Origin of the sequence: Pontibacter flavimaris (genome assembly GCF_001907195.1) — a bacterium.
Taxonomy (GTDB): domain Bacteria; phylum Bacteroidota; class Bacteroidia; order Cytophagales; family Hymenobacteraceae; genus Pontibacter; species Pontibacter flavimaris.
The window spans coordinates 288,358-346,028 of sequence record NZ_LVWA01000003.1 but is presented as its reverse complement, the minus strand read 5'-3'; the positions used below and the strand labels follow the sequence as shown (position 1 = coordinate 346,028).

At 54.7% G+C, this 57,671-nt stretch carries 47 protein-coding genes (2 of these 47 only partly in view); 21 read left to right on the top strand and 26 right to left on the bottom strand.

The window, feature by feature from the left end:
* Window positions 1-2,206, bottom strand: partial view of an ABC transporter permease gene (locus A3841_RS03680; RefSeq protein WP_317042472.1) — the 5' portion only. The gene continues 338 nt to the left of window position 1, outside the view; only the first 2,206 of its 2,544 coding nucleotides appear in the window; its start codon is at window positions 2,204-2,206; its stop codon lies off the left edge, out of view.
* Between the two features lie 97 nt (window positions 2,207-2,303).
* Window positions 2,304-3,002, bottom strand: a complete 699-nt coding sequence (locus A3841_RS03675) for an ABC transporter ATP-binding protein (protein ID WP_073851204.1) — start codon at window positions 3,000-3,002, stop codon at window positions 2,304-2,306.
* A 144-nt stretch (window positions 3,003-3,146) separates the two neighbouring features.
* Between A3841_RS03675 and A3841_RS03670 the strand changes: the two genes are divergently transcribed.
* On the top strand, window positions 3,147-3,875 hold the full coding sequence (locus A3841_RS03670; RefSeq protein ID WP_073850953.1) for an arylesterase: 729 nt from the start codon (window positions 3,147-3,149) through the stop codon (window positions 3,873-3,875).
* A gap of 168 nt (window positions 3,876-4,043) precedes the next feature.
* Here A3841_RS03670 and A3841_RS03665 read toward each other — a convergent pair whose 3' ends face one another.
* From A3841_RS03665 to A3841_RS03655, 3 genes are all read right to left on the bottom strand, one after another.
* Window positions 4,044-5,213, bottom strand: coding sequence for an efflux RND transporter periplasmic adaptor subunit (locus tag A3841_RS03665; protein WP_073850952.1), 1,170 nt, complete (start codon window positions 5,211-5,213; stop codon window positions 4,044-4,046).
* Window positions 5,214-5,215: 2 nt separating this feature from the next.
* Window positions 5,216-9,601, bottom strand: a complete 4,386-nt coding sequence (locus A3841_RS03660; protein ID WP_073850951.1) for a CusA/CzcA family heavy metal efflux RND transporter — start codon at window positions 9,599-9,601, stop codon at window positions 5,216-5,218.
* A 133-nt stretch (window positions 9,602-9,734) separates the two neighbouring features.
* Window positions 9,735-10,058, bottom strand: coding sequence for a DUF6660 family protein (locus tag A3841_RS03655; protein ID WP_073850950.1), 324 nt, complete (start codon window positions 10,056-10,058; stop codon window positions 9,735-9,737).
* Between the two features lie 258 nt (window positions 10,059-10,316).
* Between A3841_RS03655 and A3841_RS03650 the strand changes: the two genes are divergently transcribed.
* Genes A3841_RS03650 through A3841_RS03640 form a run of 3 tightly spaced genes read left to right on the top strand, consistent with a single transcriptional unit; the run spans window position 10,317 to window position 12,916 of the window.
* The gene (locus tag A3841_RS03650) at window positions 10,317-10,850 is read left to right on the top strand and encodes an RNA polymerase sigma factor (protein ID WP_073850949.1); all 534 of its coding nucleotides are present in this window, start codon (window positions 10,317-10,319) and stop codon (window positions 10,848-10,850) included.
* Between the two features lie 16 nt (window positions 10,851-10,866).
* Entirely contained in the window at window positions 10,867-11,772 is a 906-nt protein-coding gene (locus A3841_RS03645; protein WP_073850948.1) for a hypothetical protein, read from the top strand.
* Between the two features lie 10 nt (window positions 11,773-11,782).
* A complete protein-coding gene (locus A3841_RS03640; protein WP_073850947.1) occupies window positions 11,783-12,916 on the top strand; it encodes an outer membrane beta-barrel protein in 1,134 nt (377 codons plus the stop codon).
* Window positions 12,917-12,982: 66 nt separating this feature from the next.
* On the opposite strand, the gene A3841_RS03635 is transcribed toward A3841_RS03640, so the two are convergent.
* Entirely contained in the window at window positions 12,983-13,729 is a 747-nt protein-coding gene (locus A3841_RS03635; RefSeq protein ID WP_073850946.1) for a TrmH family RNA methyltransferase, read from the bottom strand.
* Window positions 13,730-13,741: 12 nt separating this feature from the next.
* On the opposite strand from A3841_RS03635, the gene tamL reads away from it, so the two are divergent.
* Entirely contained in the window at window positions 13,742-16,189 is a 2,448-nt protein-coding gene (tamL, locus tag A3841_RS03630) for a translocation and assembly module lipoprotein TamL (RefSeq protein WP_235861282.1), read from the top strand.
* A gap of 212 nt (window positions 16,190-16,401) precedes the next feature.
* Here the strand turns inward: tamL and A3841_RS03625 are convergent, their stop codons facing one another.
* Window positions 16,402-18,480, bottom strand: a complete 2,079-nt coding sequence (locus A3841_RS03625; RefSeq protein ID WP_073850945.1) for an alpha-ketoacid dehydrogenase subunit alpha/beta — start codon at window positions 18,478-18,480, stop codon at window positions 16,402-16,404.
* A gap of 275 nt (window positions 18,481-18,755) precedes the next feature.
* Here A3841_RS03625 and hemF point away from each other — a divergent pair, with 275 nt between their 5' ends.
* Genes hemF through A3841_RS03605 form a run of 4 tightly spaced genes read left to right on the top strand, consistent with a single transcriptional unit; the run spans window position 18,756 to window position 23,599 of the window.
* Window positions 18,756-19,658 (top strand): oxygen-dependent coproporphyrinogen oxidase, encoded by a 903-nt coding sequence (hemF, locus tag A3841_RS03620; RefSeq protein WP_073850944.1) that lies wholly within the window; start codon window positions 18,756-18,758, stop codon window positions 19,656-19,658.
* On the top strand, window positions 19,658-20,233 hold the full coding sequence (locus tag A3841_RS03615) for a phosphatase PAP2 family protein (RefSeq protein WP_073850943.1): 576 nt from the start codon (window positions 19,658-19,660) through the stop codon (window positions 20,231-20,233). Before hemF ends, A3841_RS03615 begins: the two co-directional genes overlap by 1 nt.
* A 48-nt stretch (window positions 20,234-20,281) precedes the next feature.
* Window positions 20,282-22,660 (top strand): TonB-dependent receptor, encoded by a 2,379-nt coding sequence (locus tag A3841_RS03610; protein ID WP_235861281.1) that lies wholly within the window; start codon window positions 20,282-20,284, stop codon window positions 22,658-22,660.
* A 3-nt stretch (window positions 22,661-22,663) separates the two neighbouring features.
* A complete protein-coding gene (locus tag A3841_RS03605) occupies window positions 22,664-23,599 on the top strand; it encodes a DUF4249 domain-containing protein (protein ID WP_073850942.1) in 936 nt (311 codons plus the stop codon).
* 1 nt (window position 23,600) lies between these two features.
* On the opposite strand, the gene A3841_RS03600 is transcribed toward A3841_RS03605, so the two are convergent.
* The 15 genes from A3841_RS03600 to A3841_RS03525 all read right to left on the bottom strand — a co-directional run bounded on the left by A3841_RS03600 (window position 23,601) and on the right by A3841_RS03525 (window position 40,651).
* Window positions 23,601-24,416, bottom strand: a complete 816-nt coding sequence (locus tag A3841_RS03600; RefSeq protein WP_073850941.1) for an ion transporter — start codon at window positions 24,414-24,416, stop codon at window positions 23,601-23,603.
* Between the two features lie 296 nt (window positions 24,417-24,712).
* Window positions 24,713-26,053, bottom strand: a complete 1,341-nt coding sequence (locus A3841_RS03590; protein ID WP_073850939.1) for a DUF2254 domain-containing protein — start codon at window positions 26,051-26,053, stop codon at window positions 24,713-24,715.
* 132 nt (window positions 26,054-26,185) lie between these two features.
* Entirely contained in the window at window positions 26,186-26,551 is a 366-nt protein-coding gene (locus A3841_RS03585; RefSeq protein ID WP_073850938.1) for a cyclic nucleotide-binding domain-containing protein, read from the bottom strand.
* A gap of 49 nt (window positions 26,552-26,600) precedes the next feature.
* A complete protein-coding gene (locus tag A3841_RS03580) occupies window positions 26,601-27,512 on the bottom strand; it encodes a universal stress protein (protein WP_073850937.1) in 912 nt (303 codons plus the stop codon).
* Window positions 27,513-27,596: 84 nt separating this feature from the next.
* Window positions 27,597-28,328: a sulfite exporter TauE/SafE family protein gene (locus tag A3841_RS03575; RefSeq protein WP_073850936.1), complete on the bottom strand. Its 732-nt coding sequence runs from the start codon at window positions 28,326-28,328 to the stop codon at window positions 27,597-27,599.
* Between the two features lie 2 nt (window positions 28,329-28,330).
* Window positions 28,331-28,801, bottom strand: coding sequence for a FixH family protein (locus A3841_RS03570; protein ID WP_073850935.1), 471 nt, complete (start codon window positions 28,799-28,801; stop codon window positions 28,331-28,333).
* Between the two features lie 54 nt (window positions 28,802-28,855).
* Window positions 28,856-30,259, bottom strand: coding sequence for a cytochrome c oxidase accessory protein CcoG (gene ccoG / locus A3841_RS03565; protein ID WP_073850934.1), 1,404 nt, complete (start codon window positions 30,257-30,259; stop codon window positions 28,856-28,858).
* Window positions 30,260-30,484: 225 nt separating this feature from the next.
* Window positions 30,485-31,693 (bottom strand): c-type cytochrome, encoded by a 1,209-nt coding sequence (locus A3841_RS03560; RefSeq protein ID WP_073850933.1) that lies wholly within the window; start codon window positions 31,691-31,693, stop codon window positions 30,485-30,487.
* Window positions 31,690-31,887 (bottom strand): hypothetical protein, encoded by a 198-nt coding sequence (locus A3841_RS03555; protein ID WP_073850932.1) that lies wholly within the window; start codon window positions 31,885-31,887, stop codon window positions 31,690-31,692. Before A3841_RS03555 ends, A3841_RS03560 begins: the two co-directional genes overlap by 4 nt.
* Window positions 31,888-31,991: 104 nt before the next feature.
* Window positions 31,992-34,181, bottom strand: coding sequence for a cytochrome-c oxidase, cbb3-type subunit I (gene ccoN / locus A3841_RS03550; RefSeq protein WP_073850931.1), 2,190 nt, complete (start codon window positions 34,179-34,181; stop codon window positions 31,992-31,994).
* 195 nt (window positions 34,182-34,376) lie between these two features.
* Entirely contained in the window at window positions 34,377-34,559 is a 183-nt protein-coding gene (gene ccoS, locus A3841_RS03545) for a cbb3-type cytochrome oxidase assembly protein CcoS (protein ID WP_073850930.1), read from the bottom strand.
* 97 nt (window positions 34,560-34,656) lie between these two features.
* Window positions 34,657-37,068 carry a heavy metal translocating P-type ATPase gene (locus A3841_RS03540; RefSeq protein ID WP_073850929.1) on the bottom strand — a complete coding sequence of 804 codons (2,412 nt, stop codon included), beginning with the start codon at window positions 37,066-37,068 and terminating at the stop codon, window positions 34,657-34,659.
* A gap of 427 nt (window positions 37,069-37,495) precedes the next feature.
* Window positions 37,496-38,167, bottom strand: coding sequence for a Crp/Fnr family transcriptional regulator (locus A3841_RS03535; protein WP_170866140.1), 672 nt, complete (start codon window positions 38,165-38,167; stop codon window positions 37,496-37,498).
* A gap of 150 nt (window positions 38,168-38,317) precedes the next feature.
* Entirely contained in the window at window positions 38,318-38,857 is a 540-nt protein-coding gene (locus A3841_RS03530) for a plastocyanin/azurin family copper-binding protein (RefSeq protein ID WP_073850927.1), read from the bottom strand.
* Between the two features lie 51 nt (window positions 38,858-38,908).
* On the bottom strand, window positions 38,909-40,651 hold the full coding sequence (locus tag A3841_RS03525) for a L,D-transpeptidase family protein (RefSeq protein ID WP_073850926.1): 1,743 nt from the start codon (window positions 40,649-40,651) through the stop codon (window positions 38,909-38,911).
* Between the two features lie 334 nt (window positions 40,652-40,985).
* On the opposite strand from A3841_RS03525, the gene A3841_RS03520 reads away from it, so the two are divergent.
* Window positions 40,986-42,884: a M1 family metallopeptidase gene (locus tag A3841_RS03520; protein WP_073851201.1), complete on the top strand. Its 1,899-nt coding sequence runs from the start codon at window positions 40,986-40,988 to the stop codon at window positions 42,882-42,884.
* A gap of 151 nt (window positions 42,885-43,035) precedes the next feature.
* On the opposite strand, the gene A3841_RS03515 is transcribed toward A3841_RS03520, so the two are convergent.
* Window positions 43,036-43,527 carry a YciE/YciF ferroxidase family protein gene (locus tag A3841_RS03515; protein ID WP_073850925.1) on the bottom strand — a complete coding sequence of 164 codons (492 nt, stop codon included), beginning with the start codon at window positions 43,525-43,527 and terminating at the stop codon, window positions 43,036-43,038.
* A gap of 326 nt (window positions 43,528-43,853) precedes the next feature.
* On the opposite strand from A3841_RS03515, the gene A3841_RS03510 reads away from it, so the two are divergent.
* Complete coding sequence (locus tag A3841_RS03510; protein WP_073850924.1) at window positions 43,854-44,747, top strand: cyanophycinase; 894 nt, start codon at window positions 43,854-43,856, stop codon at window positions 44,745-44,747.
* A 93-nt stretch (window positions 44,748-44,840) separates the two neighbouring features.
* Window positions 44,841-45,461 carry an HAD family hydrolase gene (locus A3841_RS03505; protein ID WP_073850923.1) on the top strand — a complete coding sequence of 207 codons (621 nt, stop codon included), beginning with the start codon at window positions 44,841-44,843 and terminating at the stop codon, window positions 45,459-45,461.
* Between the two features lie 35 nt (window positions 45,462-45,496).
* On the opposite strand, the gene A3841_RS03500 is transcribed toward A3841_RS03505, so the two are convergent.
* A complete protein-coding gene (locus A3841_RS03500; RefSeq protein ID WP_073850922.1) occupies window positions 45,497-46,429 on the bottom strand; it encodes an isoaspartyl peptidase/L-asparaginase family protein in 933 nt (310 codons plus the stop codon).
* A 174-nt stretch (window positions 46,430-46,603) separates the two neighbouring features.
* Here A3841_RS03500 and A3841_RS03495 point away from each other — a divergent pair, with 174 nt between their 5' ends.
* Together A3841_RS03495 and A3841_RS03490 are read left to right on the top strand one after the other, a co-directional pair.
* A complete protein-coding gene (locus tag A3841_RS03495) occupies window positions 46,604-46,975 on the top strand; it encodes a DUF3127 domain-containing protein (protein ID WP_073850921.1) in 372 nt (123 codons plus the stop codon).
* 191 nt (window positions 46,976-47,166) lie between these two features.
* Complete coding sequence (locus A3841_RS03490; RefSeq protein ID WP_073850920.1) at window positions 47,167-47,787, top strand: AlbA family DNA-binding domain-containing protein; 621 nt, start codon at window positions 47,167-47,169, stop codon at window positions 47,785-47,787.
* A 72-nt stretch (window positions 47,788-47,859) separates the two neighbouring features.
* Here the strand turns inward: A3841_RS03490 and A3841_RS03485 are convergent, their stop codons facing one another.
* Complete coding sequence (locus A3841_RS03485) at window positions 47,860-48,360, bottom strand: toxin-antitoxin system YwqK family antitoxin (protein ID WP_083610205.1); 501 nt, start codon at window positions 48,358-48,360, stop codon at window positions 47,860-47,862.
* A gap of 279 nt (window positions 48,361-48,639) precedes the next feature.
* On the opposite strand from A3841_RS03485, the gene A3841_RS03480 reads away from it, so the two are divergent.
* Window positions 48,640-50,085, top strand: a complete 1,446-nt coding sequence (locus tag A3841_RS03480) for a PhoH family protein (RefSeq protein WP_083610204.1) — start codon at window positions 48,640-48,642, stop codon at window positions 50,083-50,085.
* Between the two features lie 155 nt (window positions 50,086-50,240).
* On the opposite strand, the gene A3841_RS03475 is transcribed toward A3841_RS03480, so the two are convergent.
* On the bottom strand, window positions 50,241-50,786 hold the full coding sequence (locus A3841_RS03475) for an SRPBCC family protein (protein ID WP_073851198.1): 546 nt from the start codon (window positions 50,784-50,786) through the stop codon (window positions 50,241-50,243).
* Window positions 50,787-50,992: 206 nt separating this feature from the next.
* On the opposite strand from A3841_RS03475, the gene A3841_RS03470 reads away from it, so the two are divergent.
* The 6 genes from A3841_RS03470 to A3841_RS03445 all read left to right on the top strand — a co-directional run.
* On the top strand, window positions 50,993-51,439 hold the full coding sequence (locus A3841_RS03470) for a YkvA family protein (RefSeq protein ID WP_073850919.1): 447 nt from the start codon (window positions 50,993-50,995) through the stop codon (window positions 51,437-51,439).
* Between the two features lie 364 nt (window positions 51,440-51,803).
* Window positions 51,804-54,110: a S46 family peptidase gene (locus A3841_RS03465; RefSeq protein ID WP_073850918.1), complete on the top strand. Its 2,307-nt coding sequence runs from the start codon at window positions 51,804-51,806 to the stop codon at window positions 54,108-54,110.
* 349 nt (window positions 54,111-54,459) lie between these two features.
* Entirely contained in the window at window positions 54,460-55,641 is a 1,182-nt protein-coding gene (locus A3841_RS03460) for a dipeptidase (RefSeq protein WP_083610202.1), read from the top strand.
* A gap of 220 nt (window positions 55,642-55,861) precedes the next feature.
* A complete protein-coding gene (locus A3841_RS03455; protein WP_073850917.1) occupies window positions 55,862-56,323 on the top strand; it encodes a hypothetical protein in 462 nt (153 codons plus the stop codon).
* A gap of 140 nt (window positions 56,324-56,463) precedes the next feature.
* Entirely contained in the window at window positions 56,464-57,057 is a 594-nt protein-coding gene (locus A3841_RS03450; RefSeq protein WP_235861279.1) for a TetR/AcrR family transcriptional regulator, read from the top strand.
* A gap of 199 nt (window positions 57,058-57,256) precedes the next feature.
* A protein-coding gene (locus tag A3841_RS03445) for a TolC family protein (RefSeq protein WP_073850915.1) crosses the window boundary here: on the top strand, window positions 57,257-57,671 show its 5' portion. The gene runs 914 nt beyond the window's last position; 415 of the gene's 1,329 nt are visible here — the first part of the coding sequence; the start codon lies at window positions 57,257-57,259; its stop codon lies beyond the right edge, outside the window.

The following is a 57,671-nucleotide window of genomic DNA, read 5'->3' as shown; positions in this document are numbered from 1 at the left end:
CCAGCAGTCCTGTGCTAATGCTGAAGAGGGCCATGAACCGAATCACGAAAGAGATCTTGCCGAGTATATCATCCAGCGTTTCAAGTATAAGCCCCAGGTCGATGGCCGATACGTTGGGAAACTGGCGCACGAGCGCCTGCTGGAAAAGCGCTGCCTGCTCGTCCGTATCCGTGCGCGTCATCAGCACATGAAACTGCGGGGCTTCCTCCAGCACCCCCTTCGGGAACAGCAGCAGGAAGTTCGTCTGCACGCGGTTCCACTCGATCTCCCGCAGGTGGGTAATAACCGTCGGAATCAGCGCGCCCTGCACGTTAAAGATCAGCGTGTCCCCAAGCCCGGCTTTAAGTCGCTCGGCATAACCTTCTTCTATAGAGATGGGTATGGCCGCATTCGGATCCGTAACCTCTCCCTGCCACGTACCTTCCACCGTTTTCTCCGAACTGATGAGCGAGTCACGGTAGGTGACCCTAAACTCCCGGGTAAAGGCTCTTTCTGAAATCCCCAAGGTGGTATCAGCTCGAACATTGGCACCGGTCAGGCCGTTTATTTCCTCCAGGCGCATGGTTACCACCGGCACCGATTGTAGAATCGGCAGTCCCTCCTGTCTGACAAGGTCGGTAACGGCCTCCTTCTGCGCGGACTGAATGTCGAACAGCACCATGTTAGGCTGGTTCTCGCTGGCGGCAAAGGCTACCTCGCTCAGCAGAATGCGCTGCATCAGGAACAGCGTGGCGATAAGCGCGGTGCCCAGCCCGATGGAGACCGTGAGCAGCAGCGTCTGGTTGTTTGGCCGATACAAGTTGGCAAGACTCTGGCGCCACACATAGCCCCAGTGCACCGGGAAAAAGCGCTTCACGACCCACATCATCAGACGGGCAATCAGGGCCAGCACCACAAAGCCCACAAACACGCCACCGGTAAAGGCCAGCGCCTGCAACCAGGTACCCAGTTGGAAGTAGGAGAACAGGAAAATAAAGGCGACGATGAGGAAGTACACGCCCCAACGGAGCTTATCTGGCTGTTTAGACACATGCTCTATGCCCGCCCGTAGCGTGATGAGTGGCGAAATGTTGCGGATGGAGAGCAGCGGAAGCAGCGCAAAAAGCACGGCCACCACCACGCCAATGGCAATCCCCTGCAGAATAGCTGACCAGGAAACCGCTACCGTCACATCCACCGGCAGGAAGGTCTTGAACAGCTCCGGCAAGTATAACTGGATCAGGCTGCCAAGCAGCGCACCCACCACTGAGCCGATCAGCCCCATTGCAATCACCTGGAACAGGTAGATCAGGAAGGCCTGTTTGCCGCTCACGCCCAGGCAGCGAAGCACGCCAATAGTCGCCAGTTTCTCGCGTATGTACACATGCACGGCGCTGGCCACGCCCACGCACCCCAGCAGCAGGGCCACAAATCCCACCAGCGCCAGGAAGCGGGCCAGGTCCTCATACGATTTCCCGGTGCTTTCCTTGCGGCTCTCGATGGTGTCATAGCCAAAGCCCGCCTCGTCCAGCCGTTTCTCCAGCCGCTTCACCAGCTTGTCCGGGTCTATCGATGCGGGTAGTTTGTAGTAGTGGTAGTAGCTCACGCGGCTGCCTTTCTGCACCAGGCCCGTTTCCTCCAGGTAGTGGCGCGGAATGTATACAGCTGGCGCAATAGTGGCTGTCATGGCCGTTTGGCCCGGTATTTTATGCAAGGCCCCCGCGATCTCAAACGTCTGGTTGCCCACCTGTATCGAATCGCCGGGCTTGGCATTGTACTGCAGCAGCAGCGTCTGGTCTACCAGCGCCTTACGCCCCTCTTCCCTGAAAGTATGGCTGGCACGCTGGGGCTCCGTCTCGATGGAACCGTAATAGGGAAAACCACCCCGCTCCAGCGCCCGCACCTGCACCAGCCGGGTTCCGCCGGTTGACTTGAACTGCACCATCGACACAAAGCGCACTTCATCGGAGCGGTCGCCGCCCACGGCAATAGAATCCAGCAACTGCTGCTGGTCTTCCTCTATCTCCTTGTTGGCGGCAATCACCAGGTCTGCCCCGATCAGCGACTTCGCCTGGCTGTCAATGTCGGCGCGAAGGTTGTCGGCAAAGGAGTTGATGGCCACCAGCGCGGCAATGCCCAGTACGATGGATGAGATGAAGAGCGCCAGTCTGCCCCTGTTGCGGCGGCTGTCGCGCCAGGCCATTTTCAGGAGCCAGCGCAGGCGCAAAGGCCGTTTTCGGGGTAAATGTAGGGTGGTATCGGACACAGAATCTTTTTTTGAGGTGAAGGATTTCGGGTGAAGCAGTTATTTATACTTCTATACTTTACCCGTTGTTAACCACAGAGGTAACTTCATCTGAAACTACTGTGCCGCCTTTGATGCGGATGATGCGGTCGGTCTTGGCAGCCAGCTCCAGGTCATGCGTTACCAGCACCAGTGTGGTGCCTGCCTCCCGGTTCAGATCGAAGAGCAGTTTCTCCACGCGCTCGCCGGTTTCCTCGTCCAGGTTGCCAGTGGGCTCGTCCGCAAAAAGTATGGCCGGCCTGTTAGAGAAGGCCCTTGCCAACGACACCCGCTGCTGCTCGCCACCGGAAAGCTGCGTGGGGTAATGCACGGCCCGCTCCGCCAGGCCAACGCGTGCCAGCAAATCCATCGCCTGCTGCTGCACGTTGCGCTCCCCGCGCAATTCCAGGGGCACCATCACGTTCTCGAGGGCGGTGAGCGTGGGGATCAGCTGGAAATTCTGGAAGATAAAGCCTACGTATTGGTTGCGCACCTGCGCCCGCTCATCCTCTGAAAGGTCGTCCAGTTTGATCCCATTAAGTATAACGGAACCGGAGGAGGCCCTGTCGAGGCCGGCGCATAGGCCCAGCAGCGTGGTTTTGCCGCTGCCGGAGGGGCCTACAATAGCGCAGACATCCCCAGCCTCTAACGAAAAATTTATACCTTGCAGCACGGTCAGGTGTCGGTCGCCGCTGTCGTAGGTCTTCTTCAGGTCTTTTATTTCAAGTATGGTAGGCACTTTGATTTGTTTGGTTTTAGGTTGATATAGCAAGAAGGCCCGCGCAAAGTATAACGCTGCAGGCGCATCCTCCGAACAAAATAACTCTTTGGGTACGTTATAGGTTTAGCCCAGGGCAAGTATAAATTTAGGAAAAATTAAACGATGACGATAAAGAATCAGTTTTTAACCCTTGGATTGGCAGCCCTTACCGCCTTTTACGGCTGTGGCGAAGGCCAGACAAGTGCGAATATAGCGGCAGAGAAGGAAACACGCGCCGCCGGAAGTCCCGACGCGAAAGCCGAGGCGGAGACGCAGATCATCCTTTTCTTCGGCAACAGCCTCACGGCCGGCTACGGGCTCGATCAGCCAGACCTGGCCTTCCCCGGCCTCATACAGCAGCGCATCGACTCCCTGGACCTGCCCTACAAGGTGGTGAACGCCGGATTGAGCGGGGAAACCACGGCAGGAGGCAAGAGCCGCATCGATTGGTTGCTGAAGAAGCAGCCCGTGGATATTTTTGTGCTGGAACTCGGCGCCAATGATGGCTTGCGCGGTATTTCCACGGAGGAAACCTACGCCAATCTCAAGGCCATCATTCAGAAAGTGCGCGCCAGCAACCCCGAGGTAAAAATTATACTTACCGGTATGCAGATGCCACCAAGTATGGGCCAGCAGTATTCGAAGGATTTCCGGGAGGTGTTTACCCGTGTGGCGGAAGAGGAAAGCGTGGCGCTGGTGCCTTTTCTGCTGGAAGGCGTGGGCGGAGAGGCTGACCTGAACCAGGGCGACGGCATCCACCCGACGGAGGAAGGCCAGAAGATACTGGCTGAGAATGTATGGGAGGTGCTGGGGCCGATCCTGCAGGAGGAAGCGGTAGCTGCAGGAGTATAAAATCAGTTTGATTCGAAAAAAGTCGGAAATTTTCAGCCATATCGTAACCTTCTATAACCAGTGCCGTTAGTAAGTATGGCTAAAAGTTGAAAACTTGATTTTCATAAACACGAAACGGCTCCTCATTTATGGGGAGCCGTTTCTGATTTTACAGGTTTTTCAAGGCAACTATTCCTCCGCCACCTCAGACTTCATCTTCTCTGAAAGTATAAACGAGGCGCCTTTCTGCACTAGCTGCGCATCCTGTGGCAATTCCTCCTCCAAACGGATTTCGGTAAAGCCATTCTCTGTGACGCCCGTCTCCACGGGTAGCATTTTGAACGTGTTCTCGCTGAGCTGCTGAAAAACGTAGGCTTTGTTCTTGTACAGCACGACCGCCTCTTCCGGAACGGAGGTCGCCGCATGTTTGCCCGTCAGGATATGGCCGTTGATGTACATGCCCGGCAGCAGGCCTTTGTGCTGGTTGTCCTTTATCTCGGCATGCACCGGCACCACGCGGGTCTCGCCCGCAAAGGATTTCCCGACGGCGAAGATCTCCGCCTCCACCTCCTGCCCCGACACGTTAGGCAGCGAGAAGACTACCTTCTGCCCTTTCTCCAGCCGCGAAAAATCTTTCTCGAACACATTTAGGTCCAGGTGCAGGTGGCTGTCGTCAATGATCTGCAGCACAGGCTGGTTTGGCTCTGCAAACGAGCCCAGGTTGATGGCGATGGATTGCACGTAACCCGAAATGGGGGCCGTGAGGTTGAGGGTACGCGTGATGCGGCCGTTCTCCACGCTCTTAGGCGAGATGCCCAGCGTCAGCAACTGCTCCCGCAGCGAGTTCAGCTTCGCCTCTAGCACTTTTACTTCGCTGGTGGCCTGCTGGTACCTGCGCAGGGCGCCAACCTGCTCCTCCGAAAGCATTTTCTGGCGCTCATACTCCTGCCGTGCCATACCCAGCTGGCTGCTTGCTGAAAGATAGGCTTCCTGCAGCTGCAGCAGGTCCGGATTTTCGATGGTGGCCAGCACCTTCCCTTTCTGCACAAGGTCACCCTCTATCACGTGGATGCTGCGCACCATCCCCCCCATTAAGGGGCTCACACTGGCCATACCCTGCGGCGGCAACGACAGCTGCCCTTTGGCGGACACACGGGTGGAAAGCGTGCGCTCCTCCAGGGGGCCTACCTCTAGCTTGCTCACCTGCTGCATTTCCTTGGAGAACTGCACTACATCTGGTGCTGTGGCCGCAGCGGGAGCTTCAGCCTTCGTTGTCTCTGGGGTAGTCTCTGCCTGCTCTGAACAGGCCGTGGTGAAAAGTATGGCGGCGATTGCTGCCGGTATTATATATCGTTTCATGTTTATTCTTCTCCGGTTAAAAACTGTAGGTTGATGATGCTCTGGTTATAATGCAGGAGGGCGTTGAGGTACTGCAGGCGCAGCGTGTAGGCCTGCTCCATGGCTTGCACAAACTCCACGTAATCCACCTCTCCCAGCCTGAAACTGATGTCAGCGGCCTTCTCGAGCTGCGCCGCCTGCTGCAGCGCCCCCTGCTCGTAGTACTGAAGCTGCTGCGCCTGCTTCTCCAGCTCCTGCAAGGCGTTTTTCAAGTCGGTTTCGAGGCTACGTTCGCGCGCCTCCGCCTGCTTCTGTACTGCCTGCTCATGCAGGCGTGCCGCCGTTATCTTCGATTTCTGCGCTCCGAACCAGAGCGGCACCGAAATGCCTGCCTCCACACCCGTAAAGCGGTCGGAGTTGCCGTAAACCCGTGACGGGTCGTGCCCCGGGCTCTCGCCGATAAAGGTCTGGTTGAAGTAGCCGATGCTAAAGTCCGGCAGCAGCCTGGCCTTCTCAAGCTTGGTTTCCTGCTGCGCCACCTGCACCTCGCTTTGCAGCAGCTGCAGCCATACGTGTGCGGCGGTTGTGTCGGTCAATACCTGGGAGGTATACTTCTGTTGCGGGGCCGCGGCAAAATACACAGCTCCCTCGGGTGCGTGCAGCAGCTGGCGCAGGCGGGTTTCCGCTATGGTTGCGTCAGCGGTGGCTTGTGCCAGCTCGGCTTGCATGCCCAGTCGCTTGGCCTCTGCTGTGGCGCGCTCCAGGGCTCCCGTTTCGCCGGCGCGTTCCCGCACGCGGGCTGCCCGCTCAAAGTTGGCGAAGAGCGAGTCCTGGGCAAGTATAAGCTGCCGCCTGCCCTGCATGTGCTGCCACTGCTCAAAAGCCAGCTTCACATCGCGCAGCACCTGCCGCTCCGTCAGCCGTTGCCGGATCTCCGCCTGTGTGGCATGTGCATCGGCTAGCCTGGCTTGCCGCCCATACACGGTCGGAAAAGCGAATTGCTGTGCGATGGTGATCTCCTCATCCGTCTCTGCGGTACTGACCTGGCCGCGCTTATAGTTCAGGCTGGTCTTGGGCAGATCGTAGGCCGCTCCCTTCAGGGCCCTTTGCCGTTCGGTTTCCAGCTGTGCCGCGCGGAGCGTAGGGTTGTTCTCGCGCGCATATTGCAAAGCTCCCTGCAGATCCAGCTGCTGCGGCGCCTCCTGTGCCTGAGTGGAAAGGCCGCCGCCAAAGTATAAACCTATACTTAAGAGAAGCAGCACAACCGGGTGTACCCTAACAATTTGTGCTTTTTTCTCCTCTTTGGAAGTAAAGATGAAGTAAAGCACCGGCAGCACCACCAGCGTTAGCATCGTGGAGGTTACCAGGCCCCCGATCACCACCGTGGCCAGTGGCCGCTGCACCTCTGCCCCGGCAGACCCGGAGAGCGCCATCGGCAGGAAGCCCAGGGCTGCCACGGAGGCCGTCATGAGCACCGGGCGAAGGCGCACGGTGGTGCCCTCGATCACCCGTTCATACACATCGTCCCATCCCTCCCGTTTGAGCTGGTTCAGGTAGCCGATCAGTACGATGCCGTTCAGCACCGCCACCCCGAACAGGGCAATGAAGCCGACTCCGGCCGATATACTGAACGGCATATCGCGCAGCCAGAGGGCAAAGATGCCTCCGATGGCAGCCAGCGGTATGGCCGTGAAAATGAGCAGCCCCTGCTTCATCGACCTGAAGGTAAAGTATAAAAGCACCAGGATGAGCAGCAACGCCGCCGGCACCGCGATCTGCAGGCGCTGCTTGGCGTTTACCAGGTTCTCAAACTGACCGCCATAGGTGATGTAGTAGCCGGCGGGCAGTTTTAGCTCCTGCTCCAGCTTTAGCTTTACCTCCTCCACGATCGACTCCACGTCGCGGTCGCGCACGTTAAAGCCGACCACAATGCGGCGGCGGCCTTCCTCGCGGGAAATCTGCATGGGCCCATTCTCCACACGGATGTCAGCTACCTGTAGCAGCGGCACTTGGCCACCGTTTGGCAGCGGCACGAAGAGTTCCTCAATATCGTTCAGGTTCTGGCGAGAATCCTGCTGCAGGCGCACCACCACGTCAAAGCGGCGATCCCCCTCGTACACCGAACCTGCGGTTTCGCCGGCAAAGGCCGTGCGCAGCACGCGGTTCACGTCCACTACCTGTAGGCCATACTGTGCCAGTCGCTCGCGTTTATACTCCACCACAATCTGCGGCAAGCCCGTCACCTCCTCCACAAAGAGGTCCTGCGCGCCCTGCACCGGGCGAATCAGGCGTTCTGCCTCGCTTGCCAGCGCACTCAGCTCGTTCAGATCCTCGCCATAGATTTTGACGGCCACATCCTGTCGGGCACCCGTGATCAGTTCGTTAAAGCGTAGCTGGATGGGCTGCTGAAAACCATAGTTCACGCCTGGCAGCACCTGCAGCGCAGAATCCATCTTGGCTGCCAGTTCCTCGCGGGTGCTGGCGCTGGTCCATTCTTCGCGGGGTTTAAGCAGGATCATCACGTCGGCTGCCTCAATCGGCATGGGGTCGGTCGGTATCTCGGCTGTTCCGATCTTGCCGATCACTTCCTTCACCTCCGGAAAGTTTTTCTGCAATATCTCACTGGCCTTTAGGGTGGTTTGGATCGTTTGCTCAAGCGATGCTCCGGGCACCAGGCGCAGGTCCATGGCAAAGTCACCCTCATCCAGCTGCGGGATAAACTCCCCGCCCATGCGGCTGAACACTACCAGGCTGAGGGCCAGCAGGCCGAGCGCCATTCCCAGGATCAGTGCTTTGCTGCGCAGGGCAAACTTGATGACCGGCTGGTAATAGTACATGATCTTGTCCATGAGCCGGTCGGAGATGTTGCGCTTGTGCTTTGTCTTTTTGCTCAGCACCAGCGTGGAGATCATCGGCACATAGGTAAGCGAAAGGATGAGCGCGCCGATAATGGCAAAGCTCACGGTCTGCGCCATCGGCCGGAACATCTTGCCCTCAATGCCTACCAGCGCCAGAATCGGCAGGTAAACGATGAGGATAATGATCATGCCGAAGGCGGCGGAGTTCATAATCTTGGAGGCGGCGCTTTCCACTTCCAGGTCCATTTCCCGCTGCGTGAGCTTTCGGAGCGGCAGGTTGGCGTTCTTGGCCACGATAAAGTGCAGCACAGACTCCACAATAATCACCGAGCCGTCCACGATCAGGCCGAAGTCGATCGCGCCCAGGCTCATCAGGTTGCCCGATACGCCAAACAGGTTCATCATGGTGATGGCAAACAGCATGGAGAGCGGGATAACCGAGGCTACCACCAGGCCGGCCCGCAGGTTGCCCAGCATGAGCACCAGCACAAACACCACGATCAGGCCGCCTTCTATCAAGTTTTTGATGACCGTGTTCACAGCCCTGTCTACCAGTTCGCTGCGGTCGAGATAGGCGCTGATCTCCAGGCCTTCGGGCAGCGATGCCTGAATGGTCTTTACCCGCTCCTGCACCTCCTTGATCACCTGCGAGGAGTTGGCGTCTTTGTACATGAGCACGATGCCGCCCACCACTTCGCCCTCATTGTTGCGGGTAAGCGCACCATAGCGCACGGGGTGGCCATACTTTACCTCCGCCACATCGCTCACCAGCACCGGCACACCATTGCGGTTGTTGATCACGATCTGCTCAATGTCACCGAGCTCGTTCACCATACCCAGGCCACGGATAAAGAAGGCGCTGTTGTTTTTTTCGATATAGGCGGCACCGGTGTTCTCATTATTCATGCTGATGGCCTCCAGCACGTCGGGCACGGTCAGGTTCAGGCTGCGGAGGCGGTCCGGGTTCAGGGCCACTTCATACTCTTTCAAAAAGCCGCCAAAGCTGCTTACGTCGGCCACGCCGGGCGTTCCGAGCAGTTGCCGGCGCACGATCCAATCTTGGATAGTGCGTAGCTCCATGGGTGTGTACTCCTTGGTGCTTCCTTCCTTCGCGTGGATGGTGTACTGGTAAATCTCCCCGAGGCCGGTGCTGACAGGGGCCATTTCGGGTGTGCCTACCCCCGGCGGAATCTCCTCCACGGCCAGGTCGAGGCGCTCCTTGATGAGCTGGCGGGCCAGGTAAATGTCTACGCCGTCCTCAAAAACGACGGTGATTACGGATAAGCCAAAGCGCGACACCGAGCGCATCTCAATGGCGTCGGGCACGTTGGCAAGGGCAATTTCTATGGGGGTGGTGATGAAGCGCTCTACCTCCTGGGCCGCCAGCGTGGGCGAGGAAGTGACCACCTGCACCTGGTTGTTGGTGATGTCGGGTACGGCATCTACGGGCAGTTTGGTGAGGTTGTAAATACCCACCACCACCAATGCCAGCACCATCAGCCCCACCACCAGTTTGTTATGTATGGAGAAACTAATAATCTTCTGAAACATGATCTGCAGTTTAATTCTAAGTATAACCTGCCCGGAATAGCGTGATGATACCGCACAAAGTATAGCCTGTGCGGCACAAACAAAGTATACATCTCGTTATGGAAATCTATACTTACCCCGGGTACATAAGAAATTAAGCTGCCTGCCGTGGCGGGCGCCACAGCGCAAAGGCGATATGTTTTACCTGCTCCGCCGCCAGCTGCACGGGCCTTCCCTGCGGGACTACCAATACCCTGAGAACCAGCTGTGTGAACTCGTGCGTCACCGTGAGGGTGGCACAGCAGGTGCAGGCGCAGAACACCGGGCAGGTGTCCTCGTGGAAAGGGCTCTCGCCGGTGGTGTGGGCGGGATCCACTACCTGCTGTGCGTGCTCATGTGCAGACATGATGATGTCCGTGCATGGCTGCAAGGCCATCCAGAGCATGATAAACGACAGGAGCAGTGTAGCGGTCCTCATGGCGGCAAAAGTACGGCACAGGACCCACAAATCCATATTTACCGCCAAATCAGCTCTAAGCCAAGGGTCTGACTTGAAAATATCATAGCTGATGTTCAGGGATTTATAGTGTACGTTTTGGGCATCACAAAAAAAAGATGAAAATTTATACTTCCTCAGGCAACCTCCCTACGGGTACCCTGCATCTAAGGGGTAAAGAGCAACCAAATGCTCCTCTTGACAAACGGAAGACAACTATAGATTAAACCTTTACAGCGCGTGACAGAAGCAGAACTGATAGCAGGATGCCAGCGGGCAGACGGAAAGGCGCAGAAGCTCCTGTACGAGCGCTTTGCCTCGCAGATGTACGGCGTGTGCCTGCGCTATCTGAAGAACCAGATGGATGCCGAGGAGGCGCTGCTGAACGGGTTTATGAAAATCTACCAGCATGTGGACCGTTTCGAGGGCAAGGGCAGCTTTGAGGGTTGGGTGCGCCGGATCATGGTGAACGAGGCGCTGGCTTTTCTGCGCAAGAAGGAGCCGCTGCACCTGGCCATTGAAGATTCTTACGTGCAGGTGGCCAACCCCACCAGTGCCGACCATGACCTGGCCGAGGGCGAGCTGCTGGAATTGCTGGGGACTTTACCTGCCGGCTACAGGGCGGTTTTTAACCTGTACGCCATAGAAGGATATGCACACAAGGAAATAGCCGATATGCTCGGGATAACCGAGGGTACTTCCAAATCGCAGTTGAGCAAAGCACGCAGCATGCTGCAGCGCAGACTGGAAGGGCAAGCGGCTATAGCCGGATAAAGAAGGAGGACGAAAGATGAAACCAGAAGACATAGACAAACTATTCAAGGAGCGGCTGGGCCACACCTCTCCCACTCCGCCCGCCGACCTGTGGAATCGCCTGCAGACCCGAATGGAGGCCGGTGAGGAAAAGCCAGTTATACTTCTGACGCCGGAGGCGGAGCAGAAGAAAGAGGGCAAGCAGCGTTATTTGTGGATTTACTCTGCGGTGGCGGCCACGCTGTCGCTGCTGCTGGCGGTGGGTGTGGTGTTCTTTAACATCAACTCAGGCACACCCGAAATCAGCGGGACCATCACCAAGTATGATGGCACGCTGCCAGAGCAAAGTACAGTCGTGGAGCCTATACTGATACCTGCGCCGGAAGCAACCGCTAAGGAAAGTATGATGGCGGAGGCAGCCGACGAGAATTTGCCCGAAACAGAAAAAAAACTTACCCCCCAGGCAACCGATGAACCAACGCCAGCATCTACCCTATCAAAGAAGCCTGTAAAGCAGCTAACCCTAGCCAAAGCAACTCCTAAAGCTGCACCGCAGCCAGGCAAGGCTAAGGCAACTGTACAGGAGGTGACTATGGAAGATGCGCAGCCGGCCATCGCAGCCAACACCACTTCCGAAGCGCCTGCCGTAGAAGTGGCACCGGTAACACAGCCTGCAGCCGTTGCCAGTGCCAACCTCAACGCCGAGCCAGTGGAAATCATCATCAAGCGCGCCGTGGCCACCCAGACGGCCATGCCTGAAGAAACGGAGCAGCTAGGCAGTGGCAACAGCAGAAAAGCGCTGGCCAGGAACATCTTCAAGCAGGTGCGCAACCTGGCCTCCGGCGATGGCGTGGAGTTGGAGGAACTGGGCATCCGTGCCGACCGGGTAGCCCTGGAAACGCAGATCGGCAAGCAGAAAATCTCAAAAGTGATCAATCTCTAAATCCAAAAACATGAAACGGATTCTACTACTCGTACTGGCCATTTGCATGGCCGCCGCTACCGGTGTGTCTGCCAAAGGCGGCAATATCTTGAAAGAGCGCCTGCTCACTACCGACCAGGACACCATTGTGGTGAAAATGGCCAACGGCGCCACCATGATCCTGCACCTGGAGAACATGCAGCAACTGCAGGCCTTCCAGAACTACAGCCTCGACTCGCTGATGCGTGAGCTGACCAAGTATGTGGAGCGCGTGGACCAGATGGAAAACTCAAACCAGGAGTCGAAGGAGATGACTGTAACCTTTAACAGGTCGGAGGCCGAGGGCGGCCAGGGAGAGCAGGTAACCATTACCGTGCAGGAAGAAGACCCGCAGACGGGCAAGGTAAAAAAGGAGACGCACGAGGTAGTGCTCAACAAGGTGTTCAAGATAAAAGTGGATGTGGAGGAAGACGGCGATAACACCACTGTAAACGTGGACATGCCCACCAAGCACGAGCGCGACAGCCTCCGCCAGGTAAAGGAGGAGGAATCCTATAAGGCCACCAACGTGGGCTTCGACATGGACCTGGGCTTTAACGCCTTCACCGAGCAGGGCCGCAGCATGGTGGACCTGAGGCCGTGGGGATCGCGCTACGTGAGCCTGAACATGCGCCTGAAGTCCCAGATCGGTGGCCGCAAGAGCCCCTTCCACCTGGTGTCTGGCCTGGAGTTTGCCTTCAACAACTACATGTTCGAGGACGACATCGTGGTGGAGGACATCGATAACATGACCTTCTTCACCCTGGACCCGGAGCGTAATTTCGAGAAATCGAAGCTGACCCACTCCACCGTGAACGTACCTCTGATGGCGACGCTGGAGTTTAAGCGGGACAATGGCAAGGATGGCTTCACGCTGGGTGCCGGCCCCTTTGTAGGCTACCGCCTGGGCAGCCACACCAAGCTAAAGTATGAGGCAGGCGGCAAGACGGAGAAAGACAAGACCCGCGACAGCTTCAACCTCAGCGATTTCCATTACGGTGTGGAGGGCGTGATCGGGTACGGCGGCCTGAACCTGTTCGCCAAGTATAACATGAACGACCTGTTCAAGGATAACCGCGGCCCGCAGACGAACGTGATCAGCTTCGGCGTCCGGTTGTTCTACTAAGTATAAAACGTGTTTGTAATTTAAGGTGAGTATGAAAGAGGGGCTGTAGCAGGCCCTTCTTTTGTTTTAGCTGTTGCGCCTGAAGTTATCGATGATGATGGCGGTAGCCGTGGCCACGTTCAAAGACTCTGCCCCACCGAAGGCGGGTATTTTAATGAGCTGGTTCACCTGCTGCGCCACCTCGGGCCGGATGCCGTTTGCCTCGTTTCCCAACACCACGATGCCCTCTGGCCTGAGCTGCATGCGGTGCAGGTTCTCACCACTGAGGGCGGCGCCATAAATTTTATACTTGCCGGTGTGCTGCTGCAGCCAGGCTGGAAGGTCGAGGTAGTATACCTGCACGCGCGTGAAGGAGCCCATGGTGGAAGAGATCACCTTCGGGTTGTAAAAGTCGGCGCAGGTTTCGGAGCAGACCACATTGTGGATGCCGTACCAGTCGGCGATGCGGATGATGGTACCCAGGTTGCCGGGATCCCGGATGTCGTCGAGGGCGATAACCAGGTCTGACGGGCTGATCTGCAGTGGCTGTAGCTGTTTCATACTTGCTACGGCCAGGGCGGCGTTGTTGCTGGAGAAGGTGCCGGCTTTTACGAGCTCTTCCTCGGTCACCACCTCGTATTTTAAACCTTTGGCAAGTAGAGCGGTATGATCCCGCAGGAAGTCCTCGGTCACGAAAAGGTGCTGCAGTGCAAAGCCGGACTGTAATAATTCCAGCACACTTTTGGCCCCCTCCACCACAAAGGCTTGGTGTTGGTTGCGGTATTTTTTTACTTGCAACGATTTAATATACTTTACGACTGCTTTCGACAACATAGCTGGACACGTTTGAGATCACGATTATACATAGCCGCCCTGAGTTTTGCAATGCTGGGCCTGAACGCCTGCATCCCGACCAAAAATCTGGGGGAGGGCGAGAAGCTGCTTGTAAGTATGGAGTCAAGGGGGCTGGAAACCGTGGATCCGACTGCTATTCAGAACCTTTACCAGCAGCGGCCCAACCGCATGGTGCTGGGCTCCACCCCCTACCTGGCGCTCTACAATTTCGGCAAAAAGTTTTACGATCCGCAAAATATCCGGGCAAGGATAGCAAAACAGGAGAACCGGATGGCCACCAAGATACAGGAGGCCGGCACCGACTCCATGAAGGTGAACAAGCTGCGCGACAAGTATAACGCCCGGGTGGAGCGCCTGGAGGACAAGCTGCAGGAGGGCAACCTTGTGATGCAGCTCGGCGAGCCTCCCGCCATTTACGACTCGCTGCGCATGCAGGAGACCATGGACCAGATCGGGATTTACCTGAACTCGAAGGGCTACTTTAACCACAGCGCCGACTATACCCAGCAGGTAAAGCAGGACAAGCTCCTCTACATCGACATCAACATTAAGGAAAACCAGCCCTACCGCTACGCAGAGCTGAGCTATGGCATAGAGGACCCGCGCATCCTGCAGATCGTGAAGCGCAGTGAGCCCAGGTCGCTGCTGCAACTGGGCGAGCGCTACGACGAAGAGCAGCTGACGCTGGAGCGCGACCGCCTCTACGAGCTGCTCAAGAACCGCGGCTACTACGATTTCGCGCGGGCCTACATCGAGTTTGAGGTGGACACCAGCTATGCCGAGAGCACTGCCCGTGTGAAGACCATCATCGAAAGCCCGGAGCAGGACTCAACGCACAAAGTATACACGATAAAGGATGTATACTTTAAAACCGACGCGGACCGCTTCGGCATCCCGCGCGACACGATCGTATACAATGAGGTGAAGTATGTGGCCTACGACCACAAGTATAACCCGCTCATCCTGGACAAGAAAATAGACATTTATCCGGGGCAGCGCTACAGCCAGTTTCGTACACTAACCACGCAGCGCAAACTGGCTGACCTGGACGTTTTCCAGTTTAATAACGTGTTCTACAATAAGGCAGAAACACCCAACGATTCAACCTATGAGTTAATCGCTTTGGTGAATGCACTGCCCGCCAAAAAATTTCAGGAAACGACGGAGCTGGGTATGAACTTTACCGAGAAACGGCCTGGCCCCTTCTCCAGCCTGACGCTGCGTGTGCGCAATGTTTTTGGTGGGGCTGAGAACCTGGACTTCGGCATCCGGGGCGGCATAGAGTACCAGGCCAGCCTTGGCGACGCGGACCAGGCCGTGATGATTAAAGAGTTTGGGGTGAACACCTCCCTGTCGTTTCCAGTTATACTTTTCCCGTTCACGAATAAAAACCTGCTATCGGAGTTCAGTCCGCGTACGCGCTTTACCACCGGCTACAACAGCGAAGACCGACAGGAGTACGTCCGGTCTACCTACGAGCTGGGGCTTGATTATATCTGGCAGCGCTCCCGTACCCCTATGCAGCCGCCCGTGATGCAGTTTATACTTTCGCCGCTCAACTTCAACATTGTGCAGGGCGACATTAAGGACCAGGAGTTCAGAAGCAGGCTGGAGAATAACAGTACCGGCAGCCGCTCCCTGCTCGGCAGTTTCGACGATGGCATCATCTCCTTCGTGGGTTTTAACTTCATCTACAACACCAACGACTTTACCCAGACCCGCAACGCGCACTTCTTCCGCACCCTGGTGGAGCTGGGCGGCCTGACGAAGGAATTGGGCCTGAACCTGGACATCAACAACCTGCGCACCTACCAGTACGGCCGCATCAGTCCGGATTACCGCCGCTACATACCCTTGGGCGGGCAGCGCTACTTTGTGTACCGCGTGAATGCGGGCGTGGCCTCCCCCATGTTCAGCGGCAACACGCTGCCCTACGATAAGTTCTTCTTCGCTGGCGGTGCCTCTAGTGTGCGGGCCTGGCAGTCGCGGCGACTGGGGCTGGGCTCTTATGCGGCTTTAACGGTAACCGAGGATAAGGAGGGCAACAAAATAATTGTGCGCGATTATAACATCGAGCAGCCCGGCGAGGTGCTGCTGGAGGCGAATGTGGAGTACCGCTTTAACATGTTTAGTTTTATTAACGGGGCCTTTTTTGTGGACGCCGGCAACGTGTGGCTGCTGCAGCCGAACCAAAGCATGCCTGGCGCTGATTTTAAGTTCAACCGCTTTTACAGGGAACTGGCCGTGGGCACCGGCTTTGGCCTGCGCTTCGACCTATCGGTACTCATCCTCCGTTTCGACTTCGCCACCAAAGTATACGACCCGGCACAATGGACGGGAAACCGCTTCGTGCTACCCAAATTCAATGTTACGGACTTCTTTACCCAAAACCGCAACAGCCAAAGCACCCTGCAGATTGGTATCGGTTATCCTTTCTAAATTAGACAAGTATAAATCCCAAGTTGCGATTTACTTTGGTGGGAAAGTGAAAACCCACCCTAACTCCTCCAAGGAGGGGAATTCCTGCAAGTGTAAAATAATTCCCCTCCTCGGAGGAGTTAGGGGTGGGTTAATCGCAACTTGAAGTATAAAGTATAAAGCCCAACCAGATCTGGTTGGGCTTTATACTTTATACTTATGAAACCCTATACTTAGTAGCTCAGCAGTTCCTCCATTTGAGCGGCAACCTTATCGGGATTTGGCAGCATCATTTTCTCCAGCTCCACGTTCAGCGGAACGGCTGGCAGGTTAGCGGCGCCTAAAGTATGAATCGGCGCGTCGAGTTTCTGAAAACAGTCTTTCGACAAGCGTCCGGCCAACGATTCGGCAAAGGAGTTCAGTAGTGGCTCCTCCGTGAGCACCAGCGCTTTGCCGTGGAGTTCTACAGAGGCGCGAACCGCCTCATAATCCAGCGGGTTAAGCGTACGCAGGTCCACGATCTCTATACTTCCGGGGAACTGTTTGGAGGCTGTCTTGGCCCAGTAAACCCCCATCCCGTAGGTGATCACGGTCATGCTATTGCCCCTCCGCATCTCCTGCTCGTCGGCTTGCTGCACTATGTTGGCCTTGCCCAGCGGCAGGATGTAGTTTTCGTCCGGCTCCACGGTCTTGGCGTCCTCGGTGCCCGGCACCTTAGACCAGTACAGGCCTTTATGCTCCAGCATCACCACCGGGTTAGGGTCTAGGAAGGCGGCTTTCATCAGTCCCTTCATATCGGCGGCATTGCTGGGGAACACCACTTTGATGCCCCGGATGTTGAGCAGCGTGGATTCTATACTTCCTGAGTGGTACGGCCCGCCGCCGCCGTAGGCCCCGATCGGCACCCGGATAAGCGATTGGATCGGGAACTTGCCCATGCTCAGGTAGCAGCTCTTCGACAATTCTTCCACCAGTTGGTTGATGCCCGGCCAGATGTAATCGGCGAACTGTATCTCCACGATCGCCTTGGCCCCCACCGCCGACATACCGGCCGTCGATCCCACAATGTACGCCTCCTGGATCGGCGTATTGAACACGCGGGCATCGCCATACTTTTTAGCCAGCAGTGCGGCCTCCCGGAAAACGCCACCCAGTTCTCCGCCCACGTCCTGGCCGTAAAACAGTGCCTCCGGGTAGGTTCTCAGGATATCGTCCACGGCATGAAGGGCGGCATCCACCATAATGGTTTTGTCAGCTCCTTTCGGGCTACGCTCTCCCTGCTCCTCAGTTACCGGAGTTGGCGCGAACTCGTGTGTGTTAAAGGTGGCAGGGTCCGGAGATAGGGCGTTCAGGGCGCGTTCATAGTCGTTGGCGACCGTGCGCATGGCCTCTTGCTCCAGCAGTTTTACCTCGTCCACCTCCAGGCCGGCGCCTAAAAGCAGTTCCCGCATTTTTGGAATAGGGTCCTCCACACTGTGCTGCTGCAGGTTTTCGCCCCGGTACCATTCGCGGCGCACACCGGAAGTATGGTGGCCCAGCAGCGGCACTTTGGCATGCACCAATACCGGGCGCCGCACTTTGCGGGCGTACTCTATCGCCACGCGCATGCCCTCATAGGATTCCTCAAAATCAGAGCCGTTCACGCGCAGGCGCTCCAAGCCTTTAAAGCCGGCGGCGTACTCAAAGGCATCCATGGCGCGCATCTCCCTGCCCGTGGCTGAGATGCCCCAGTCGTTGTCCTGCACCAGGTAGATGATGGGCAGCCCCTTGAGCACTGCCATCTGAAAAGCCTCCGCCACCTCTCCCTCTGTCACGGATCCGTCGCCCAGCGAGCACAGCACAACCGGCTTCTCCTCGCCTTTCAGTAGCCCCTGCCCTTCCAGGTACGCCAGACCGTGCGCCATGCCCGTGGCCGGAATCGCCTGCATGCCGGTGGCCGAGCTTTGGTGCGGGATGGTTGGGAAGCCTTCGCGCCTTAGGGATGGGTGCCCGTAGTAGGTGCGGCCTCCGGAGAAAGGGTCATCCGCTTTGGCCATGAGCTGCAGCATGAGTTCGTAAGGCTGCAAGCCCATGCCCAGCAGCATGGAGTCGTCGCGGTAGTAGAGGGCGGCGTAGTCGTAGGGTTTCAGCTGCAGGGCGGCCGCGAGCTGTATGGCTTCGTGGCCGCGCGAGGTGCTGTGCACATACTTGCTGCAGATCGCCTTGTTCTCCTCGTACGTGTCTGCCATGGTTTTGGCAGTAAGCATCAGTCGGTAAGCCTTTTTTAGTAATTCCAGATCGAGTTTAGTGGCTTCCAGGGTTTGTTGTGACATAGGTTGCGTTAAGGTTTGCTCTAAGTTACAAATTTTCTTCTTTTATGTAAAGTGAGAAATGGGTTCGGTAGAGCGGGCAGAATTAGGTACTTTTGCAGTGAAATAAATAGGGGTATCTAGTGCTGTTTAGGATTTCTAATCCGAATCCACTTACTGTGCGGACCGCAAACACGAATGAGCGTAAGGACTGCTATTGTCTTTTGTCACCTAGTCCTTCGGCATGAAAAGTCGCGCTACCTGCTACTAAATACCTGTTACGAAAAAACCGGAAAAAAATGTTCAGAGATAAAGTAGAGGCGTTCATGCGCCAGTTTCAGGAAGACCTTTGCCATGCCCTGGAGACCAGCGACGGTGGTGCCCTGTTTAGCGCTGATGTATGGGAGCACGAGGGTGGCGGAGGCGGTACTTCGCGCGTGATTGAAGGCGGTGATGTGCTGGAGAAAGGCGGGGTTAACTTTTCGGCGGTTTCCGGCGAGCTGTCGCCCCAGTTTCTGAAGGCGCTGCAGATGCCTGACCCGAATTACTTTGCCACGGGCGTGTCTGTGGTGATGCACCCGCACAGCCCTATGGTGCCCATCACGCACATGAACGTGCGCTATTTTGAGGCCGGCAACGGGCAGGCCTGGTTCGGCGGCGGCATCGACCTGACGCCGATCTTCGTGGACGTGAAGCAGGCAATGGAATTCCATGCGCAGATGAAGGCCGTTTGCGACAAGCACCACCCAAGCTATTACCCGGAGTTTAAGAAGTGGGCCGATGATTATTTCTACAACGAGCACCGCGACGAGACCCGTGGCGTGGGCGGCATCTTCTTCGACAGGCTAATGGAGACCGAGGAGATTAGCATGGAGGAACGCTTTGCCTTTGTGCGCGATGTGGCTTATGCTTTCATCCCGTTTTATACTTCCATCATGAACGAGAACCGCGAGCTGCCTTACGGCGAGCGCGAAAAGCAATGGCAGCTGATACGCCGCGGCCGCTACGTGGAGTTTAACCTGGTGTATGACCGCGGCACCAAGTTCGGCTTGCTGACAAAGGGGCGGATTGAATCCATTCTGATGAGCTTGCCGACGCACGCCTCCTGGGTGTATAACTTTACACCGGAGCCGGGCAGCGCGGAGGAGCAGACACTGGGCTACCTCAAAAAGGAAATCGACTGGATTAACATCGCCGAGTAATGCTGGAGACGCTCAAGCAGCTGGACAGGGACCTGTTCATCCACCTCAACGAGATGCACAGCCCTATCTGGGACACCATCATGATCTTCATGTCGGATAAGTATGTCTGGATCCCGTTTTACCTGGGCCTGATCGGTTACCTGGCATGGCGCTACCGCCGGCAAAGTATCGCCATGGTCTTGCTAGTAATTGCATCTATCGGGGCCGCCGATTTTATAGCCTCAGGCCTGATGAAGCCCTACTTTATGCGCCTGCGCCCCTGCCACGACCCCGCGCTGGCCGAGGTGATCAACGTGGTGCAGAACTGTGGCGGCAAATTCGGTTTCATCTCCTCGCATGCGGCCAACACGTTTGCGCTGGCCGTATTCTTTAGCCTCGTGCTATCCGAGCGGTACCTCATCTTTAAGGTGCTGCTGCTCTCCTGGGCGGTTATTGTGACCTACAGCCGTATTTACCTGGGCGTGCACTACCCTTCCGATGTGCTGCTGGGGGCGCTGCTGGGATCCGGGCTGGCGTACCTGGCCTCGTTGGCTTATGGCCTGCTGCTGAGGCGTTATACCTATTTCAGGCTCTGAACCTTTCCGCAGAACGGCTGTTTATGCATGACCTAAACGGCTAACGCATTGCGGCTACTCCTTCATCATACTTTTATACTTCTACTGAGCCTGCTGTGCCTGGCAACTCCCGCTGCGGCACAGTCGGTTTATACTTTGTCGGGGCGCGTGCTGGATGCCACGACCGGTGAGGCACTGGCAGGAGCCGCCGTGGCGCTGAAGGAACGCCCGGCTGCCGGAGCCATCACGGATGCCGCGGGTAGGTATAGTTTTGCTGCTTATGAGGGCATGTATACCCTAGTGGTAAAATACATTGGCTATGAAGCACAGGAGCAGCCCGTGCAGTTCAATCAATCTATAAGTATAACCATACGCCTGACGCCCACCACCTACAAGGTGCAGGAGGTGGAGGTAGTGGCCGAGCGGAAGCCCCCGATCACCGAAACCCCTGTGATGGGCCAGCTGGAGCTGCCGCTGGAGACGATCAAAACGCTGCCGGTGCTCTTTGGGGAGGTGGATATCCTGAAAATTGTGTCGCTGATGCCGGGCGTGAAATCGGCTGGTGAGGGCAGTACGGGCTTTTACGTGCGCGGCGGCGGGGCCGACCAGAACCTGGTGCTCCTCGATAAGGCTATCGTCTACAACCCCGGCCACCTGTTCAACTTCTTTTCCGTCTTCAACAGCGACGCCATCGACCAGACCACCCTCATCAAAGGTAACATGCCAGCGCTCTACGGCGGCCGCCTCTCCTCGGTGCTCGACATCGGCATGAAAGAAGGCGACCTGAACGATTTCCGGGTGGACGGAGGCATCGGGCTGATCGCCTCGCGGCTGTCGGTGCAGGGTCCGCTGGTGGAGGACAAGGCCGCATTCATACTTTCGGGCAGGCGCACCTACGCCGATGTGCTCATGAACCCCTTCCTCAAAAACACGGATCAGGGCGGTGTCCCCTACTATTTCTACGATCTCAACGGCAAGCTCAGTTTTATACTTTCTGAGAAGGACAAGCTATACTTTAGCGGCTACTACGGCCGGGATGTGGGGGAGCTAACGCTCTCGGAAGGGCGCTTTAAGGGGGATTTCTTCTGGGGCAACAGCAGCGCCACCGCCCGTTGGAACCATACTTTCAACGATAAACTGGAGATGGATGTGCATGGGGTGATGAGCAAGTATGATTTTGAGTTCAGCTGGGATTTTGGCGGCTTCACCACCGTGGCTCAAACGGGCGTGCAGGACTACAGCGCCAGTCTCGATTTCAACTATAAGCCCCATGTGCGCCACCACCTGCAGTACGGCCTGCAGTATACGTACCATAAGTTGCTGCCCCGCGCCGGGGAGGCCGAGAGCGCCAGCGGCGAGATCTTCGGCACCGACCAGCTCCTCACCAAGTATGGACACGAGTATGGGTTATACTTATCGGATGATATATACCTGACTGACAGATTGCTGCTTAGCCTTGGCATCCGCAACAGCTACTTCACCCAAACTGGTCCTTTTACCTTTTATCAATTTGATGAGAACCTGCTAACCACAGACTCTACGGTGTATGGCTCCGGCGAGAAAGTAAGGACCTTCAGTGCCTGGGAGCCACGGGTGTCGGCAAAGTATGATATCAACAAAAAGTCTTCTGTAAAAGCAGCTTTCTCCAAATCAGCGCAGTACCTGCACCTTGTCTCTAATGCTTACACCACCCTGCCGCTGGACGTGTGGGCGCCAAGCTCGGCCATGGTAGAGCCGCAGCGGGCCACGCAGTACGCGCTGGGTTACTTCAGAAGTATAAAGGAAAACCAGTACGAGGGCTCGGTGGAAGTATACTACAAGGACCTGGAGAACCAGCTGGAGTACCGCGAGGGCTTTGCCCCCGGCCCCAGCAACCGCGACCTGGAGTATGAGTTTGTGAGCGGCAGCGGCAGATCGTATGGCGTGGAGCTGTTCCTGCGCAAGAACTATGGCGCGCTGCAGGGCTGGTTCGGCTACACCCTCTCCCGCACCACACGTAAATTCCCGGAGCTCAACAAGGGTCATACTTTCCCGGCCCGCTACGACCGCCGCCATGATCTCTCCGTGGTGGGCAGCTACAAGTATAACGACCGGTGGACCTTTGGCGGCAGCTTTGTGTACGGCACCGGCGAGGCCACCACGCTGCCGGTGCGGCGCTACTTCCTGGAGGGCACGGTCAACTACCAGTACGGCGACCGCAACAGCTTCCGGATGCAGCCCACCCACCGCCTCGACCTGTCGGCCACGCTGGAGGGGCGTAAATGGAAGAACATCGAAAACAGCTGGACCTTCTCCATCTACAACGTGTATGGCCGCCGGAACCCCTACTTATACTACATTGACAACGAGGGCAGCGCCTACGACTCCGGCGTGAAACTGCAGGCCAAAAAAGTCTCCATCGTGCCGTTCCCCTTGCCGTCTGTCACGCTAAACTTTACCTGGAAATAACCTATGCGCAGCCCATACTTTATACTTGCCATACTTTGCAGCCTGTTATTTTTTGGTTGTGAGGAGGATATTACGGTAGAAATTCCGGCGGGCGAGGAGCAACTGGTGGTGGAGGGCCACATTGAGCAGGAGGCGTCGCCGGTAGTCGTGCTTACCCGCACCGTTCCAGTATTCACCGAGGTGTCGGTAGAGGCGCTGGCTAAAAGCTTTGTGCACGACGCGCAGGTGCGTGTTACCGTGGATGGGCAAACTTATACTTTAGATGAGGTCCCATTGGCTGCTTTGCCACAGGAGTTAAAGGAATTGATTGCTGTGCAGTTCGGTTTAAGGCCCGAGTTCTTGAGCACCGAAGCAGGGGCGCTGTTTTATGTGTACACATCACAGGAGCTGAAGGGCGAGGTAGGAAAAAGCTACCGGCTGCACATCCGCCACGCGGGGCGCGAGCTAAGCGCTGTCACCACAATCCCGCACCTGAATCCCCTCGACTCCCTCTACACGATCCCGCATCCCAACCCAGAGGAAGACAGCCTGCGCCAGCTCTACTACCGCTACTCCGACCCTGACACGTTGGGCAACACCATCCGCTACTTCACCAAGCGTAACAGTGAGCCATTCTATCCTGGCCTCTTCGCCTCTGTTTTTTCAGATGAATTCATTAACGGCGCCACCATCGATTACCCCCTGGACCGTGGCGAGCCAAAGGGGCAGCAGGAAGTGGACGTGGACCTGTACAGCTACTTCGGGAAGGGCGATACGGTAACGGTTCGCTGGGCGGCCATTGACCAGGCGCATTACCGTTTCTGGTTCACGCTGGAGAACGAGCAGAACAACAATGGCAGCCCCATCTCCTCGCCCAACATCACGCGCTCAAATATACAGGGAGGTTTAGGCATCTGGGGCGGCTACGGCGTTAGTTACCATACCCTTATTATAGAGTGATTTATACTTTAGGCTCGAAGCTGTAGCCGCAGTTGTAGCAAAAATTGGCCTCTGCCAGGTGCCCTTCGGTGTGGCAGTTGGGGCAGACACGGCTCGCAGCCATCCCCTGGCGCTCCGACCGCGACATTTCCACGGTAACGATGCCGGTGGGCACGGCAATGATTCCGTAGCCCATGATCATCACGATGCTGGCCACGAACTGGCCCAAGGCAGTTTGGGGGGCAATGTCACCGTAGCCCACGGTGGTCAGCGTCACGATGGTCCAGTAAATACTTTTCGGGATGCTGGAATAGCCGCTCTCCCGCCCCTCGATCAGGTACATCAAAGAGCCGATGATAACCACCAGCAGCAGTACGGTGCCCAGGAAAACCGCTATTTTCGTTGCGCTGGCCCGTAGCGCCCTGCTTAGCACCTGCCCCTCGTTAATAAACTGCGTGAGCTTGAAGATCCTGGCAACCCGGAGCAGGCGCAGCACCCTGACCACCAGCAGGTACTGCGAACCAAGTATAAACAGGCTGAGATAGGTCGGGAGGATGGCCATCAGGTCCACCAGTCCGAAGAAGGAGAACACATACTTCAGCGGGCGGGGCGTGCTGTAGATACGAAGGAAATACTCGATGGTGAAGAGAATGGTGAACGTCCACTCCAGCCTGTAAAAAAGGGCGGTAAACTCCCTCCTGAGCGACACCACGCTCTCCAGCGACACGACAGCCACACTCAGAACGATGAGCACAAGCAGCGCCACGTCAAATGCCTTTCCCTGGGGAGTGTCAGCCTCAAAAATGAGGCGGTACAACTTTCTTCTGAGTATGCTCATGATGCTTCTGCCTGATAACTAGGCTTTCTACGTATTTTATACTTAGAAGCTATAGCGGCCAACTATGGGCCTGAAGCTGTACTTCATACTTTATGGATTTTAGCCTAGTAATGAGACTGCAATGTATAGATGACCTGCACCGAGTCGCGCTGGAATTTGTATCTGAGCTAGCTCTTGGTGCGGCCCTCATACTCCTGCACCTCCGGCTGTGGTGGACCCAAATCAATTATAACCAGCGTGATTGCATCTGCTTGGTGGTGCTAATCATGTCCCCGCCTGTACTTTAGCCTGAGTACCTAATCCGCGGCGTGAAGGAGGGGCAGCGGCTCATGCTGCAAACCCATCCCGTTGATCTGTTTTAGCAGCAGGTTTATCCGCTTACGATCGCCTGGGTTTTGGATATTCTCCCCTGCATCGTGCAGCAGCAGGCGGGCCTCCCGGTAGAGCACCGGAAGCAGGTGCGGGTAAGGCCTCGCCTTGTACAACAAGCTCTGCAGCATCAGCAGCAGCTTCAGCACGACGACACTGTCTTGCTTGCCGTAAAGGCGCAGCGGGGCGAGGGTTAGCCCGTAAATATCCCCAAACGTCTGGTGCTCGAACCGAACGCGGCCTGCGCCGTTCTTATCGTATAGCACCTTTTCGTTGGTCAGCTGCATCCGTTGTGCAAAAAGGGCCGTGAGGTAATCAATGGCTTTCAGGGCGGTACCGGGGTCGTTAATGCCGGGGCTCAGCGCCTTCACCGCGCTTTCCGTAATGTGCTTTATCCCGAAGATGTAGTTTACGCCCGCCCGTTCTTCCCTGTAAAAGTTCACGTGGCCGAGCAGGCGGTCTGTAAACGCCTCCATGTTGGGGAGCTTTTTGTTGACGCGGGCAAAGGGCACCCCCTCCACCAGGAAACTGCCGAGGGGCTGGTCAAAATCAAGTACCACATCAAACTCCTCCAGAATATGGAGCACGGCTTTCTCGTCCAGGCCCTGCAGGTACCCGGTTACCGGGCTCTTTAGCTGTTGCCACTCCCGCTGCTCAAACACATGGGGCTCCTGCGCTCCCCTGTCACGCTTTATCTCCTCGTCCAACTGCTGGCTTGTTATTTTGTATATACTTTCCAGAATGCTGTCTATCTGCACCGACTCTGTGATAGAATGTATGAAATACACGAAGAAGCCAAGACAGATGATGGCGAATACCATGGAGAGGAAAATAGCAAAGCCAGGCAGGTCCGTACTGTAGGAGTCGGAGTGGATGTTGACCATCACCACCAGCGTATAGATCAGGGTGCCCAGGTATAGTCCCGTCACACTTTGGTTCGACTTATAGCTGATAAGCCCGGGCACCACGCGCGGGGAAAAGTTAGTGCTGGCCTGGTTTAGCACGAGCATCACCATGGTAAAGCTGAAAACGGTCAGGGAGAAGATGCCTGTGGCGATGGTGCTGAGAATCATGTTCGCCGTCTCTCCGTTGCGGATAATCAGGTAAGGTAGTTTCTCGTCCAGGGTTTTACTCAGGCCGAGCGTTTCGAGGTACAGCACCACCAGCGCCAGAGCAAAAAAAGCAATGGAGATGAGGGTGGGGATAAACCCAATGCTCGTGATGATGTACTGGTAAATGAATTTTAGGCGGCTGAGAATCTTATCCATACATGGTGCAGTGGCTCCTGACAGGGCCTTTGTGCTGTATGGTCATACTTTGAAAAATTGGGATGGGTTGTAAACGCAACAGCCACACCGGAAAATCCGGGGTGGCTGTTACTAAGTATAGATCAACCGTACTTACTCGTAGGCAATGCCCGCCAGGTTGGGCTGCTGGCTCATGAGCCGGATAAGGTATAGCCGGAGCGGTGTTATGGTCTGGATGGCCTTGAGCAGCTCCTGCTTCGGAATCTCGACCAGTGCGGCGTCCTCGGCAAGTATGGCCGTGTGGCTGTGCTGCTCCTTCATCAGGTCCTGCAGCCCGATCAGGTGCCCTTGCTGCACAGGGGTTTTCTCCGGGAGGCCCGGCGTAGACACTTCCACGGAGCCCTGCAGTACCAGGAAAAAAGACTCGGCCGGCTCGCCTGTTCTATACAGGCAGGTGCCGGCTTCCAGCCTGTGCTGCATTACGTGCAGCTTTCCCTCTTCTATTGCTTTCTTAAGCATATTCCTCCTTTAGAAATGTTTTAAGATCGTTTGCCGTGCCACCTGCTTTCTAATGTAAATCCCCGGTTACCAGGTTGAAGAGCTGCGGCAGTTGGTTTTGCCTGCTCCTGCAATTGGCGCAGCAGCCGGAGCAGGGCTTGCGCTTATGCTGCCGGTAGGTAAGCAGCGGAATCTGTGTGTGGTAGGCCATCGTTTTAAGGTACGCGTTGCTGAAGAGGCGCTGCATCAGGTAGCTGTCCTGCGTGGCCATGATCAGCATATCGGCTCCCTCCCGCTCGGCGAAGTCGCTGATTCCTTCCAGCACATCCTCTTCCTCCAGCATCCGCACGCGTACCTTGCTGCTGTTCAACTGTGCCTCCACGTCCCGCATGGCCTGGTTTATGGCACTAAGCCGGGGCTGGTCGGCAAGCGAGTATACTTGTACCAGTGATAGCCTGGCTCCTGCCTGCCGGGCAAAGTTATGGATGCGCTGCAGCACCTTGGGGTCTTGGTCGGTAAAGTCGGTGGCGAAAACCAGGTGCTTCAGCTTGTGGTAGTCCTTTCCTTCCGGCAGTACCATTACCGGCACATCCAGTAGCTCCATGATGGCGGCGGCGTGGTCCGTGTCGGGGGCATCCGCCTCAGTTAAGGGCAGCACGCGCATCAGCACCAAGTCTATGGCATAGTCCTGCACCACGGCTTTTATACTTTCATGCAGGCTGCCCGGCCGCACCACGCAGTCAAAGCCTTTCAGGCTGTCATCGTAGTGTTTTGCCAGGTAATGCTCGGAAAAGGCGCGGAGCGCATGAATGGCGCTGCTCTGCTGCGTGAAGGTCAGGGTTGTTGTGCCGGAAGTATACAGCAGCACCAGCTCCACACCCAAGGCCCTGGCCAGGGAGCCGGCGTAGTGCACCAGGTTCTCACTCCCGGCATTAAACTGTACAGGTACAAGCAGGTGCTTGAGGGGTGTCGCCGTCGTCATAGCTTTTGTCCTTTATCTGGTGTAAAGTTAGCCCCGGTTTATACTTGCGGCACTGAGCATGGTCAGCGGGCCCGGTGATTTTTGTCAGTTTTGGGCGGCCTGCTTTGGGTTGGTGCAGCAGCTTATTTCGGTGGTGTTATGCGAGGTATGAGTGATCTTGGGGCTCAGGTACGGGATACCCAGGCTTAGGCCGCGAAGTATAAACAGCACCGCCATCGCCATGCCGGCGTAAGGCACCAGGCGGTTAAAACTACCACGAAGCCTCAGGCTGATAAACTTGCCGGATAGCGACACGAGGAACATAAGCGGGAAGGTGCCCAGCCCGAACAGCAGCATGTAGAGCATGGCGCCCGGCACCCCCGGCGCACTGATGGCACCTGCCAGGGCAATGTACACAAAGCCGCATGGCAGCAGCCCGTTCAGCAGGCCCACCATAAACAGGGCGCCCAGGTTATCGCGCCCGAAGAAGTGGCCGAGCCTTTGCCGCACCCAGGCAACGGCTTTATCAGTGCCCAGAAAGCTGCCGGCCCTGCCTTTAAGAGCGGCCGGGGCAACAATCAGGAAAAGTATGAGCAACCCTGAAACGATAGAGACCACTTGCTGTAGCCCCGCCATTTGCAGCGATTGCCCGAAGGCACCTGCCAGTGCGCCCAGCAAGGAGTAGGTAACCAGGCGCCCCCCATTGTACAGGAGCCGGCCGGCGTAGTAACGCCAGCCGCTGCTCCTGCCAAATGGTAAGGCCATGGCTATCGGGCCGCACATCCCGACGCAATGGAAACTGCCTAAAAGTCCGAATAAAAAACCAGCCCAGATCATGGCTACTTTATTTGTATGGTCTTTTCTGTGTAATATTCTTGGTTGTCTGCGTTAAAGCTCACGCGCACTTTCCAGATGCCGCTCGCCAGGTCGGACACCTCCAGCAGCTGGCTTTGGTCGCGGCCCAGTTGCAGCGGAACCTGCTTGTCGAGCTTGTCGTCTGAAGGGCGGAACAACGTGATCGTGCCGCTTGGGTTCATGCCTCTGTAGGTAGCAGGCAGCTGCAGCAGCAGGGTCTGCTCCCCTGCTTTGTACTCCACTATCACATCACCCAGCGCCTGGGTACGTTTCACCCTGTCTATCTGGTCCTGGTACTTGATCTCCTTCTCGTAATAGTCCTTGCTCACCAGGTCCACGTCCTGGTTCATGGCCTTGTACACAAACATGGCAATGTAACTCATAAACAGCACCATGGCCACAACGATGGCATAGGGCCAGAGGGTGAAGCTGTTCTTTTTATCTTTCGTACTCATTTCGTCTTCTTCTTTAGTTGTTGCCCCTGTGACCAGGGGAATTTTCATACTTCCTTAGTTGGCCGGGCCCAGGAACTTGGTGTCGGTGGTGGTGATCAGTTCCCCGCCACTGTACACCCCGATCTCGATTTCAGAGTTCAGGCCCGAGAGTTGCTCTTTGGCTATCTCTGTGAAGAAAACGCCCTCGGCGATGCCCTGTGCTGGAAGTATAAGCTCGCTGCCAATCACTTTTATAGAACCTTCCTTGTTCAGCAGCTTCAGGGTAAGCGGCATGTCGTGGTTGGTTTTGTTGATGACAGAGATATTGTACAGGTTTTTGATGTGGCCCTGCTCGGTTTTCTGGTACAGCTGGCCCGGGGTACGAAGTATGGTGGCCTCCGCCTCGTCGCGGGTGAGCAGCAGGGCGGTAAGGGCAGTCATGAGTACAACCAGCACCGCCGTATAGCCCATCACACGGTTGGTGAAGAACGTCCATTTCTTACCTGTCTCAATCGCCTCCTCAGACTCGTAGCGGATCAGGCCCTCAGGCTTATCGATCATGCGCATGATGTCGTTGCAGGCGTCGATGCAGGCGGTGCAGTTAATGCACTCCAGCTGCTGCGCCCCGTTGCGGATGTCGATGCCGGTGGGGCATACCTGCACGCACTGGTTGCAGTCGATGCAGTCTCCCTCGGTACGCTCCTGGTTTTTGCGCAGCTTGCCGCGCGGCTCCCCGCGTCCGTAGTCGTAGGCGACCACCACCGTCTTTTTGTCCTGCATCACGCCCTGCAGGCGGCCGTAGGGGCAAACTATGGTGCAGACCTGCTCCCGGAACCAGGTAAACACCCAGAAGAACATGCCGGTAAACACCACCATGGCGCCAAAGCCGGCCGTGTGCTCCAGCGGGCCGTCCGTGATGATCTTCTTCAGCTCATCAACTCCGATGATGTAGGCCAGTAAAACGTTGGAGATTATAACCGAGATCAGGAGGAAAATGGTGAGCTTGGATCCCTTTTTCAGGATCTTCTCTGCGTTCCAGGGCATTCTGTCCAGGGCGCGCTGCTTGCTGTAGTCCCCCTCAATGGCATATTCTATCCGGCGGAAGACCATCTCCATGAAAATGGTCTGGGGGCAAACCCATCCACAGAAGATACGCCCGTATACGACCGTGAAAAGTATAATGAAGACCACCAGCGCCAGGAAAGCCACCACAAGTATAAAGAAGTCCTGCGGCCAGAACAGCACGCCAAAAATCACGAACTTGCGCTCCACCACGTTGAGCATGAGCAGCGGCAGCCCGTTTATCTTGATAAAGGGTCCGGCAAACAACAGGGCCAGCAGGAAATAGCTGACGTACTTGCGGTAATTGTACAGCTTGCCTTTCGGCTTCCGGGGGTACACCCAAACGCGTTTCCCCTGGTCATCTACCGTAGAGATGTGGTCCCGAAATTCATCGGTTGGTTTTGCTTTAGTTGCCATGGCAGTGGTAATTTGTGCGGATATTATTCCTGCCTGTTATAAAAAGTGGAAAATGAGAATGTAGCGATTGCTTGAATCTGCTGTCACAAAATTCTGCATTTGGCCCCTGCTAAAAGATGACAAAAGTCATTTACAGGGGTGATTATCATCAGTAATGGAAACAAAAAGCAGCAGGAACTTCTGACGTCAAAGTACCTGCTGCTTTTCTATACTTATGCGTTATACTTACTCTTTATCGCCCTGCGGCTCTTTGGCGTTAGCCGGGTTGGTGCCCTGCAGGCTCAGGATGTAACTGGATACCTCCAGGATCTGGTCTTTGGTAAGCTTGCCCTGCCATGGAACCATGCCTTTGGCCGGCACGCCATACTTAATGGTCTTGAAGATTTCGTTCACATCGCCACCATGCAGCCAATACTCGTCCGTCAGGTTAGGGCCTACAGTGCCCTGGCCCTCAGTGCCGTGGCAGGCCGCGCAGTTCGTATTGTAGATCGACTTGCCGGACTCCAGGGCGGCAGCTTCTGTCAGCACCTCGTAGTCGGTTACAGCGTTAGGGTCATCGGCATTGTTGGCTGCGAATACAGCCGCTTCCTGCATCTCCATCTCATACTCTTCATCTTGGAGCGCGCCAGTTTTGAACACATGGTAGTGCAGCATGTACCCTACGGCGAAAATGATGGTCACGTAGAAGAGGGCTTTCCACCAGGGTGGCAGGTCATTGTCATACTCCTGTATACCGTCAAAGTCGTGGGTGGAGTGGATCTTGTCCTTGGCCTTGCCTGTCATCACGGTGGCGTCGCCTTTGAGCAGGAACAGCACACGGCCGGCAAAGGAGCTTCGGAAATCCTCGTCGTAGATCGACTCACCCAACATCGGAATGAAGAGGCGGAACATCATGACCAGCACCAGCGCCGTCAGAAGTATGATGAGCGCCGCCAGCAAAAACGTATACAACAGTACCGGTGGCAGGTCCAGGAAATCCACCTCTGCCTGTGCTGCGGGCGGCGTAGCGGTAGCATCGGTTGCCTCAGCCACAGGGGCGACCTCGGCCGCTGCTGCCGGTTTGCTGCTCTCGTCCTTTATATAGGCGATCACGTTCTTGATCTCGTCCTCCGAGAGCGAGGTGCCGAAGGCGGGCATCGGCATCTTGTTAAACTTCTCGAAAACTTCCACCGCGTCTTTATCGCCGGCCTGCACCAGCTCCTGCGAGTTCTGGACAAACTTCACCAGCCACTCATCGCCGCGGCGCTCGTGCACGTTCTTCAGGGCGGGACCCACCACGTTGGCGTCTATGCTATGGCAAACGGCGCAGTTGGCATCAAACACGGCTTTACCGGCAACGGCATCCTGGGCCTGTACAGCTGGCGATCCTGCCAGAAGCAGGCCAGCCGCGAGGGCAAGGCCGCTTTTTGCTATCAGATTCTTTAAAGGGCTCATTGTTTTGCGCTGTCTAAAGTGGTGATCTCGTGGTTCTCGTCTTCGCAGGCAATACTGCTCATGGACTGCAGGTACTTTTTGTCCATCAAGGCAACATACACCAGCAGGCCCAGGAAAAACAGAAAGAAAATTGAGAAGGAGATGAGCGGGTATATTTCGATGCCTTCTATGGCTTGCAAAACGTTCTTATACATTGTTTTATACTTTATGACACTCGTATCACGTATCTCGAATCAAGTATCACGACTATATACTTTCCTGAAGTCGTGTGTCGTGATACGTGATACTTGTTTCGGTTTTATTTCACTTCATCCTTCACCTTGATGTCCGTGCCCAGGCGCTGCAGGTAGGCAATCAGGGCCACGATCTCCGTTTCCGGACTTACCTCGATGCCCTCCTTCGCCAGTTGGCCTGTAATCACTGTGGCCTGCGCCATCAGCTCCTCGTTGGCATTGGCAATGTACTCCTCCTCATAAGGTACCCCCAGCTGCTTCAGCGTCTTTAGTTTAGCCTGGGTGGTGCTCATGTCAATCTCCTGCTCAAACAACCATGGGTAAGCTGGCATGATAGAGCCCGGTGACATAGAGGTTGGGTCCATCATGTGGTGGTAGTGCCAGCTGTGCGGATACTTACCTCCCACCCTATGCAAATCCGGACCGGTACGTTTGGAGCCCCAAAGGAAGTTGTGGTCATACACGAACTCACCTGCCTTGGAGTATTCACCGTAACGCTCTGTCTCAGACCTAAACGGACGTACCATTTGGGTGTGGCAGTTTACGCAACCCTCTTTGATGTAGAGGTCACGGCCCTGCAGCTCCAGCGAAGTATAAGGCTTCACGCTGGCGATGGTTGGCACGTTCGACTTGATCACGAAGGCTGGAATAAACTCTACCAGGCCGCCGATCAGGATGGCTACGGTTGCCCAGATAGCCATCTGCATCGGGCGCTTCTCGATCCAGGCGTGCCAGTGGCCGGCGTTGGCGCTTTCTGCTTTCACAATTACTGGGGCCTCTGTTCGCTCGTTGGCCACCAGGCTGCCAGACTTGGCGGTTTTGTAGAGGTTGTACACCATCAGGAATACACCGCTTAGGTAAAAGATGCCGCCGATGCCACGCAGGTAGTACATGGGCACGATCTGCAGCACTGTTTCCAGGAAGTTAGAGTACTGCAGGGTGCCTTCTGCCGTGAACTGCTTCCACATCAGGCCTTGCGTAAAGCCTGCCCAGTACATGGGGATGGCGTAAAAAAGAATGCCCAGGGTGCCCAGCCAGAAGTGGGCGTTGGCCATTTTTTTAGAGAATAGCTCTGTTTTGTAAAGGCGTGGGAACAGCCAGTATAGCATGGCAAATGTCAGGAAGCCATTCCAGCCAAGCGCCCCCACATGTACGTGTGCTACGATCCAGTCAGTAAAGTGCGCGATGGCGTTTACGTTCTTCAGAGAAAGCATCGGTCCCTCGAAGGTAGCCATGCCGTAGGCCGTGATGGCCACCACCATGAACTTGAGGATCGGCTCCTCGCGAACCTTGTCCCAGGCGCCGCGCAGTGTCAGCAGACCGTTGATCATACCGCCCCAGCTTGGAGCAAGCAGCATCACAGAGAAAGCAACGCCTAATGACTGCGCCCAGTCTGGAAGGGAAGTATAAAGCAAGTGGTGCGGACCAGCCCAGATGTAGATGAAGATCAGCGACCAGAAGTGAATGATGGACAGGCGGTAAGAGTATACCGGTCGGTTTGCGGCCTTAGGCAGGAAGTAGTACATCAGGCCCAGGAACGGCGTAGTCAGGAAGAACGCCACCGCGTTGTGGCCATACCACCACTGCACCAGCGCATCCTGCACCCCGGCGTAGCCAGAGTAGCTTTTGAAAAGGTTTACCGGCAGGGCGTAAGAGTTTACGATGTGCAGCACGGCCACCGTCAGGAACGTGGCAATGTAGAACCAGATGGCTACGTACATGTGCTTCTCGCGGCGCTTGGCAATCGTACCAAACATGTTCCAGCCAAATACCACCCAGATTACGGTAAGCAGGATGTCGATTGGCCACTCCAGCTCGGCATACTCCTTGGAGGAGGTCATGCCAAGCGGCAGGGTGATCACAGCCAGCACAATAACTGTTTGCCAACCCCAGAAGTGTATTTTACTGAGCAGATTGGAGTACATGCGGGCCTTACAAAGGCGTTGCAGCGAGTAGTAAACCCCCATGAAGATCGCGTTCCCCACAAAGGCAAAGACCACGGCGTTGGTGTGCAGTGGCCTTACGCGGCCGAACGTGGTATACTGGTTGCCCATGTTCACGTCCGGGTTCGCCAGCTGAAAGGCGATGATCACGCCGATCAGCATACCGGCAACGCCCCAGAACACGGTGGCTATACCAAAGTCGCGTACGATCTTGTTGTCATAAAAAAACGTGTCTGTCGCTCCCGCATCCCGGCCCTTCGGCTTTAATTTGTCGGGTGCATTGTCTAAGACTTCGGCTACATTAGTTGACATGTGCGGTGTCCTCCATTTTTGTTTAAGTGTTTGTATCTCAGGTTTTGTTTTTGCTTTTATACTTGCCACCCTGAAACCCGGCGGCTAAGGCAGCTTTAAAAAACGCCCCTTTTCAAGTTTCAAAATTGGGTAGGAATGCGTTTTTAAAAGATGACCAAAGTCACTTTCAGAAGTGATTGATATCAGCTGCAGTTGTCAGGAAGTGCTTTTATCGTCTTTCCGGGCAGGTTTTGCGGGTGTTTCATTGTCGAAGAGCATGCGTACGGCCGGTGTATAGTCGTCGTCGTACTGGCCGGAACGCACTGCCCAGAGGAAAGCCACCAGAAAAGCCGCCGCCACCGACACACTCACCGCGATCATTAAAAAGATGATATACATGTTGAGTTAGAAAGTTAGAAGGTTAAAAAGTTAGAAAGTATGAGTTTTAGCATGACTGACAGTTCGCGACTCAATACTCCATATTCATTAATCATTATTACAACCCCGCCCGTTTGGCGGCAAACTTTACGGATAAGGTGGCAAAGATGATCACGCTGAGCGAGCTGATGGGCATGAGGATAGCAGACACCAGGGGCGAGAAAAGCCCCTGTACGGCCAGGGTCAGGCCGATCACGTTGTAAACCAGCGACACGGCAAACGTAGCAAGTATGATCTTCATCGTTTTCCTGGAGAAGCCCAGGAACTTGCTCAGCTTATCAAAGGCAGCCGCATCAAGTATGGCATCGCAGGACGGCGAGAAATTCGTAACGCTGTTGCTCAGGGCAATACCCGCATCGCTTTGCTTCAGGGCGCCCGCATCGTTCAGGCCATCTCCTACCATTAATACCTTATGCTGCCTGTCTTTCAACTGCTGAATGTACTCCAGCTTCTGTAGCGGGCTTTGGTTGAAGCTGAGTTCCGCTTCGGTGCCCAGCAGATCTTGCAGGCGTGCCTGTTCATGGTCGTTGTCACCAGAGAGCACGGCCAGCTTTTTGCCTTCCAGTTCGTGCAGGATATGCTTCAGGCCTTTCCGGTACACGTTGTAAAACGTGTAGTATCCCAGCAGCACGCCGTCTACAGACACATATACTGTTGTTTTAAGCGTGTCTGAGCCTGTATCCGCTTTAACGCCTAAGTATGAGGCGGATCCGATCCGAATAACAGCGTCGTTTATTTCACCAACAAGCCCTTTACCGGCAATCTCCTTAAAGTGCGACACGGGCACCACCTCCCCTTGCAGGCTCTGGAAAATGCGCTGGCTTAGAGGGTGTGTCGAGTGGCTGAGCACGGATTTTATACTTTGCAGCTGCGCTTCTGAAAGGGTTTTACCGGTATAGCTGATCTCTGCCGCACTCGGCTCGGTAAGCGTGCCCGTCTTATCGAACACGATGGTGTCTATTTTGGCGAGTGTCTCTACGACACTGGTGTTTTTCAGGTAAAACTTATTGCGGCCGAACACGCGCAGGGTATGGCCATGCACAAACGGCGTTGCCAGGGACAAAGCACACGGGCAGGCAATGATCAGCACGGAAGTAAAGGCTTTCATGGCCATCTCCGTATCGCGCGGCACCCAGTACACCAAAGAACCGGCCGCAACCAGCATGGTAACTATGATGAACCACTTCCCTGCCACGTTAGCGTAGGTATTGACACTTTGCGCTTCTTCCTTCGAGAAAACGCTATCGTTCCAGAGTTGCGTCAGATACCCTTGCGATACTTCTTTGACCACCTCCAGCTCTACGCTCTCGCCTACCTGCCGACCCCCGGCGTAGATCACTTCGCCCATCACCTTCTCCACCGGCTCCGACTCCCCGCTCACGAAACTATAGTCGATCATGGCCTGGCCGCGTAAAAGTATGGCATCGGCAGGGATAAGTTCCTGGTTCCTGACGCGGATGCGGTCGCCTACCTTCAGGTTTCGTACAGCCACAGCCGCTTCTTCTCCCCCCTCCTTCAGCACCGTTACCGACACCGGAAAGTAGGAAGTATAGTCCCTGTCGAAGGAAAGGGTATCATATGTTTTCTGCTGAAAGTACTTGCCGATCAGCATGAAGAACACCAGGCCGGTAAAAGAGTCGAAGTAGCCGGGGCCGCTGCCTGTCACCACCTGGTAGATACTGGTGAAGAAAAGCGCCAGCAGGCCCGTGGCAATGGGCAGGTCAATGTTAACCATGCGCTGCTTTATACCTTCCCAGGCGGAAGTAAAGAAGCCGCGCGCACTATAAAAGAAAACCGGGATGGACAGCAGAAAGCTCAGGTAGCCGAAAAACGAGCCAAAGGTGCGCTGCAAGCCCTCTGTGATGGCCAGGTAATCCGGGAAGGCAAGCAACATGACGTTGCCGAAGCAAAAGCCGGCTATCCCCAGTTTGTAAATAATGGTGCGGTTGGGCTTGGAGGTTTTCTTTCCGTCGGTATCTGCCAGCGTTATCTCAGGCTCGTACCCGATGCGCGCCAGCAGTGTCACAACTTCGCGCAGCGTGGTCTTCTGCGGGAAATACGTGAGCGACACCTCTTTGCGCAGGAAGTTAACCGTAGATTCTGATATGCCCGGATTGAGTTTAAACAGGTTCTCGAGCAGCCAGATACAGGAGCTGCAGTGCATCTGCGGGATGTAGAAAGTGATTTTGCAGATCGCCTCGCTCTTGAAACTAATAAGTTGGGCTTCAACGCCCGCATCGTCTAAATAGGCAAAGCGGGATTCGGAGCCTTTTAACTTACCCGTGATGCCCGGGTTCTCTTCCAGGTTATAGTAGGTGCAGAGGTTATTTTCCTCCAGCAGCTCATAAACGTTCTTGCAGCCGGAGCAGCAAAAGCTTTTGTCGTGCGCCACCACCACTTCCTCCACGCACTTGTCGCCGCAGTGGTAACAGGTCTGTACCTCAGTGCCTAAAGCAGCTTTTGTAGCCATAGTATCTCATTTTTACCTGTACAAAGGTAGATTTGGCAGTTGCCCGAAAAGATGATAATAATCAGTTTTGTTGTTGATACTTATCAGTGTGCATCAAAGCGAATAGCCTGACATTTGTATCGTTGGGTTGATCGGGAGGCCACAGCATAAGGCGCGCCTGGTAACGCACGAATAATAAGGAACAGTGCTTTGCAGTGGTTTAAGGTGAGACAGAGCTACTAATGCCGAGGCTGTGGATCGGGTACAGTAAGGTGAGGACCCGAAGCAGCCTTGGCGCAAAGCCATACCTGGATAGAATAGTTTAGTGTTTAGTTAAGTATACATGGTGTTGGCGTGTCGTATAAACCATACGAACGCAAAAAGGCCGGCTGTTTTGCAGCCGGCCTTTTGTATTTAGTAAAAAATAAATCCTGCTGAGAGTTCCGCCTCAATCATAGAGGTGGCAGATGTTATAGAGTTTTTCGGCATCCAGTATGGTGATGCTGCTGCCCTTGGTGGAGATGATCTGCTCCTCCTTTAGCTCGGAAAGCAGGCGGATGGTGGTTTCCTTCGCCGTGCCCACAATGGAGGCCAGGTCTTCGCGGGAGATGGCGATCGTGAAGTTTTCCTCGCTCCCGCCCTGCTGGTATGTTTTCTGCAGCAGCAGCAGCGCTTCCGCCAACCGCTCCCGCACCGGTTTGTACGCCAGCTGCGTCATGCGCTCCTCTGCGTTTCCCAATGCCTTCGAGAGCAGCTTCATCAGCCCGTTCGAGAAATCCATGTTCTCGTGTATCAGGTCCATGAAATGCGATTTAGGCACGAAGCACACCACGGCATCATCCATCGCCACAGCCGAGGCAGAATAATTTGAGTCCGCCATCAGGGCGCGGTAACCGATCACATCACCGGGCTTAGCCAGGCGGATGATCTGCTCTTTCCCGTCGCTTCCCATCTTGCATACTTTCACTTTGCCGGAGTGCACGCAGTGGAGGCCGGCCGGCTTAGAACCCTCGTTGAAGATCACCTGCCCCTTCCGGTACAGGCAGCTTGATTTGTTGGCAGACAGCTCTTCCAGCTCATCGCCGCGGCAACAGCCCAGCAGTGAGTCTTTTCTGCTCATACATTGTTGGCAATCCGGTGGTGTGAACTTCATGCTGACTCCAGTGTTTGGCCGTAAAAATAGACAATACTATCTATAATCTCTATTGCCGTCAACAAGCTTTTTTTGGAGAACGTTCGTTATGTCTACTCGTGCCTGCAAACACAGGCTTTATTTCACCACCAGCACCCCGTTCATCTTCTGCCAGTGGCCCGGATACGTGCATACAAAGTCGTACAGGCCGGGTTTGGTAGGGGCAGTAAACTCCATTTCCACCGTCTGCCCTGGCAAGGCCATCGGCGAACCGGCTATAACCGCCTCACTTTCGGGCATGTAGTTGCCCGAGGCCCCTACCCTTGCGCCTGCCAGCGCCACCTGCTTATACTTGCCCGGCACAGTGAATACCACATTATGCACCATGGGCATGTCAATTCCCTCGTTCACAAAGGTCAGCTTCACAAACGCTCCGGCTTTCGTTTCCAGGGTATCGGTGCTGTACCGAATCTCCTCCAGGGTATTGCCGAGGGCGTGCAGCTCCAGCTCCTGTACCTCCTGCTTGGTCGTGTCCTTGTCCTCAACCACGGGGGCGCTGGCGGCAGTGGCGGTATCCATCATCGTCTTTACCGTTTCGGATTCACCTTCTGTTTCCGGGGTATTGCAGCTCCACAGGGCGACAATCAGGGGCAGCATACCAAAGATTAATTTTTTCATGCGATTAAGATTGTGCCGGGCAGAACAGCTCTTGTTGCGCCCCGGCCGCTGTTATCCAAAGTACTGCTGCTTCAGGGTCTTATCGTGGCCATACAGGTCTTCCCGGAAATGCACATTGCCATCTTCATCCACCCAGCTGGTGAAGTATACCAGGTATACCTGGATCTTTTTGGGCAGCGTGATCCATTTCTCCTCGCCACCGTTCATCACTTCTCTGATGCTGTTCTCGTCCCACTCTGGCATGTCCTGTAGCACATACTTGGCCAGTTCCACCGGTTTCTCCAGGCGCACGCAGCCGTGGCTGAAGTTACGGTCTGTCTGGCTGAAAAGGGCGTCGGCCGGGGTGTCGTGCAGGTAAATCGCGTGCTCGTTGGGGAACAGGAACTTCAGCTGGCCCAGCGAGTTCTTCGGGCCGGGTTTCTGGCGCACCATGTACTGGAAGTTCTTCTCCGTCACCTCCTCCCAGTCAATATCGTAAGGCGATACAGGCTTCGGGTCCTTTTCCTTCGTTACGATCTCCATGTTCTGGGTGTCCAGCCAATCCGGGTTGTTGAGCATCTTAGGCTTGATTTCCTTCTCCACAATGCTGTTGGGCACGTTCCAGAAAGGGGCCAGCACCACGTATTCCATCTTCTCACTGAAAATAGGGGTGGCGTTCATGGTTTTGCCCACCACTACGCGCATGTTCATCACTTCTTTGTACTCCCGCTCCGCCTCCGGGTCATTGTCAGGGTCCTCGTAAATATAGAGTTTATACTCCGGGATGTTCACCCAGATATACTTCTGGTCCAGGTTTTTGGGCACCATGCGCTTGGGTATCCAGCGCCAGCGCTCCATGTTGATCATGATCTGCTCGATGCGGTCTTCAATCGGCACGTTCATCGTTTTCAAGGTGCCGCCCCCCACCACGCCGTCCTCTTTCAGGCCGTGCAGCATCTGGAATTGCTTTACCTGCGCTTCCAGCTTCTCGTCGAAGTGCCAGTTGCGCTTGTCGTTCACCTCGATGGGCTTATTGGGATTCAGGCGTTTTCTGATGGTGGCCACGGCCTGTGCGCTATCACCTTTCTGCAGCGTCTTCTTGCCGCCAAGCTCCACCTTTGGCCATCCGCCCTTTTCCTGTATGTTTCTGTAGTTTTGCAGGGCATCGCGCAGCCTGGTGTAGCCGGCGTGCAGGGCCTCAAACTCATAGTAGGGATAGGTGCTCTCCCGTTCTTCCAGGATGGTTTGCAGTGCCTTGTCCAGCTTTATCTTATTGCGTTTCACCTCCCAGTTCACGTTATTATTGGTGGTGGGGTCGATACGGCCGCGGTAAAAGTCGGAGGCGTAGTTAAAGTAGGAGGCGGTGAGGGCTACATCAATCTGCTGCTGCAAGTGCAGGCGGGTGGAGTCCTGCCCGTCCAGCTGTTCATACTTCTGGAACAGCTCGCTGAAGTTCACCAGTTTATACTTGTCCGGGTTGAGGCCCTCCACCGAGGAAGAGTCGATCACGCCCAGGAACTTCTGTGCCTGGGGCATCAGCTCATTCTCATTGAACCAGGCCAGCTTATAGTTGCGGTCGCCGTAGAACTTGTACATCAGGTCGGCGTGCTCCTTGAACTCGGGCTCCGCGGCAATATACTCTTTTATAAAGAGGCTGTCGGTGGTGGCCTGCGGCAGCTCCTCCTTCTTAAACAGGTCCGCAATGCCGTTTGATTCTTTTTTGTCTGAATCGCCTTGCCCGCAGCCTGACAGGCCGCCAAGCAGAAGCAGTGTTAGGGTACTCAGGGTGAGTATTCTTGATTTATAAGGGATCATGTTGTTTCGTTTTGCCCAGCTATTCCTGCGTCTGAATAGCCAAAAGCCGTATTTTTATACTTTCTGCTTCGGATAACAGTATAATGCAATACTGGAGTAGCTGAGTAGGTTTTCTATGCGTTTCAGCTTTAAGTACTTCAAAAAGAGTTAAAATGTTTTGCCCCGCTCCCATCGGTTCCTACATACTTTTACGGGGGCATCAATGCCCTGGGCCTTAGACTTTATACTCGTGAGAGGCTGCTTTCGATAAAAGTGGATGGATATTTGCGGCTCCCGTGGTTTTAGGTTTCGTGCGGAATTCCTAACTTACACCAAAATATCCTCAGATAAACCCATGAAATACTACCACCGTTGTTTACTTGGGCTGGGCCTGGCGGGCAGCCTGCAGCTGGCCTCCTGCTCCTCCACCACCACAAACGATAACGAGACTATGACCACAGAACAAACCGCGATGGAGCAAACCTCCGGCGACGTGCATAGCTTTGCCAAACCAGCCGAGGCTGTGGCCAAGCACCTGGACCTGGACATTGACGTGAACTTCGACCAGAAGGTGCTCAGCGGCACCGCGTCCTACCTCATCGAGAACAAAACAGGAACCGACCAGATCATTTTTGACACGCGCGGTCTGCAGATAGAGAAAGTATACCTGGGCGATAACATGGAGGAGACCAACTTTGAGCTCGGCGATGAGAAGGAATTCCTGGGCCGTCCGCTCACGGTCACCATCAAGCCCGACACGAAGAAGGTAACCATAAAGTATAAAACATCGCCCGATGCCGCCGCCCTGCAGTGGCTCAGCCCGCAGCAGACAGCCGGCAAGAAGCACCCCTTCCTGTTCACGCAGTCGCAGGCCATACTTGCCCGCACCTGGATTCCGATCCAGGACAGCCCCGGCATCCGCATCACGTACAGCGCCAAGGTAAAAGTGCCGAAGGAACTGCTGGCTGTGATGAGCGCGGAGAACCCGGTGGAGAAAAATGATTCGGGCGTTTATACTTTTGAGATGAAGCAGCCGATCCCCTCGTACCTGATGGCACTGTCGGTGGGCGACCTGGTGTTCGAGAAGATCGGTCCGCAGACCGGTATCTATGCCGAGCCGGCTACCATTAAAGCGGCCACTTACGAGTTTGCTGAGATGGACAAGATGCTGGAGGCGGCCGAAAAGCTCTACGGCAAGTATAGATGGTACCGCTACGACCTGCTCGTGCTGCCTCCGTCCTTCCCGTTTGGCGGTATGGAGAACCCGCGCCTGACCTTTGTAACGCCTACCGTGCTGGCCAAGGACCGCTCCCTCACCAGCCTGATCGCGCATGAGCTGGCGCATAGCTGGAGCGGGAACCTGGTCACCAACGGCACCTGGGATGACTTCTGGCTGAACGAGGGCTTCACCGTATACTTTGAGCGCCGCATTATGGAGGAGGTGTACGGGAAAGACTATGCCGACATGCTGAACGTGCTTGGCTACCAGGACTTGCAGAACACCCTCAACGACCTGGGCGCCGACAGCGAGGATACCCGCCTGAAGCTGGACCTGGAAGGCCGTGACCCGGACGAGGGACTGACCGACATCGCCTATGAGAAGGGCAACTTCTTTTTGCAGAACATCGAGAAAGCGGTGGGTCGCGAGAAGTTTGATGCTTTCCTGAACAAGTACTTCAACACCTTCGCTTTCCAGAGCACCGATACCGACAAATTCCTGAACTTCCTGCGTACCGAACTGATCAAGGGCGATGAGCAGCTTGCCGAGCAGATCAACATTGAAGGATGGGTTTTCTCACCGGGCCTGCCGGATGGTTTTGAAGCGCCCACAAGCATGCGCTTTGCCCAGGTAGAAGAAGCCTTCCAAAGCTGGAAAAGCGGAAAACCTGCCGCCCAACTGAACACCAAGGACTGGTCTAGCCACGAGTGGCTGCACTTTATACGCATGCTGCCGGATGGTATGAGCCAGCAGCAGATGGCCGAGCTGGACAAGGCCTTTAACTTCACCAATTCCGGTAACTCCGAGGTGCTGGCGGCCTGGTTTATCCACGCCATCCAGAATAACTACACCACTGCGGACCAGGCGCTAGAAACGTTCCTGACGAATGTTGGTCGCCGCAAGTTCCTGGTGCCGATCTACAAGGCGCTGGCCGCCACGCCGGAAGGCAAGCAGAAGGCACTGGCCATTTACGCCAAGGCGCGCCCGAACTACCATGCCGTGTCCACCGTCACGCTCGACGAGATGCTGAAATAAATCAACCTACTCTCACCTTAAAGCAAAAGCGGCTGCCAAAGTATGGCAGCCGCTTTTTTTATGGTCCTTAAAAACGAAAAGCTCTGTGACCTTCTGACCCGCTCGGTGGAGCCAGGTGAAGGTACAGAGCCTTCCTGCGTGTCTTTAAAAATTATCGTTCAGCCTTTATATTAATGGATTTCTCGGCAATCATAGTCAGTTTCTCGTCTGTCATTTTCTCCTCTTCCAGCGTCTGGTGCAGGAGCTTGAGCACGTCATTCATTCCCAGTTGCTTGGCATAGGTACAAACGGTACCGTAAGCGGCTATCTCGTAGTGCTCTACACGCTGTGCGGAGGCGATCAGGGCGGCATCCATCACGGCGGCGTCTGCTCGTTCGTCCATCATCGAGTCGGCTTCACGGATGATACCTTCCATGGCCTTGCACTTCTCCCCTTTGGCTTTCTCGCCCATCAGTTCGAATACTTTCTCCAGACGCTCGATCTGCTTTTCGGTTACCATCAGGTGCTCCTCAAACGCCTTCTTCAGGGTATCGGAGGAAGTAGCCTTCATCATTTTGGGCAGTGCCTTTGTAATCTGCTGCTCTGCGTTATAGATGTCTTTCAGTTCGTGGATCAGAAGATCCTTTAAGTTGTTTAGTTTCATAGCTTGGAAAGGTTACGCGTTAAATGGAATAAGCAATTTGCTTGTTACAGACCTACTATACGGTGTCATCCGGGTCGGGTTTAAGGATATCATTTTTTATTTGCCAACGCCTTGAATTAACCAGTTACCGCAATAATCAATATAACTTATCATATATAGCTAGATAGAAACCACAAGATATTCCGGCATTTGGGGCAGCTAAGCACAGGTTACTTTGGGCAAAGTGAAACGAATTTGCAGGAAAGCGGTAATCATACTGTACCAGTACAGGTTTGTGCTGCCGAAACAGAGGACATAACCGATAACTTAAACCGACAACATCACCCGTGGACAAACCCAAAGGAAAACTGATTGCAGTAGGCGGAAACGAAGACAAAGGCAGTTACCCGAATCCCAAGTCAAAAAAGAAGTACTACCTCGACTTTTTTGAACTGGGTATACTGAAGCGTTTCCTAAAGGAGATCCCCGTTAAAAACCCGCACATCGAGGTGGTGACTACCGCGTCCATGATTCCGGAGGAGGTGGGCGAGCGCTACACCAGCGCCTTTGGAATTCTTGGCGTAGATAATGTGCAGCTGATGCACATACGAACGGAGGAGGATGCCCTCAATCGGGAATTTATCGAGCGCGTACGCGTGTGCGACGGCATTATGTTCAGCGGCGGAGACCAGTCGCGCATTACCCGCATGTTCCTGGACACCGAACTGCTCGACATCCTCAAGCACCGCTACCAGCACGAGGAGTTCATAATTGCCGGCACCAGCGCAGGGGCCATGGCCATGTCGAAGGAAATGATCAAGGGCGGCAGTGCCCCCGAATCGTTGCTGCGCGGCGCCGTGAAGATGGGCCGGGGGCTGAACCTGATCCAAAGTGTGATCATTGACACGCACTTTGTGATCCGCGGGCGCTTTGGCCGCCTGATGGAGGCCGTGGTGACGCACCCGAAAACCATTGGCATCGGCTTGGGGGAAGATACGGGCGTACTTATCACCGAAGGCCACAAGATCGAGACCATCGGCTCGAACCTGGTGGTGATCGTGGATGGGCACGAGGTAAAGTATACCAATATCAATGAGGTGGAGCCTGGTAGGCCCGTTGCCATCAACCATATGCTCATGCATGTGCTGGCCAAGGGCAATCTCTACGACATCAACGCCCGGGTCTTCTACAAGAGCAGAGAGGATCTCCGGCACACCCAGCTGCAGGAGCTTAACCAGTAACGAGAGGAGCTAAAAGATTAATTCTGCCTCCGCAAAGTATAAAATTTACAGCAAGTATAAATCAACTGAATCACCCGCAATCCCTGTTAAAGTATGGCCATAAAAGCATTGATCATCGACCTCGACAATACCATTTATCCTGTACCATCTATCGGTGAAGAACTTTTCAAGCCCTTCTTTGACGTGCTGGAGGAAAGTGGGGAGTATGAGGGAGACCTGGATGCCGTAGAACAGGACATGATGCGCATCCCTTTTCAGAAGGTGGCTAAAAAGTATAAATTCAGTGAGCAGCTAAAGCAGCAGGGCGACGAGATACTCCGGAATTTAAAGTATGAAAAGGACATCCCTCCTTTTGAGGACTACAAGGAGTTGCAGGCGCTGCCGCAGCAGAAATTCCTGGTGACCACGGGCTACACCAACATGCAGGAGAGTAAGGTAGAAAAACTAAACCTGAGGAACGACTTTGCAGAAGTGCACATTGTGGACCCCAGCAAGTCGGACCTGACGAAAAAAGATGTTTTCCGGAGTATCGTGGAGCGCTACAAGTATGCTGCCTCCGAAGTGCTGGTTATCGGTGACGACCCGGAGTCGGAACTGAAGGCGGGGCGCGAGTTGGGGCTAGGCACGGTGCTGTACGCCAAAGATGACACCGCTCACGGCAACATCTCTCCCCGCATTACCCATTTCGGGCAGCTGAAAGAATTTTTGGCTTAGCACAAAGTATAAAAAGTATAAATGGACGCCTCCCGCTACGCTTTGTAAATCCCGACAAAGGTCTCCTGCTGTGCGGACTTGCTGGCGCGGTACATCCCCTCCGAGTTGAAGGGCATGGCGATTTCTCCTGCCGCAGTCAGAGCGATCAGCCCGCCCTCGCCGCCAAAGGCCACCAGCTTTTGCATCACCACTTCCTCACAGGCCTGCTGCAAAGTATAGCCTTTATATTCCATCAGGCAGGAGACATCGTAGGCCACCACCGCGCGCATGAAAAATTCGCCGTGGCCGGTGCAGGAGATGGCGCAGGTTTTGTTGTTGGCGTAGGTGCCCGACCCGATGATGGGCGTGTCGCCGATGCGGTTGTAGCGTTTGTTTGTCATGCCGCCCGTGGAGGTTGCCGCAGCCACATTGCCCGCCTGGTCCACGGCCACGGCGCCCACCGTCCCGAACTTCTCGTCGCGCTGCTCGGTGTGGTCCAGCATAAAGATGTCAGAGTCGCGCACCTCGCTCCACTGCTCATATCTATACTTGTCGAAGAAGTATGACTCCGGCGCCAGCTCCAGCCCGTAGCTCAGCGCGAACTCCTCGGCCCCGTAGCCACTCAGCATCACGTGGTCGGAGTGTTCCATGATGGCGGTTGCCAGCTTCACAGGATTTTTTATACTTCGAACGCCGGCCACGGCGCCAGCCTCCAGCGTTTTGCCGCACATGATGGCCGCGTCCATCTCATGCTTCCCTTCCTTGGTGAACACAGACCCACGACCGGCGTTGAAGAGCGGCGTGTCCTCCAGGTGTACCACCGCCAGCTCCACCGCCTCCAGCGCCGTACCACCCTGCTCCAGCACCTGGTGCCCTGCCTCCACGGCCTCTTTCAGAGCTGCCCTGTACGCCTTCTCCTGCTCCGCCGTCAGGCTGGCCCGTGTAATGGTGCCGGCCCCGCCGTGTATGGCAATCGCTGTTTTCTGCATGTTGTTTATACTTTTATACGTTGTAGCTTCCTCTACGCCGTTTGCGCGGAGGCTGTTTGATTTCGACCTTTCCGTCTGATTTTTTTGTATCAGAGAGGTGAAATAATGGACCCAATTCCGGGGAAAAATCGTTATCTTTGTCTAGCGTAAAACAACTAAATTAACTTATTTATTATGTCTTTTGATATCCAAGGTAAGCTGTACGAGGTCTTTGAGGAGCAACAGATCAGCGACAAGTTCAAGAAGCGCGAGTTCGTGCTGGAGATTCCGGACGGTTCTTACACGCAGTACTGCAAGTTTCAGCTGACGCAGGACAAGTGCAACCTGCTGGACTCCTACAAGAACGGCGACGAGGTGAAGGTAACCTTTAACCTCTCCGGCAAGCCTTTCACCAAGAATGGCCAAACCATGTACTTCACCAACCTGCAGGCCTGGAGGCTGGAGCCTGCGGCGAATGGCTTCAACGGTGGTGCCGGTGCAGCTGCCCCGCAGCAAGACGCCCCCTCGTTCTACAGCAGCGATGCCGACAACGACCTGCCTTTCTAAGCAAAGCAGTTCCTGCCTATAAATATTCCGGAAGCGAGCCCCAACAGGCTCGCTTTTTGTTTTAAAGAGTGAGGCGAGCGTTAAGCTAAAAAGATAAGTATGATTTTCTGCTGCATCGGGTTCAACGTTAGCCTGGCAGCAACTTTAGAATCAATTCCTGGTTTATACTTGTAAGCACCCACCCTACTACTATGGACGAGCTACAGCGCCTGATCTGGGAAGGCGAAAACGACAGCGTTGACTTCAAGCAGCGCGTCACCAAACCCGAGAAAATCGCCAGAACCATAGTGTCGTTTGCCAACACGCGCGGCGGCGTGATACTGGTTGGCGTGAAGGACAACGGTTACGTGATCGGGATAGACCCGGAGGAGGAGAAGCACACCCTGCAGCTTGCCGCAGACTTCTACTGCGACCCGCCCGTGACGCTGCAGTACGAGGAGGTGGAGCAGGACGACCGGGTGGTGCTGAAGGTGACGGTGCCTGAAAGTGCCCGCAAGCCACATTTCGCCAAGCTAAAAGACGACGACTGGCGCGGCTATGTACGCGTGAACGACACCAGCGTGCAAACCAGCAAAATGGTGAACAAGGCCCTGCAGCAGGCTCCCGAGCCCTTCGAGCCGCTCCCGCTCAACCGCCACGAGGAAGCCGTGCTGGCGTACCTGCGACTGCATCCGCGCATCACGCTGCGCCAGTTCATGAAGCTGGCCAACCTCTCCGAGCGGCGGGCCTACCGCACGCTGGTGAAGCTGGTCATCCACGGCTACCTGCTCCTGCACGACAAGGAGAAAGAGGATTTTTATACGTTGGTGTAGCCTCCGATTGCTGCTCGTGGCCGGTTACAGAATTCTATTAAAACAGCCGATGCAAGTATAAATTACGCTTAACTACTTCCCTTTCGTGCTGCCGACCAGATTCCCGCTTTGGTAGGTTTCTGTATACGAGTAATTTCCCTGCGCATCATATACCTGCCAGTCGCCGAACCAGTAGTAATGGTCTTTAAACGTGCTGCGGATGATGCGGGCCGTGCCCTGCCGGGCGAGGTTGCCGTTCTCATGAAACTTCTGCACCTCGATGATATTGTTGCGGCGGTTATACTTCTCCACCATGTAGCGGGTCCCGCTGGGATAATAGTATTTCCATTTCCCCACCTCGGCCCCGTGCCTGAAACGCCCGTTCCGGATCACGGTCCTCTCATCCCCCAAGTATACTTTCCAGCGGCCGTGGTAGCGGTCCTGCCTGTCATACCGGTTGATCTTCCAGAAAAGCATGCCCTGTTTCTTTGGCTTGTCTGCTTTCGTCTCCCTCTCCTGCCCCACCGCCGCAAAAGGCAGCGCCACAAGTATAAACACGGTCAAGATGAAAGGCCATAGTCGTATTACCACCATAAATTTTATACTTTGATGAGATCCTTCTGAACAAAGTATAAATTTTTTTACGGATAACTAAACAATTAGTTATATGATTTTAAAGTATAAATTGCTTAGATTCAGAACTATATAGTACGATTTAAATTTATAGTTGCGAGTAAGTATGAAGAGCAGCACACGTGGCGGTGCCAGCGCGTCGGCCGCGGCCGGATTTCTCACGTAAACAAGTATAAAGCTGCCCCGAAAGCAGCGCCTCGCAGACGTACAAAACAAGGTTTCACCCTAACCCTTTCGCTTATGCCCAAAGCATCTCCCGAAACCAAAACCGCTGGCGCTACCAGCAAAAGCATCACCAAACCCGCCGATAACGGCATCACCAAACCCACTAAGGCAAAGGCCGCACAGGCTAAAATAAAAGACGCAGACACCAAGAAGATCTTTGTGCTGGACACCTCGGTTATCCTCTATGACCACAGCGCCATCCGGAACTTCCAGGAGCACGACGTGGCCATACCCATCACGGTGCTGGAGGAACTCGATAACTTCAAGAAAGGCAACGACATCAAGAACTTCGAGGCCCGCGAGTTCATCCGCTTCATCGATAAACTCTCCTCCGAGAACAGGCTGCAGGACTGGATCCCGCTGAACGGCCGCAACAAGGGCAGCTTTAAGGTGCTGATGAACAACTCGACCTCAGGGGTGGATGCCGTGAATATCTTCGGTGACAAGAATGATCACCACATCCTGAACTCGGCCCTCACGCTGCAGCAGCAAAAGCCGCAGCACCGCGTGGTGCTCGTAACCAAAGACATTAACCTGCGCCTGAAGGCCCGGGCCCTGAACATCATCTCGGAGGATTATGAGACCGGTAAGATACAGGACGTGGCCGACCTCTACACCGGTTGCGATACCGTGGAGGATGTGCCGGCCAACCTGGTGAACGAACTCTACGAGCAAGGCTTCTGTGATGCGGAAAAGGCGCTGCCAAACCCGCCCAAGGACAACCACTTCTTTGTGCTCAAGAGCTTTAAGAATTCCGTGCTGGCCTACTATAACATTGCGGAGAAGCGGCTGGAGCGGGTGGATAAGCAGTCGGCCTACGGTGTAAAGCCGCGCAACGCCGAGCAGACCTTCGCCCTGCACGCCCTCATGAGCCCGCACATCAAGCTGATAAGCGTTCAGGGGGTGGCCGGTACCGGGAAAACACTGCTGGCGCTTGCCAGTGCCCTGGAGCAGCGCCGCGACTACAAGCAGATTTACCTGGCCCGCCCGGTGGTGCCGCTCAGCAACAAAGACATCGGCTACCTGCCCGGCGACATCAAATCGAAGCTGAACCCGTACATGGAGCCGCTCTGGGACAACCTCAAGTACATCCAGAACCAGTACCCCGAGACAAGCAAGGAGTACCAGCGGCTGAAGGAGATGGTGGAGTTGGAGAAACTGATGATCACGCCGCTGGCCTACATCCGGGGGCGCAGCCTCTCGAACATCATCTTTATAGTAGATGAGGCACAGAACCTGACGCCCCACGAGGTAAAAACGATCATCTCCAGGGCCGGCGAGAACACCAAGATCATCTTTACAGGCGATATTTACCAGATCGACACCCCCTACCTCGACTCGCAAAGCAACGGCCTCTCCTACCTCATCGACCGTGCCCGGAACCACCCGCTTTATGCGCATATTACGCTGCAGAAAGGCGAGCGGTCTGAGCTGGCAAACCTGGCAAACGAACTGTTGTAAGTATGGGAGTTAGAGAGTTTAGGAGTTAGAGAGTTAAAAGTCTCCTTACAAGTAAAAGGCCTGGCTGTGAAGTACAGCCAGGCCTTTTACTTGTAAGGAGAAGTATAAAATCAAAAGTTAATATAAACTCTTTAACTCCTAAACTCCCAAACTCTCTAACTCTTTAACTTTCTAACTCCCAATAGTTTCTGCAGTCCCTGAAGTCCCTTTTCGGCTTCTGTCCGCATTTTATACTTTTGCAGCACGCCCTGCAGCTTAGCCAAAGGAGTTTGCCTTAGCGCCGTTTGCTGCCGCCATACCACTTGGGTGCCTCCTTTATGGGCTTGCAGGGTAAATATACCAAGTATGGCGGAGGTGTCGCCGGGCTGCGACTGCCTGTAGGCGATGGTACCAGGCTGAATGCTTTCCGTGAAGAGGAGCTGGCCATCGCCTATTCTGTCGCCGCTCCACTGCAGGCGCGCGCCCTTGCCTTGCAGTGGCCCGCCGTAGAGGTGGATCATACTTGGGTCGTGCTGCTTGTTCAACACGCTCCAGCGTTGCCATTCAGTGGGATTGTTCAGGTAAGGGTATACTTCCTCCGGCGGTTGCTGCAGGAAAACTGCCTGTTGTACATCTATTTCGGCGGGCAAAAAATGTGAGGCACCAAGTAGGACGGCCGCACTTACGGGCAGCGCAAGCAGCACAATTCTGAGCAGTTTCATAAAGTAGGGTTGAGGCGGTAGGGCTTGTATTATTGGCAGGCAATCCCGCATCAATTTTAAGAAGCATCTTTGAACAAAACAAGCCGCGTCGCCTGAAATATTTTTTTGCGTAGGCAGCCTCTGGCGGCTGTCAGCCTGCATTCAGGCAGCTTTTAGCGGCCCTTACACGTACAGTGGATTAAAAGATATTAAATAGAAGATGCTATATGCTACAAGATTGGATACAGAAAGGATTTAAGTACTCCCAGAACCCCATTTTCAGGAGGTTTACCGGCAAGGCCGGAGCCTTGCTTTCCAAGCCCATGAAGATCGGGTTGCTGCTGACCACGGCATACAACAAAATGGTGGATGTAGACAGCGGCGAGAGCGGCTTCCAGCAGCTGAAGCAACTGATGATGACCTTTATGCGGATGGTAAGGGCTTATGTAAGGGGGGATTACCGGGACATTTCTAAAAAATCGATGATGATTGGGGTGGCTGTGCTGCTCTACCTGGTTACGCCGCTGGACATCATTCCGGATTTTATTCCCATCATCGGTTTGATGGACGACATCAGCCTGATGGCATGGTTTGTGGATGCCTTCAGCAAGGAGATCTCCAAATACCGTGAGTGGGAGACACAGACCAGCTACGAGAACATCGGCCGCTTCTGATTGCAGCGGATGAAAGTATAATTAATTGCGCCGATTACACGCCTTATGAAAAGCATCCTGTGCTACAGGGTGCTTTTTGTTTCTCCTTATCAGTATGAGAACAAGATAAGCTTAAAGTATAACGGAGGGATACCTGGAGATTGCTACCCGAACGGGTATGATCTATACGTTAAAAGTCTTTTGTCATTTGTCTAGCGCTCTTTTGCCTTTACTCTTAGTTTAGAATAGTGTTATACTTTCACTACCTTCCTTGGCTCACTCTTTTTACTATCCTGTCTGCCTCCAGCAGATAAAAGCCCTGCATCTGCGGCCGGAATTAGCTATCTTTAGGCGCTAAAAACAATAACCAACCTATACTTTTCACATGATCAGTAAACGCATAGTATCTTTTTTTGCGGCTATTTTGCTGAGCATCGGCATTTCCACAGCCCGGCCCGATGAGGGCATGTGGCTGCCCATGCTGCTCAAACAGCTCAACGAAGCCCAGATGCAGGACAAAGGCATGAAGCTCACAGCCGAGGACATCTACAGCGTCAACCAATCGAGCCTGAAGGATGCCATTGTTTCGTTCGGGGGCTTTTGTACCGGCGAGATGATCTCACCGGAAGGCCTGCTGCTCACTAACCACCACTGCGGTTACGGCCAGATCCAGCAACACTCCTCTGTCAAGAACGATTACCTGACCGACGGCTTCTGGGCCAAAACGCGGGAGCAGGAACTGCCCAACCCGGGTCTGACCGCCACGTTTATCGTGCGCATGGAGGATGTGACAAAACAGATCCTGACAGGTACCGAGGCGGCCAAGACCGAGGCGGAGCGTGAGGCCATGGTGCAGCGCAACATCGCCAGAGTAGGCCAGGAAGCTACGGCCGGTACCCATTACAATGCTGTGATCCGCCCCTTCTTCTACGGCAACGAGTACTACATGTACATCACCGAGACGTTCAAAGACATCCGCCTGGTAGGTGCTCCGCCTTCTTCCATTGGTAAATTTGGCGGTGATACGGATAACTGGATGTGGCCCCGCCATACCGGCGATTTTTCGCTGTTCCGTATTTACGCCGGGCCCAACAACGAGCCAGCCGAATACTCGCCGGAGAACAAGCCCTACAAGCCCAAGCACCACCTGCCTATTTCTCTGAGCGGTATTAAGGAAAATGATTTTACGATGGTGTTCGGATTCCCCGGCCGTACCAACGAGTACCTCACCTCGCAGGCCGTGCAGGAGATCTACGAGGTGTCTAACCCGCACAAGATCAACATCCGCGAAACCAAGCTCAACATCCTGGACAAGGACATGAAGGCTTCAGACGAGGTGCGCATCAAGTATGCAGCCAAGTATGCCAGCATCGCCAACGCCTGGAAAAAGTGGATCGGTGAGAACCGCGGCATCCGCAAGGCCAACGCTATTGAGGAAAAGCAAAAGCTAGAGCAGCAGTTTGCCCAGTGGGTAGCCGCCGACCCAACGCGCCAGCAAGAGTATGGCAGCCTTCTGGCTGATTTTGCCCAGAACAACAAGGCGCTCGACGGCATCACCATCTCCCGCGACTACATTAACGAGGCAGCCTTCGGCGTGGAGATCGTAAAACTGGCCAACAACTTTACTACGCTGCAGGCTTTGCTGGCCAAGAAGGCCCCTCAGAGCGATATCAATGCGCAGGTAGCGAAGCTGGAAACTTACGCGGCCGGTTACTTTAAAGACTACCACGCACCATCGGATAAGAAGGTGTTTGCCGCGCTGTTAAGCCTGTACTACCACAACATCGACCAAAAGCTGCATCCGGAGATCTTTAAAACGGTGCGCAGCAAGTATAAAGAAGACTTCACCAAGTATGCCGAAGACGTTTTTGCCAAGTCGGCCTTTGTTTCCGAAGCCGGTGTGAAAAAGGTACTGGCTGAGGCGAGACAAGGAAAGGACGCCATCAAAAACGACCCTGCCTTTGAGCTGGCCGGCAGCGTGGCAGACTACTATAGCGCCAAGGTCATGCCAACCTATACTTCGGTAAACGATAACCTGAACCTGCTTTACCGCAAGTATGTGGCCGGCCTGCGCCAGATGCAGAGCGACAAAAACTTCTATCCGGATGCTAACTCCACCTTGCGTGTAGCCTATGGCAAAGTGGAGCCCTACAAACCGGTGGATGGCGTAATTTATACGTACTATACTACGCTGGAAGGCGTGATGGAGAAAGCCGCTTCCGGTGTAGCCGAAGACTATGCCATCCCGGCCAAACTGCGTGAATTGTACGAGAAAAAAGACTACGGCCCTTATGGTGTAAACGGACAGATGCCGGTGTGCTTTATCGCCTCCAACCACACCACGGGCGGAAACTCCGGCTCCCCGATCATCAACGCCAACGGCCAGCTGATCGGCACCAACTTCGACCGTAACTGGGAAGGCACCATGAGCGACATCGTCTACAACCCGGACCAGGTACGCAATATTTCGGTGGATGTGCGCTACATGCTCTTTATCGTAGACAAATTTGCCGGCGCCACGCACCTGGTAGAGGAAATGACGCTGGTGACAGATGATACTTCCGGCCTGCCGCAGGTAGACGCCCGCAAGCAACAGCAACCGGAAACAGAGCTCTCCAAGAAAGAGAAAAAGAAGCTGGAAAAAGAGCTGAAGAAAAAGAAGAAAAAAGAAAAAGCCGAGGTTGAGGCTTAAGCTTTTCAAAGTATAAAGTATAAAATCCCCACCTGTCGCTACGGGTGGGGATTTTTTTATTCGGCTGGGTCCGTGCTATCTTCACAGACGTGATGTCTGATTTATACTTTTCATGACCTCCACTCCTATTCCTACAAAAGAAGAATTTATACTTGTAGAGGGCGCCGGAGCAGGTACTGGAAAAATCAGCTCAGTTTATACTTTATATACTTTAGCCAGACCTGTCGGAAAGTATACTTTATCCCAAGCACCTAGGCATTTCAGCAAAAACCAGTATATTTAAAGGATCATCCTCCGGCAAGCGCAGCAAAGACTGCCCGACCGGAAGTATAAACCACACCCCTCGCCCATGAGAAAGAAGCACCTTTACCTAAGTATATCCGCGGCCCTGGGCCTCGCATTCGGTAGCCATACCCTAGCCGCGCAGGACTACAGGCAAATACACCAGGAAGCCATTCTGATTGATACGCATAACGATGTGCTGATCTCAGTGATGGAAGGCCTGGACATCAGCCAGGACCTTCGTGGGCGCACACATTCGGACCTGGCGCGCTTCAAGGAAGGGGGCGTGGATGCGCAGTTCTTCTCCGTTTGGAGTGATGAGACCGGCAACTTCGCCTATGCCATGCAGCAGATCGACTCGCTGGAGGCCATCGTGCAGCGAAACCCGGATAAGCTGTTGCTGGCTACCAATGTGGCTGGGATAGAACAGGCCGTGCGGGAGGGCAAAATGGCTGCGCTGATTGGCGTAGAAGGCGGCCACATGATCGACAACGACCTGCAGAAACTCGAACAGCTCTACAACCGCGGCACCCGTTACCTCACCCTCACCTGGAATAACTCCACTCCCTGGGCCTCCTCTGCCGCCGACGAGACTTCCGGTAAAATGCCCAAATCCAAACAGGGGCTCTCTAAGTTCGGCAAGCAGGTGGTGAAACGCATGAACGAGCTGGGCATGCTGGTAGACCTGAGCCATGTGGGCGAGCAGACCTTCTGGGACGTGATGGCTACTACGAAAAAACCCGTACTTGTATCGCACAGCTGCGTGCATCAGATAAACCCGGTGTCGCGCAACCTGACGGATAAGCAGATAAAAGCCGTGGCCAGGAACGGTGGTGTCATCCATTTAAATTTCTTCTCCGACTTTCTGGATTCGGAATTCAGGACACGGCTCAAAAACTTTACCGATACTCATAAGCCTGAATCTGACTCCTTAAAAGCAGCAGGTTGGTCTAACGATGCAGTTATGGATCATTTGGCGGAAACGTATCCGGCTGAGGTCAAGCACATACGGCCCCCTCTCTCCGTTCTAATCGATCATGTTGACCATATCGTTAAACTGGTAGGCGTAGACTACGTTGGTCTCGGCTCCGACTTCGACGGCATTACCTCCGCCCCGCAGGAGCTGGATGGCGTGCAGGATTTCCCGAACGTGACCAAAGCGCTTTTAGCACGCGGCTACAGCGAGGCAGACGTGAAAAAGATCCTGGGCGAGAATTTCCTGCGGGTCTTCCGCGCTAACGGCGGTTGATGCCCCCGCCATACTTTCCCTGCCCCGTCTTCTTGATGGCAGGGAAAGTATAAGCTCCCTGCCATTCATACTTTCCTGGCCACTTTTTGTCTTGCTCCTGCCGCTCTTCGTCTTATAAATCACCCCTGCGCCTGCTTCAGAAATTAAATTTTCGTACTTTTGCCAGACTTTTGTAGCTACAACAAATGTAGCTGCGCCTAACCAGTAGTTTCTGAGCCCCTTGCGTAAAAGTAACCAGATCAAAGCCATTGCCATATACCAGATTGCGGGAGGCTTTTTAGGAATTGTCCTCTTGCTGTTGGTCCTGTTTGGTGGTGAGCTTACCGTAAGCCAGCAGGTGCTGCGCTTCAGCATTTTGGCGGGGTTGCTGTACGTGTTCTCCATACTTTGCGGCCGCATGCTGTTCCTAAACCCACGGCGGGGCCTCAAGCTGTCACTCGTAAACCAGGTGCTGCAGGTGGTGTACTTCAGTTTTGGCGCCTGGGCTTTTCAGTTTGTGGCGGGCCTGCGTATTGGCGTGGGCGTGGATATGGTCGGCGGGTGGATCTTCAAGTTCCGTCTCGCCCTTTCCTCCTTCCACTTCAGCTTCGGCGAGGATATGGGACAGAAATTCGTGGGCATCAACCTGGTCGCGCTTTTCCTGATCTTCTGGATGGAGCGCCTGCTGGAGAAACAATCTTAGTTTTTTTTAAACCTGTCGGACTATAGCCGGTTTGAAGTAACAGGAACAGAAAAAGGCGCAGGAATCATACTTTAGTTATAAGTTCATGTAATTAATATTTTCTGCCTGCACCAACTGCTTTATTTTTGTAAACCGAATGAATGTTCAATACAATTTCCCTCATGGAGCCAATAGCTGATAAGAAGAAAGCCATTTTTGAGAGCACCCTGGAACTGGTGCGGGAGAATGGCTTCCACGGTACGCCCATGAGCCTGGTAGCCAAGAGGGCGGGCGTAGCGGCTGGCACCATTTACCATTACTTTGAGGGCAAGCAGGAACTGATCATTGAGCTCTTCTATTACATCCGAGATCAGATCATCTCGGTGCTGAAACGCGAAGACTCAGCAAAGGTGCCTTTTCAGCAGTGCTTCTTTAATATCTGGTATGGCCTTTACGAGTATTACAGCCAGAACCCCAACGTGCTCATGTTTTTTGAGCAGTTTATAAATTCTCCATACAATACCTGCGTTGGCGAATCGAGTAAAAGCGAGTTCCACAAGCACCTGTTTGGTTTTTTTGAACGGGGCATAAGCGAAGGGCGCCTTAAGCCGCTAAGTCCAAAGATCCTCGGTACACTTGCCCACGCCAATATTATTTCAACCGTTAAAATTTACTCTGCTGGCCGATTTGTGCTGGAGGAAGACGAGTTAAAGCAGATCCCGCAAATTCTCTGGGATGGGATGAGTAGCAGGTGAGGCCGCCTTACTTACAGCCACCCCCTCAGCAAAGAAATGCAATTCTTATACCTTTATACTTTATGACATTAAAACGCATCATCAAATTTCTGCCAAACTATGAAAAAAAGGAATGAGCACCTGAGTGGCCCGCTTGCCGGCAAGCGCCTCCACTATCCCCCAGCTACTATTACCAACACCACGTATTTCAACTACCTACATGAGATTAATTAAGAAAATAAAACCATTGCTCCTGGGCTGCCTGCTAAGCCCAGCCCTTGCGCTGGCCCAGAACAGCGGGGCTGCCTCCGAGAGCCTTACGCTGGAGCAGTGCGTGGACTATGCGCTCGAGAACAGGGCCGCCGTGGAACAAGCCCTCATAGACAAGGCCATTGGCGACAGAGAGATCAGATCGAATCTTTCTGGCTGGTACCCACAGGTAAACGCCTCCTTTGCCGGTGCGCACAACATCAAGCTGCAGCAGCAGCCGTTCGGCGACCAGACCCTCACAATTGGCAGAAAATACAATTCTAACCTGCTGCTGGAGGCGACCCAGAACCTGTTTAACAGCGAACTGCTTCTGGCTTCAAAGGCTGCCCGCTTTACCCGCCAGCAACTGGACCAGGAGATCACCA

Bases quoted from the DNA above. Each gene is read 5' to 3' on its own strand.
- A3841_RS03490 (WP_073850920.1), top strand. From the start codon at position 47,167: ATGGACGAGCTACAGCGCCTGATCTGGGAAGGCGAAAACGACAGCGTT.
- A3841_RS03635 (WP_073850946.1), bottom strand. From the start codon at position 13,729: ATGTTGTCGAAAGCAGTCGTAAAGTATATTAAATCGTTGCAAGTAAAA.
- A3841_RS03470 (WP_073850919.1), top strand. From the start codon at position 50,993: ATGCTACAAGATTGGATACAGAAAGGATTTAAGTACTCCCAGAACCCC.
- A3841_RS03460 (WP_083610202.1), top strand. From the start codon at position 54,460: ATGAGAAAGAAGCACCTTTACCTAAGTATATCCGCGGCCCTGGGCCTC.
- A3841_RS03585 (WP_073850938.1), bottom strand. From the start codon at position 26,551: ATGCTTAAGAAAGCAATAGAAGAGGGAAAGCTGCACGTAATGCAGCAC.
- A3841_RS03450 (WP_235861279.1), top strand. From the start codon at position 56,464: ATGTTCAATACAATTTCCCTCATGGAGCCAATAGCTGATAAGAAGAAA.
- A3841_RS03590 (WP_073850939.1), bottom strand. From the start codon at position 26,053: ATGGATAAGATTCTCAGCCGCCTAAAATTCATTTACCAGTACATCATC.
- A3841_RS03555 (WP_073850932.1), bottom strand. From the start codon at position 31,887: ATGTATAAGAACGTTTTGCAAGCCATAGAAGGCATCGAAATATACCCG.
- A3841_RS03535 (WP_170866140.1), bottom strand. From the start codon at position 38,167: ATGAGCAGAAAAGACTCACTGCTGGGCTGTTGCCGCGGCGATGAGCTG.
- A3841_RS03515 (WP_073850925.1), bottom strand. From the start codon at position 43,527: ATGAAACTAAACAACTTAAAGGATCTTCTGATCCACGAACTGAAAGAC.
- A3841_RS03485 (WP_083610205.1), bottom strand. From the start codon at position 48,360: ATGGTGGTAATACGACTATGGCCTTTCATCTTGACCGTGTTTATACTT.
- A3841_RS03465 (WP_073850918.1), top strand. From the start codon at position 51,804: ATGATCAGTAAACGCATAGTATCTTTTTTTGCGGCTATTTTGCTGAGC.
- A3841_RS03575 (WP_073850936.1), bottom strand. From the start codon at position 28,328: ATGATCTGGGCTGGTTTTTTATTCGGACTTTTAGGCAGTTTCCATTGC.
- A3841_RS03580 (WP_073850937.1), bottom strand. From the start codon at position 27,512: ATGACGACGGCGACACCCCTCAAGCACCTGCTTGTACCTGTACAGTTT.
- A3841_RS03500 (WP_073850922.1), bottom strand. From the start codon at position 46,429: ATGCAGAAAACAGCGATTGCCATACACGGCGGGGCCGGCACCATTACA.
- A3841_RS03660 (WP_073850951.1), bottom strand. From the start codon at position 9,601: ATGTTTCAGAAGATTATTAGTTTCTCCATACATAACAAACTGGTGGTG.
- A3841_RS03540 (WP_073850929.1), bottom strand. From the start codon at position 37,068: ATGGCTACAAAAGCTGCTTTAGGCACTGAGGTACAGACCTGTTACCAC.
- A3841_RS03645 (WP_073850948.1), top strand. From the start codon at position 10,867: ATGAAACCAGAAGACATAGACAAACTATTCAAGGAGCGGCTGGGCCAC.
- A3841_RS03600 (WP_073850941.1), bottom strand. From the start codon at position 24,416: ATGAGCATACTCAGAAGAAAGTTGTACCGCCTCATTTTTGAGGCTGAC.
- A3841_RS03525 (WP_073850926.1), bottom strand. From the start codon at position 40,651: ATGATCCCTTATAAATCAAGAATACTCACCCTGAGTACCCTAACACTG.
- A3841_RS03480 (WP_083610204.1), top strand. From the start codon at position 48,640: ATGCCCAAAGCATCTCCCGAAACCAAAACCGCTGGCGCTACCAGCAAA.
- A3841_RS03495 (WP_073850921.1), top strand. From the start codon at position 46,604: ATGTCTTTTGATATCCAAGGTAAGCTGTACGAGGTCTTTGAGGAGCAA.
- A3841_RS03530 (WP_073850927.1), bottom strand. From the start codon at position 38,857: ATGAAAAAATTAATCTTTGGTATGCTGCCCCTGATTGTCGCCCTGTGG.
- A3841_RS03655 (WP_073850950.1), bottom strand. From the start codon at position 10,058: ATGAGGACCGCTACACTGCTCCTGTCGTTTATCATGCTCTGGATGGCC.
- A3841_RS03665 (WP_073850952.1), bottom strand. From the start codon at position 5,213: ATGAAACGATATATAATACCGGCAGCAATCGCCGCCATACTTTTCACC.
- A3841_RS03625 (WP_073850945.1), bottom strand. From the start codon at position 18,480: ATGTCACAACAAACCCTGGAAGCCACTAAACTCGATCTGGAATTACTA.
- A3841_RS03560 (WP_073850933.1), bottom strand. From the start codon at position 31,693: ATGAGCCCTTTAAAGAATCTGATAGCAAAAAGCGGCCTTGCCCTCGCG.
- hemF (WP_073850944.1), top strand. From the start codon at position 18,756: ATGTTCAGAGATAAAGTAGAGGCGTTCATGCGCCAGTTTCAGGAAGAC.
- A3841_RS03570 (WP_073850935.1), bottom strand. From the start codon at position 28,801: ATGAGTACGAAAGATAAAAAGAACAGCTTCACCCTCTGGCCCTATGCC.
- A3841_RS03605 (WP_073850942.1), top strand. From the start codon at position 22,664: ATGCGCAGCCCATACTTTATACTTGCCATACTTTGCAGCCTGTTATTT.
- A3841_RS03615 (WP_073850943.1), top strand. From the start codon at position 19,658: ATGCTGGAGACGCTCAAGCAGCTGGACAGGGACCTGTTCATCCACCTC.
- A3841_RS03520 (WP_073851201.1), top strand. From the start codon at position 40,986: ATGAAATACTACCACCGTTGTTTACTTGGGCTGGGCCTGGCGGGCAGC.
- A3841_RS03505 (WP_073850923.1), top strand. From the start codon at position 44,841: ATGGCCATAAAAGCATTGATCATCGACCTCGACAATACCATTTATCCT.
- A3841_RS03670 (WP_073850953.1), top strand. From the start codon at position 3,147: ATGACGATAAAGAATCAGTTTTTAACCCTTGGATTGGCAGCCCTTACC.
- ccoS (WP_073850930.1), bottom strand. From the start codon at position 34,559: ATGTATATCATCTTTTTAATGATCGCGGTGAGTGTGTCGGTGGCGGCG.
- A3841_RS03475 (WP_073851198.1), bottom strand. From the start codon at position 50,786: ATGAAACTGCTCAGAATTGTGCTGCTTGCGCTGCCCGTAAGTGCGGCC.
- ccoG (WP_073850934.1), bottom strand. From the start codon at position 30,259: ATGGCAACTAAAGCAAAACCAACCGATGAATTTCGGGACCACATCTCT.
- ccoN (WP_073850931.1), bottom strand. From the start codon at position 34,181: ATGTCAACTAATGTAGCCGAAGTCTTAGACAATGCACCCGACAAATTA.
- A3841_RS03640 (WP_073850947.1), top strand. From the start codon at position 11,783: ATGAAACGGATTCTACTACTCGTACTGGCCATTTGCATGGCCGCCGCT.